At 68.8% G+C, this 54331-nt stretch carries 59 protein-coding genes (2 of these 59 cut by a window edge); 36 read left to right on the top strand and 23 right to left on the bottom strand.

Annotated elements, in window-relative coordinates:
• Nucleotides 1-10 carry the 3' end of a hypothetical protein gene (locus JGU66_22800; protein ID MBJ6763609.1) on the top strand. 392 nt of this gene lie to the left of the window's left edge, so only the last 10 of its 402 coding nucleotides appear in the window; the start codon falls outside the window, past its left edge; its stop codon occupies nt 8-10.
• Nucleotides 11-39: 29 nt separating this feature from the next.
• Nucleotides 40-2847 carry a DUF4105 domain-containing protein gene (locus JGU66_22795; GenBank protein MBJ6763608.1) on the top strand — a complete coding sequence of 936 codons (2808 nt, stop codon included), beginning with the start codon at nt 40-42 and terminating at the stop codon, nt 2845-2847.
• Here JGU66_22795 and JGU66_22790 read toward each other — a convergent pair.
• A complete protein-coding gene (locus JGU66_22790; GenBank protein MBJ6763607.1) occupies nt 2792-3331 on the bottom strand; it encodes a hypothetical protein in 540 nt (179 codons plus the stop codon). The two genes, JGU66_22795 and JGU66_22790, sit on opposite strands and share 56 nt — an antisense overlap.
• 283 nt (nt 3332-3614) lie before the next feature.
• Between JGU66_22790 and JGU66_22785 the strand changes: the two genes are divergently transcribed.
• The gene (locus JGU66_22785; GenBank protein ID MBJ6763606.1) at nt 3615-4118 is read left to right on the top strand and encodes a hypothetical protein; all 504 of its coding nucleotides are present in this window, start codon (nt 3615-3617) and stop codon (nt 4116-4118) included.
• A gap of 73 nt (nt 4119-4191) precedes the next feature.
• Here the strand turns inward: JGU66_22785 and JGU66_22780 are convergent, their stop codons facing one another.
• On the bottom strand, nt 4192-4551 hold the full coding sequence (locus tag JGU66_22780) for a PilZ domain-containing protein (protein ID MBJ6763605.1): 360 nt from the start codon (nt 4549-4551) through the stop codon (nt 4192-4194).
• Between the two features lie 124 nt (nt 4552-4675).
• Here JGU66_22780 and JGU66_22775 point away from each other — a divergent pair, with 124 nt between their 5' ends.
• Nucleotides 4676-5203, top strand: a complete 528-nt coding sequence (locus JGU66_22775; GenBank protein MBJ6763604.1) for a GreA/GreB family elongation factor — start codon at nt 4676-4678, stop codon at nt 5201-5203.
• A 34-nt stretch (nt 5204-5237) separates the two neighbouring features.
• Here the strand turns inward: JGU66_22775 and JGU66_22770 are convergent, their stop codons facing one another.
• The gene (locus JGU66_22770) at nt 5238-5882 is read right to left on the bottom strand and encodes a DUF3943 domain-containing protein (GenBank protein MBJ6763603.1); all 645 of its coding nucleotides are present in this window, start codon (nt 5880-5882) and stop codon (nt 5238-5240) included.
• 70 nt (nt 5883-5952) lie between these two features.
• Here JGU66_22770 and JGU66_22765 point away from each other — a divergent pair, with 70 nt between their 5' ends.
• Nucleotides 5953-6840: an MBL fold metallo-hydrolase gene (locus tag JGU66_22765; protein ID MBJ6763602.1), complete on the top strand. Its 888-nt coding sequence runs from the start codon at nt 5953-5955 to the stop codon at nt 6838-6840.
• Between the two features lie 12 nt (nt 6841-6852).
• Here JGU66_22765 and JGU66_22760 read toward each other — a convergent pair whose 3' ends face one another.
• On the bottom strand, nt 6853-7569 hold the full coding sequence (locus JGU66_22760; protein ID MBJ6763601.1) for a methyltransferase domain-containing protein: 717 nt from the start codon (nt 7567-7569) through the stop codon (nt 6853-6855).
• Nucleotides 7570-7678: 109 nt separating this feature from the next.
• Here JGU66_22760 and JGU66_22755 point away from each other — a divergent pair, with 109 nt between their 5' ends.
• From JGU66_22755 to JGU66_22725, 7 genes are all read left to right on the top strand, one after another.
• Nucleotides 7679-8179, top strand: coding sequence for a hypothetical protein (locus JGU66_22755; GenBank protein ID MBJ6763600.1), 501 nt, complete (start codon nt 7679-7681; stop codon nt 8177-8179).
• 42 nt (nt 8180-8221) lie between these two features.
• Nucleotides 8222-8947, top strand: coding sequence for an SDR family oxidoreductase (locus tag JGU66_22750; GenBank protein ID MBJ6763599.1), 726 nt, complete (start codon nt 8222-8224; stop codon nt 8945-8947).
• Nucleotides 8944-9777, top strand: coding sequence for a dihydroneopterin aldolase (locus JGU66_22745; protein ID MBJ6763598.1), 834 nt, complete (start codon nt 8944-8946; stop codon nt 9775-9777). The genes JGU66_22750 and JGU66_22745 overlap by 4 nt, the downstream gene beginning before the upstream one ends.
• Nucleotides 9774-10556: an SDR family oxidoreductase gene (locus tag JGU66_22740; protein ID MBJ6763597.1), complete on the top strand. Its 783-nt coding sequence runs from the start codon at nt 9774-9776 to the stop codon at nt 10554-10556. The genes JGU66_22745 and JGU66_22740 overlap by 4 nt, the downstream gene beginning before the upstream one ends.
• A gap of 43 nt (nt 10557-10599) precedes the next feature.
• Entirely contained in the window at nt 10600-11334 is a 735-nt protein-coding gene (locus JGU66_22735) for a queuosine precursor transporter (protein MBJ6763596.1), read from the top strand.
• 212 nt (nt 11335-11546) lie between these two features.
• Nucleotides 11547-12389, top strand: coding sequence for a hypothetical protein (locus JGU66_22730; protein ID MBJ6763595.1), 843 nt, complete (start codon nt 11547-11549; stop codon nt 12387-12389).
• 183 nt (nt 12390-12572) lie between these two features.
• Nucleotides 12573-13694, top strand: a complete 1122-nt coding sequence (locus tag JGU66_22725) for a DUF1624 domain-containing protein (protein MBJ6763594.1) — start codon at nt 12573-12575, stop codon at nt 13692-13694.
• Between the two features lie 19 nt (nt 13695-13713).
• Here JGU66_22725 and queD read toward each other — a convergent pair whose 3' ends face one another.
• Complete coding sequence (gene queD / locus JGU66_22720) at nt 13714-14073, bottom strand: 6-carboxytetrahydropterin synthase QueD (GenBank protein ID MBJ6763593.1); 360 nt, start codon at nt 14071-14073, stop codon at nt 13714-13716.
• A gap of 186 nt (nt 14074-14259) precedes the next feature.
• Between queD and JGU66_22715 the strand changes: the two genes are divergently transcribed.
• Together JGU66_22715 and JGU66_22710 are read left to right on the top strand one after the other, a co-directional pair.
• Nucleotides 14260-16239 (top strand): PAS domain S-box protein, encoded by a 1980-nt coding sequence (locus JGU66_22715; protein ID MBJ6763592.1) that lies wholly within the window; start codon nt 14260-14262, stop codon nt 16237-16239.
• Between the two features lie 10 nt (nt 16240-16249).
• Nucleotides 16250-18148: a PAS domain S-box protein gene (locus JGU66_22710; protein MBJ6763591.1), complete on the top strand. Its 1899-nt coding sequence runs from the start codon at nt 16250-16252 to the stop codon at nt 18146-18148.
• Between the two features lie 16 nt (nt 18149-18164).
• Here the strand turns inward: JGU66_22710 and JGU66_22705 are convergent, their stop codons facing one another.
• Entirely contained in the window at nt 18165-19034 is an 870-nt protein-coding gene (locus JGU66_22705; protein MBJ6763590.1) for a general secretion pathway protein GspE, read from the bottom strand.
• A gap of 311 nt (nt 19035-19345) precedes the next feature.
• Here JGU66_22705 and JGU66_22700 point away from each other — a divergent pair, with 311 nt between their 5' ends.
• The 4 genes from JGU66_22700 to JGU66_22685 all read left to right on the top strand — a co-directional run bounded on the left by JGU66_22700 (nt 19346) and on the right by JGU66_22685 (nt 22046).
• Nucleotides 19346-20080: a MotA/TolQ/ExbB proton channel family protein gene (locus tag JGU66_22700; GenBank protein MBJ6763589.1), complete on the top strand. Its 735-nt coding sequence runs from the start codon at nt 19346-19348 to the stop codon at nt 20078-20080.
• A 105-nt stretch (nt 20081-20185) separates the two neighbouring features.
• Nucleotides 20186-20674 (top strand): biopolymer transporter ExbD, encoded by a 489-nt coding sequence (locus JGU66_22695; GenBank protein ID MBJ6763588.1) that lies wholly within the window; start codon nt 20186-20188, stop codon nt 20672-20674.
• An 18-nt stretch (nt 20675-20692) separates the two neighbouring features.
• On the top strand, nt 20693-21277 hold the full coding sequence (locus tag JGU66_22690) for a biopolymer transporter ExbD (protein ID MBJ6763587.1): 585 nt from the start codon (nt 20693-20695) through the stop codon (nt 21275-21277).
• Between the two features lie 109 nt (nt 21278-21386).
• The gene (locus JGU66_22685) at nt 21387-22046 is read left to right on the top strand and encodes an HAD family hydrolase (protein ID MBJ6763586.1); all 660 of its coding nucleotides are present in this window, start codon (nt 21387-21389) and stop codon (nt 22044-22046) included.
• Nucleotides 22047-22056: 10 nt separating this feature from the next.
• Here the strand turns inward: JGU66_22685 and JGU66_22680 are convergent, their stop codons facing one another.
• Nucleotides 22057-23181, bottom strand: a complete 1125-nt coding sequence (locus tag JGU66_22680) for an acyl-CoA desaturase (GenBank protein ID MBJ6763585.1) — start codon at nt 23179-23181, stop codon at nt 22057-22059.
• Between the two features lie 432 nt (nt 23182-23613).
• On the opposite strand from JGU66_22680, the gene JGU66_22675 reads away from it, so the two are divergent.
• Both JGU66_22675 and JGU66_22670 read left to right on the top strand, forming a co-directional pair.
• Nucleotides 23614-23817 (top strand): cold-shock protein, encoded by a 204-nt coding sequence (locus JGU66_22675; GenBank protein MBJ6763584.1) that lies wholly within the window; start codon nt 23614-23616, stop codon nt 23815-23817.
• A 94-nt stretch (nt 23818-23911) separates the two neighbouring features.
• Nucleotides 23912-24094, top strand: coding sequence for a hypothetical protein (locus JGU66_22670; protein ID MBJ6763583.1), 183 nt, complete (start codon nt 23912-23914; stop codon nt 24092-24094).
• A gap of 90 nt (nt 24095-24184) precedes the next feature.
• Here JGU66_22670 and JGU66_22665 read toward each other — a convergent pair whose 3' ends face one another.
• A complete protein-coding gene (locus tag JGU66_22665; protein MBJ6763582.1) occupies nt 24185-24700 on the bottom strand; it encodes a hypothetical protein in 516 nt (171 codons plus the stop codon).
• Nucleotides 24701-24854: 154 nt separating this feature from the next.
• Entirely contained in the window at nt 24855-25076 is a 222-nt protein-coding gene (locus tag JGU66_22660) for a hypothetical protein (protein ID MBJ6763581.1), read from the bottom strand.
• 204 nt (nt 25077-25280) lie between these two features.
• On the opposite strand from JGU66_22660, the gene JGU66_22655 reads away from it, so the two are divergent.
• Nucleotides 25281-27719, top strand: coding sequence for an MASE1 domain-containing protein (locus JGU66_22655; GenBank protein MBJ6763580.1), 2439 nt, complete (start codon nt 25281-25283; stop codon nt 27717-27719).
• Between the two features lie 16 nt (nt 27720-27735).
• On the opposite strand, the gene JGU66_22650 is transcribed toward JGU66_22655, so the two are convergent.
• The 4 genes from JGU66_22650 to JGU66_22635 all read right to left on the bottom strand — a co-directional run bounded on the left by JGU66_22650 (nt 27736) and on the right by JGU66_22635 (nt 31436).
• The gene (locus JGU66_22650; GenBank protein MBJ6763579.1) at nt 27736-28317 is read right to left on the bottom strand and encodes a DedA family protein; all 582 of its coding nucleotides are present in this window, start codon (nt 28315-28317) and stop codon (nt 27736-27738) included.
• A gap of 149 nt (nt 28318-28466) precedes the next feature.
• Nucleotides 28467-29303 (bottom strand): alpha/beta hydrolase, encoded by an 837-nt coding sequence (locus JGU66_22645; protein MBJ6763578.1) that lies wholly within the window; start codon nt 29301-29303, stop codon nt 28467-28469.
• Between the two features lie 102 nt (nt 29304-29405).
• On the bottom strand, nt 29406-30575 hold the full coding sequence (locus JGU66_22640) for a hypothetical protein (protein MBJ6763577.1): 1170 nt from the start codon (nt 30573-30575) through the stop codon (nt 29406-29408).
• On the bottom strand, nt 30576-31436 hold the full coding sequence (locus JGU66_22635) for a hypothetical protein (protein MBJ6763576.1): 861 nt from the start codon (nt 31434-31436) through the stop codon (nt 30576-30578).
• 207 nt (nt 31437-31643) lie between these two features.
• Between JGU66_22635 and JGU66_22630 the strand changes: the two genes are divergently transcribed.
• Nucleotides 31644-33383, top strand: a complete 1740-nt coding sequence (locus JGU66_22630) for a hypothetical protein (protein ID MBJ6763575.1) — start codon at nt 31644-31646, stop codon at nt 33381-33383.
• Between the two features lie 392 nt (nt 33384-33775).
• Here the strand turns inward: JGU66_22630 and JGU66_22625 are convergent, their stop codons facing one another.
• Complete coding sequence (locus tag JGU66_22625) at nt 33776-34471, bottom strand: pirin family protein (GenBank protein MBJ6763574.1); 696 nt, start codon at nt 34469-34471, stop codon at nt 33776-33778.
• 110 nt (nt 34472-34581) lie between these two features.
• The gene (locus JGU66_22620) at nt 34582-35487 is read right to left on the bottom strand and encodes a LysR family transcriptional regulator (protein MBJ6763573.1); all 906 of its coding nucleotides are present in this window, start codon (nt 35485-35487) and stop codon (nt 34582-34584) included.
• A gap of 136 nt (nt 35488-35623) precedes the next feature.
• Between JGU66_22620 and JGU66_22615 the strand changes: the two genes are divergently transcribed.
• The 8 genes from JGU66_22615 to JGU66_22580 all read left to right on the top strand — a co-directional run bounded on the left by JGU66_22615 (nt 35624) and on the right by JGU66_22580 (nt 40092).
• Nucleotides 35624-36175, top strand: coding sequence for a YceI family protein (locus tag JGU66_22615; protein MBJ6763572.1), 552 nt, complete (start codon nt 35624-35626; stop codon nt 36173-36175).
• A gap of 24 nt (nt 36176-36199) precedes the next feature.
• Nucleotides 36200-36622, top strand: a complete 423-nt coding sequence (locus JGU66_22610) for an OsmC family protein (GenBank protein MBJ6763571.1) — start codon at nt 36200-36202, stop codon at nt 36620-36622.
• A 131-nt stretch (nt 36623-36753) separates the two neighbouring features.
• Nucleotides 36754-37404 carry a DNA oxidative demethylase AlkB gene (gene alkB / locus JGU66_22605; protein ID MBJ6763570.1) on the top strand — a complete coding sequence of 217 codons (651 nt, stop codon included), beginning with the start codon at nt 36754-36756 and terminating at the stop codon, nt 37402-37404.
• A gap of 118 nt (nt 37405-37522) precedes the next feature.
• On the top strand, nt 37523-38077 hold the full coding sequence (locus tag JGU66_22600; protein ID MBJ6763569.1) for a methylated-DNA--[protein]-cysteine S-methyltransferase: 555 nt from the start codon (nt 37523-37525) through the stop codon (nt 38075-38077).
• A 13-nt stretch (nt 38078-38090) separates the two neighbouring features.
• A complete protein-coding gene (locus JGU66_22595) occupies nt 38091-38744 on the top strand; it encodes a DNA-3-methyladenine glycosylase 2 family protein (protein MBJ6763568.1) in 654 nt (217 codons plus the stop codon).
• Nucleotides 38745-38761: 17 nt separating this feature from the next.
• On the top strand, nt 38762-39004 hold the full coding sequence (locus tag JGU66_22590) for a metal-binding protein (GenBank protein MBJ6763567.1): 243 nt from the start codon (nt 38762-38764) through the stop codon (nt 39002-39004).
• 163 nt (nt 39005-39167) lie between these two features.
• Nucleotides 39168-39620, top strand: coding sequence for an ester cyclase (locus tag JGU66_22585; GenBank protein ID MBJ6763566.1), 453 nt, complete (start codon nt 39168-39170; stop codon nt 39618-39620).
• A gap of 262 nt (nt 39621-39882) precedes the next feature.
• Nucleotides 39883-40092: a hypothetical protein gene (locus tag JGU66_22580; GenBank protein ID MBJ6763565.1), complete on the top strand. Its 210-nt coding sequence runs from the start codon at nt 39883-39885 to the stop codon at nt 40090-40092.
• 207 nt (nt 40093-40299) lie between these two features.
• On the opposite strand, the gene JGU66_22575 is transcribed toward JGU66_22580, so the two are convergent.
• Complete coding sequence (locus JGU66_22575; protein ID MBJ6763564.1) at nt 40300-41043, bottom strand: response regulator transcription factor; 744 nt, start codon at nt 41041-41043, stop codon at nt 40300-40302.
• Nucleotides 41009-41548 (bottom strand): histidine kinase, encoded by a 540-nt coding sequence (locus JGU66_22570; protein ID MBJ6763563.1) that lies wholly within the window; start codon nt 41546-41548, stop codon nt 41009-41011. The genes JGU66_22575 and JGU66_22570 overlap by 35 nt, the downstream gene beginning before the upstream one ends.
• A 387-nt stretch (nt 41549-41935) precedes the next feature.
• On the opposite strand from JGU66_22570, the gene JGU66_22565 reads away from it, so the two are divergent.
• The gene (locus JGU66_22565) at nt 41936-44386 is read left to right on the top strand and encodes an Ig-like domain-containing protein (protein ID MBJ6763562.1); all 2451 of its coding nucleotides are present in this window, start codon (nt 41936-41938) and stop codon (nt 44384-44386) included.
• A 277-nt stretch (nt 44387-44663) separates the two neighbouring features.
• On the opposite strand, the gene JGU66_22560 is transcribed toward JGU66_22565, so the two are convergent.
• The 4 genes from JGU66_22560 to JGU66_22545 form a co-directional block, all read right to left on the bottom strand.
• The gene (locus tag JGU66_22560; protein MBJ6763561.1) at nt 44664-45407 is read right to left on the bottom strand and encodes a response regulator transcription factor; all 744 of its coding nucleotides are present in this window, start codon (nt 45405-45407) and stop codon (nt 44664-44666) included.
• The gene (locus tag JGU66_22555; protein MBJ6763560.1) at nt 45373-46494 is read right to left on the bottom strand and encodes a histidine kinase; all 1122 of its coding nucleotides are present in this window, start codon (nt 46492-46494) and stop codon (nt 45373-45375) included. The genes JGU66_22560 and JGU66_22555 overlap by 35 nt, the downstream gene beginning before the upstream one ends.
• 26 nt (nt 46495-46520) lie before the next feature.
• Nucleotides 46521-47654 (bottom strand): aminotransferase class I/II-fold pyridoxal phosphate-dependent enzyme, encoded by a 1134-nt coding sequence (locus JGU66_22550; GenBank protein MBJ6763559.1) that lies wholly within the window; start codon nt 47652-47654, stop codon nt 46521-46523.
• Nucleotides 47655-47792: 138 nt separating this feature from the next.
• Nucleotides 47793-48416, bottom strand: a complete 624-nt coding sequence (locus JGU66_22545) for a dihydrofolate reductase family protein (GenBank protein MBJ6763558.1) — start codon at nt 48414-48416, stop codon at nt 47793-47795.
• A gap of 147 nt (nt 48417-48563) precedes the next feature.
• Here JGU66_22545 and JGU66_22540 point away from each other — a divergent pair, with 147 nt between their 5' ends.
• From JGU66_22540 to JGU66_22530, 3 genes are all read left to right on the top strand, one after another.
• Entirely contained in the window at nt 48564-49385 is an 822-nt protein-coding gene (locus tag JGU66_22540; GenBank protein MBJ6763557.1) for a helix-turn-helix transcriptional regulator, read from the top strand.
• Nucleotides 49386-49616: 231 nt separating this feature from the next.
• The gene (locus tag JGU66_22535; GenBank protein MBJ6763556.1) at nt 49617-50360 is read left to right on the top strand and encodes an alpha/beta hydrolase; all 744 of its coding nucleotides are present in this window, start codon (nt 49617-49619) and stop codon (nt 50358-50360) included.
• Nucleotides 50361-50475: 115 nt separating this feature from the next.
• Complete coding sequence (locus tag JGU66_22530) at nt 50476-50772, top strand: hypothetical protein (GenBank protein MBJ6763555.1); 297 nt, start codon at nt 50476-50478, stop codon at nt 50770-50772.
• A gap of 61 nt (nt 50773-50833) precedes the next feature.
• Here JGU66_22530 and JGU66_22525 read toward each other — a convergent pair whose 3' ends face one another.
• Nucleotides 50834-51814 (bottom strand): alpha/beta hydrolase, encoded by a 981-nt coding sequence (locus tag JGU66_22525; protein ID MBJ6763554.1) that lies wholly within the window; start codon nt 51812-51814, stop codon nt 50834-50836.
• A 140-nt stretch (nt 51815-51954) separates the two neighbouring features.
• On the opposite strand from JGU66_22525, the gene JGU66_22520 reads away from it, so the two are divergent.
• Nucleotides 51955-52827, top strand: a complete 873-nt coding sequence (locus JGU66_22520) for a helix-turn-helix transcriptional regulator (protein ID MBJ6763553.1) — start codon at nt 51955-51957, stop codon at nt 52825-52827.
• 156 nt (nt 52828-52983) lie between these two features.
• Nucleotides 52984-53970 (top strand): hypothetical protein, encoded by a 987-nt coding sequence (locus tag JGU66_22515; GenBank protein ID MBJ6763552.1) that lies wholly within the window; start codon nt 52984-52986, stop codon nt 53968-53970.
• 164 nt (nt 53971-54134) lie between these two features.
• Here the strand turns inward: JGU66_22515 and JGU66_22510 are convergent, their stop codons facing one another.
• On the bottom strand, nt 54135-54331 hold the end of the coding sequence (locus JGU66_22510; GenBank protein ID MBJ6763551.1) for an immunity 49 family protein. The gene runs 586 nt beyond the window's last position; the window shows 197 of its 783 coding nt (coding positions 587-783); its start codon lies beyond the right edge, outside the window; its stop codon occupies nt 54135-54137.

The following is a 54331-nucleotide window of genomic DNA, read 5'->3' as shown; positions in this document are numbered from 1 at the left end:
CGCGCGGTGACGCGCGCGCCCGTTCTCCCTCTCTCGAAGATGACGGTGTGGAGGTGGGCCTCGCTGGGGGCCGTGCTCGTCGCACTCCACGCGGGGGCCGCGCCGGAGGTCGAGCCCGTGGCCCTCCAGGTCGCGGCGCTGGAGGCTCGCTACGGGGTGGTGCTGCGAGGCGAGGCGGCGCGCGATGTCGCGTTGGTCGCGGAGGTGGAGGCGGGGCTCGCGGCGCTGCCGCCGGGCATGAGACGTCCACCCGGAGGCAGGCTGGAGTTGGTGCTGCACGCGGAGGCGGCGCCGCTGGGAATGGGAGATGGCTCGCCCGAGCGCCCCGAGTGGACGGACGAAGGCGCGCGCTTCCATCTCTATCGCTATGCGCCCTCGGAGGAGCGCCGCGCGACGCTGCGACTCGCGCGCCTCACGTCCGAGGAAGCGGAGCGGCTGTGGCGTCGGCGCGCCGTGATTCATGCGGTGGTGCGGCGCTGGGATGACGCACGCGGGTGGAGTCGCACGCCGCACTGGCGTCGGCTGGACGGATGGCTGGCTCCGTTCGAGAAGCCGCTCACGTGGAAAGAGACCGCGCGAATCACCTACGCGGGCGCCTTCAGTCGTGCACGCGGTCAGGTGAGCGCGGCCCTCGACCTGGCCACCTTCGCCGAGGAGCTGTGGGCCCCGGTGGAGTCGCTGCGCGAGGACGCGCTGCCAGTGGATGATCAGGTGCGGTGTCAGGAGCTGTCCAAGACGCGTGCGTTGTCTGAGTTCATCGCGGAGGCGGGCCTCGGCTCGCTGCCCGCGCGTGGGGACTGTCCGGCCTTCGATGCGTGGGCGGACGTGGACGCCCTCTCTCACTTCGAGGTGTTGATGGTGGCGGCGTCCGGCCGTCAAGCCGAGTCCCTCTTCGGGCACCTGCTGGTGCGCCCCGTGTGGCGCGAGGGCGAAGTGGCGCGAGGGCCGAACTTCGAGCGCGTGGTGCAGCTCGTGGCCCTCACCGGCATGGAGGCGAAGGGGCTGGGCTACGTCGTGAAGGGGATGACGGGCGGCTACGACACGGTGTTCCTCACCGGCACGATGGGCGACCTGACGCACGAGGCGCGCGAGCTGGAGCAGCGCTCCATCCGCCGCTTCCGGCTCAACCTCACGCGCGCGGAGACGGTGCGGATGTTGGAGCGCGTGTGGGAACTCGAGCGCCGTGGCTACATGGGCTACTACTTCTTCACCGACAACTGCGCGACGGCGCTCCTCTTCCTGCTCAACGGCGCGCTGGATGCGGACCGTGAGGTGAGCCCGCCCGGACTGCTGTGGGTGCTGCCCACGGCCACGTTGGACACCCTGGCGAAGATGGACGTGACGGGCTCGGACGGCCGCGCGACGCCGCTGTTGGAGTACGTGCCGGATGCCTTCGAGTCCACGCTCGACCGCGCCGTGCGTGCGCAGACCGAGCAAGAGCGCCTGCTGTCGCGGCTGGCCTCGTGGGTGGGCTCCGGGCCTCATGCCCGCTTGCGCGCGCTGCACGCCCGCCTTCAGTCCTCGGAGCCGGAGGTGCGCCGGGCCGCGTACGTGGCGCTGCCGGGCATCGTGACGGAGGCGCTGGACTCGGTGCGTCCCGAGTCGCGCGAGGAGGCGCGGCGAGCGCTGCATGCCTTCGTGGCGCAGAGCGTGCGCGTGGAGCGCGCCTCGGTGGATCGTGCGGAGGGAGAGCGCCTGACCATCGAGCGGGATCGGCTCGTCGCGGTGAAGAAGCCGGTGGAGGGGCGGGCGTCGGAGGGGGCTCGCGAGCGTCAGCGCCTCTTCGAGCAAGAGGACGCGCTGCAGCGTCGGCTCGCGGTGCTGGACCGCACCACGCTGCTGCGAGAGGCGCTGGACTCGGCGACGTCGCGGCCGATGACCCCCGAGGAGCTTCGCACGTGGGTGCGCGCCGAGCGGACGGAGGCCGCCTTCGTCGCGGCCACGGAAGCGCAGGGCGCGCTCAACGAGGGCCCGCTGGCGGAGGTGGATCCCGCGGCCTTCCTCGCGGACGACCATCGTCGCAAGGTGGAGGCCGAGCAGACCTGGGCGGCGAGTGCACGGCGAGACTCGGGCGCGGGGCGCACGGCGGTGAGCCTGGGGGTGGACTTCACGGACGAGGGTGGCGCGCGTCCAGTGCTCAGCCTGCGGACGGCGGGACTCAGCGAGGCGCTGGGCGACGCGCGACTGCACGGCTTCCAGCCCAGCAGCGAGCTGCGGGTCCTGGATGGAGAGCTGTGGGTGGAGCCTCGGTGGGGTGTGCCTCGCCTGCTGGCTTCACAGCTCACGCTGGTGGGCTACCGCACGTTGCTGCGCGAGCTGCCGCAGTGGAGGCGCTCGCTCTGGGACGGGCTCGGGTGGGGCGCGGAGGCGCGGGTGGGCTCGGACGCGGCTCGCGCGCTGCCGCATCGGGCCTCGGTGCAGGCGGAGGCGCTGTGGATGGTCTCGGAGTCGCGGCGCTACGCGGACTTCACCGCGCTGGGCGTGGGCGCGATGGCGGCGGTGCACTGGAGTCAGTCGACGTGGCTGCCCGCGGTGGGGCCGCGTGTCTCGCTGGCGCATCGCACGGGGCTGCCTGGCGCGGGCGCCAACGCGGTGCGAATGGAGGCGGCGTATGCCCCCACGTGGCGCTCAGGCGAGGCCCAGGTGCGCCACGAGGCGGACGCGACGCTCCAACTGGAGTGGTGGCTGGGGCGCGCGGCCGGGTGGGGTGTGTTGCTCACGCCGCGGGCGCAGCTGCGGTGGGAGGGAACGCTGCACCCTCCGGCCCGCGCCGCGCCCGGGGCGTCGGTCGTCACGGACGCGGGGCTCGCCGAGCGTCGCCTGACCTTGGGAGTGGAGGTCCGCTGACGGTGGCGAACTCCGGGCCCACGAACTCCTCGGCGACGAGGCCTCGGCTGGCCGCGCCCGCGAACGCGCCGATGAACATCGCGATGACGTGCAGCAGGGTCCAATTCCAGAACCCCAGGCCGGAGAAGAACCGGACGAAGCCCATCGCGAAGACGTTGAAGGCGACGTAGAGCATGGCGGGCACCACGATGGACGCAACGGCGGCGGCATACATCGCGCGCGGCAGCTTCTTCGCGAAGAAGCCTCCGAAGGTGCTGGCAATCAGACTGCCGAGGAACGGCACCCAGAAGACGCTGAGGCTGATGAGGACCATCGTCAGCGCGCTGACCTTGAACTGGCCGTGCAAGAACGCCACGCCATCCTCCTTCACGGCGACGCCGGGGGGGAGGGGCACGTGGTCCACGTAGCGCGGCGGATCAAAGTCGAGCGACGTCGATACCGGAGCCCCTCGTTCGGGGCGGGGTGGGGTGATGGCTTCGGGCATGGTGCTTCCTCCCTCCGGGGTGTGCACGCCCGGTGGGAATGAGATGGGGATGGGGCCCCTCGATGCGGAAGCGCCGTTGCCCCTGTCGCCGCGCATCCAAGGGAGCGGCGCCTCGTTGCGTCTCCCGAGGGGGGCTCCGGGTGGAAGCCGGGACTCCGGGTGGAGGGGGGCCTGCACGGCGGGGCCGCCAGCGGCTCGGTGCATGGCGTCTGGTGCTTGGAGTCTGGTGGTGGGCGGCTATGCTGCCGCGCCCGGCTGCACCCTTTCTTGCCTGGATGACCCCATGAGCCTTCGCCGTACGTCGCTGATTGCCGCCCTCGCTTCCATCACCCTGCTGTCCGCCTGCGCGCTGCGCCCCCGCTACCGGGACGTGGTGGCCCAGCCGGGAGCCGCGAAGGCCGCCGAGGGGCAGCTCGTGGTGCTGCGCGTGGTGGACGCGCAGACGGGCAAGCCCGTGCAGGGCGCCAAGGTCTTCGGCGGTGAGCTGCGCGAGCGGCTGTCCGCCACGACCGACGCCGATGGCCGCTTGAGCCTCCAGGTGTCCAAGGTCCTGCTGGAGGAGAACCCGCTGGTCGAGGTCGTGCTGCCCAAGGGCGTGCACGGCTACCAGTTCCAGGCGCTCCCCGTGGGCCAGTCGCCCCAGCCCGAGCCCGTGCCGAGCACGGACAGCCAGCCTGTGCCCGCCGCTCCGGCGCCCGAGGCCCCGACGGCGCCCGCCGCTCCTGCGCCTGCTGCTCCGGCCCCTGCGGCTCCTGCGCCCACCGCGACTCCGTCCACCGGGACCTGAGCCCCGCGTGATGCCCGGGGGCGCTCGCTCCCGGCGGAGTGGGAGGCGCGAGTCCACGCGCCTCCCCTCGCATTCAGGGTGAGCCGGAAGCGCGCTCCGCGGTGTGCCAGCGCACCAGCCGCCGACCTTGCAGGCGCCGGTACTCCTGGAGCCTGCGACCGAAGTCCTCCGGGATGGTGGTGAAGCGCACGCCGTAGCGCCCCCGCACGCGCTCGCCCGCGGCCTGCCGCGTCCACACGACTTCGCCCTGGAAGGGAACCTCCTCCGCGCCCAGCACGATGGCGCCTTCGAGCAGGCTGCCTCGCTTCACGGGCTGGAGCATGTCCGCGCAGAAGCCGCCCTCGGACACGTCGTGGGTGTAGACGGGAAGCATGCCGCGCAGGCGGATGGCCAGGCGGTGCGCATAGCGAGGCAGGCCACGAGGCTGGAGCATGCCCCTGATTCTGCCAGAGTCCACAAGGGGCAGAAAATTGCGCCGGACTCGTGGATGAGGGGGCGAGCAGCGAGGGGTGCAAATCCCGGGAACCGTTGAGAAATCTCCGGGGAAGGGAGCTGCCATGTCGAAGGCATTCACGAAGGAGGACGGCGGGGACCCGGGCGTGGTTCCCGTGCGACCCCGGTCGATCTCCGGCGAGCCGCGCTACATCACGCCCGAGGGTTACCGCGCGCTCCAAGCGGAGCTGGCCACGGTGCAGGGGCCGGACGATGGCCGCGCGAGTGTCCCAGAGCTGGAGGTAGGGCTGCGCCAGCGCGAGCGTGAACGACGCGCGAGGGAGCTGCTCGCGACGCTGGATGCGGTGCGCGTGGTGGAGCCGGATCCCTCTCAGGCGGGGCGCGTGTTCTTCGGCGCGTGGGTGGAGCTGGAGGACGAGGACGGCGCGCGCACGCGCTATCGCGTGGTGGGGCCAGACGAGGCGGACGTGAAGTCCGGGCGGTTGAGCGTGGAGTCGCCGCTCGCCAAGGCACTGCTGGGAAAGGAAGAGGGAGACTCGGTGCGCGTGGAGCGACCGCGAGGCCCGGTGGAGTACACGGTGGCTCGCGTGGAGTACGCGTCCGAGTCGGAGGACGCGGCCCACGCGCCCTGATGGGCTTCAGGCTGCGCGGCTCCAGAGTCGAGGCTCAGCAGTCGGTGTCGAGCACGCGGCGCTCGGCCTCGCCGAGTGGATCCACCACGAACATCAGCACGGTGCGCGCGACGCCGGGAGGCTCACCTCCCGAGGTGGCCAGCCAGTGGTGGAGCCGGAAGCGCCCTTCACCGAGCAGCGCGCCCGCCAGCGGCGTCCAGATGAGGTCCTGCGCCGAGGGCCGCTTGTGCCAGGCCTCCACGCCGTACTCCCAGACGGTGGAGGCGATCGCCGTGGTGAGCAGCGAGGGCAGCGCGCCATGTCCGCACTGGCGCGTGCGCAGGTAGACCTCGGATCCGAACAGCCCATGGCCCACGGTGTTGAGCACCCACGGGTCTCCATCCCACTCGAACGCGGGCGCGTGGGCGCGGAACTCGGGCGGGTGCGAGTAGCTGTCGCGCAAGTGGCGCAGGTTCTCCTTCACGCGGGTGGGGTCGAAGTCGCGCGGATACAGCACGGACAGCGAGCCGCGCATGACGAGCATGAGCCCCGTGGTGTGGAGCACCGGCACGCGCCAGTTGCGAACAGGCGCGTCCGGGGGCAAGGGCGTGTCGGTCTCGGGAGCGCCAGCGCTCAGCAGCAGCAACACGGTGGCCAGCGCGGTGGACGTCACCCGGTGAACTCCCACATGCGCGCGCATGTTCAAGACTGAGCGAACGCGAGCCAAGAGTTTATGCTGCTGCCTCTTCGCATCCGAGAGGGGCAGGTGCATGAGAGTCGTCTTGGCGGTCTTGTGGATGGTTCCCGCGTTGGCGCTGGCGGCAGAGCCCGAAATCGATCCGAGCAAGGTGCCGGTGAAGAGCACGCCGGTGGCCGGCAACATCCACGTCATCGAAGGCGCGGGTGGGAACATCGCCGCGTCGGCGGGGCCGGATGGCCTGCTCATCGTCGATGATCAATTCGCCCCCCTGGCGAAGAAGATCCACGCCACGCTCGACAAGCTGAGCAAGAAGCCCATCGTCTACGTGCTGAACACCCACTGGCACGACGACCACACGGGCGGCAACGCCATCTTCGGTCGAGAGGGCCGCATCGTCGCGCAGCGCGAGGTGCGGGTGCGCCTGGCCAACGAGACGCCCGCCAGGTCGAAGGAGGCGCTGCCCGTCATCACCTACGACACGGGCATGTCGCTCTACTTCAACGGCGAAGAGGTCCGCCTGACGCATCTGCCTGCGGGCCACACGGACGGAGACACGGTGGTGTACTTCGTGGGCTCCAACGTGCTGCACATGGGCGACCAGTTCTTCGAGGGCAAGTTCCCCTTCATCGACCTGAGCTCGGGGGGCTCGGTGGAGGGCTACGTGCGCAACGCGGAGCAGGTGCTCAAGACGCTGCCTGCCGGAGCGAAGATCATCCCCGGGCACGGCAAGCTGAGCGAGCGCGCGGACCTGGAGCGCTTCGTGACCATGCTCCGGGAGACCGTCTCGCTCGTGCGCGCGCAGGTTGCCGAGGGCAAGACCCTGGAGCAGGTGAAGGCCGCGGGCCTGCCCCCGCAGTTCAAGAGCTGGGGCGAGGGCTACGTCTCGCAGGACGCGTGGCTGGAGCTGCTGTACCAGAGCGCCAGGCCGAAGCCCGAGGTGGCGAAGGACTCGAAGTAGCCGTGGCTCGGCTCAGCGCTTCGTCGCGATGACGACGCTGAGCGGAGTGAAGGGGGCGGGGAGGACGCCGTCGTGCACCTCGACGGTGAAGCCCTCCGCCTCCAGCAGCGCCCGGGCCCGAGGCACCAGGAACGTCAGGTAGTACATGACGAACGGCGGCTTCCGCAGCGCGTTGCGCACGCGCATGGCCGCGTTGAAGCCCTGGGCCAGCCAGTACCCGAAGCGCAGCCGCGATGGTGGATGTCCAGTGACGAAGACGAACCGTCCGCCGGGCCGCAGCGCGCGGGCGATGCCCTGCACCAGCCGCGGCTCGTCCTCCTCCAGGATGTGGCCGAAGGCGCCGAAGCTCGTGGCGAGGTCGAACTCCGCCTCGAAGGTCAGCGTCAGCGCGTCCGCGCGTTGGAACTCCAACACCGCGTCCCCAGGGGCGTCCGCGAGGCGCCGCTGGGCTTCATCGAGCATGCCCTGGCTGAGGTCCACGCCCACCACGCGCTCGCGGCACAGCGGGCGCAGCGCGCGCATGGCTGCGCCCGTCCCACAGCAGACGTCCAGCGCGCGGTCCACCGAGCCTGGAGGGCCCACGAGGTCGAACGTGGCCTTCAGGAGCGCGTCGGGCGTCCGGAAGGGCGTGTGGTCGAACTTGGGAGCCAGGAGGTCATAGCCCCGCTCGACGGAGGTGAGGGCCTGCTCGGCGAGCTCCCGGAGGGTGGGTCCGTTGCGGTGGAACATGGCCGTGGGGATGTACTCCGCCCGGCCCGTCCCCGTCGTGTCCCTGTGCGTTGAATGTTTTGGAGCCACCCCCGTCTGAGGCTGCAACCTGTAACGGAGGACGGAAGACATGGCGTTCAAGCTCGGACTCTCGACCCTGGCCCTCGGTGCGCTGCTGCTCGGTTCCACTGCCGCGAGCGCGCAGGACGACGGCCTGAATCGCTGGAACACCAACGCGCGGGATGGCTGGAGCAACGAGTGGAGCGGCCCTCGCGATGGGCAGGAGGCGTTCCGCTACGACGATGACGACGAGCGGACGCGGCGCTACACGCGGCCCCACGAGCACTCGAGTGACTGCCACCACGGCCCCTCGCCCCGCCCGGTGGACTCGCGCGGACGCTACGAGCTGCAGACGGTGCAGCGCTGGGTGCCGGCGCGCTACGAGCAGGTCTGGGTCCCCGAGCAGTGCCGGGACCATGGCCACGGGTGGCGCCGCCGCGAGCGGTGCCGGGGTGGCTACTACGATCAGCAGTGGGTGCCCGCCCGCTACGAGACGGTCCAGGAGTGGGTCTGGGTCCCCTACGGCGGGCGTCACTGGCAGCGCGCCCGGTCGGCGAACTATTGGCGGTAGCGCAGTGCCTTTCCCCGTGCGCCCTGTTAGTGAAGGCGCCGCATGGGGACAGCCTTCATCACCGGAGCGGGCATCCGCGTTGGAAGCGCGGTAGCCCGCGCCCTCGGTCGCGCCGGGTATGACCTGGCGCTGCACGCCCACCGCTCGGTGGCGTCGCTGGAGTCCCTGGCCACCGAGCTTCGCTCGCTCGGCCGCCAGGTGACCCTCTACTCCGCGGACCTCGCGGATCCGGATGCGGTGGATGCCCTGGGCGCGCGCGTGCGCGAGGCGCACCCCGCCCTGGACGTGCTGGTCCACAACGCGGGCCTCTTCGAGCGCATCGACTTCGCCTCCATCTCCCGAGCCGACTACCGCCGGATGCTCGGGGTGAACCTGGACGCGCCCTTCTTCCTCACCCAGGCGCTGCTGCCGTCGCTCCTCGCGGGCAAGGACCCGCTGGTGGTGCACCTCACGGACATTGGCGGCGAGCGTCCGGTGAGTCAGTACGCGCACTATTCCGTGAGCAAGGCCGGCCTCATCATGCTGACCCGCGCGCTGGCGGTGGAGCTGGCCCCGCGCGTGCGCGTCAACGGCATCTCTCCTGGCACGGTGGCCTTCCCCGAGGACTTCGACGAGGCGGCGCGCAACGCCACCCTCCAGCGCATCCCGATGGGGCGCGAGGGCCGCGTGGAGGACATCGCGCGCACGGTGGTGTTCCTCGCGCGCGAGGCCCCATACATCACGGGCCAGGTCATCGCCGTGGATGGCGGCAGGAGCGCGCAGCTATGAGTGACACCCCCTTGGTTCTCCCCTCGGTCACCGACGCGCAGGGCCGCCCGCTGGACGTCATCGAGGTGCGCGGCCTCACGGTCGACTGCATCGTGGGCATCTACAACCGCGAGCGCGTGGCGCCGCAGCCGCTGCGGTTGGACGTGGCGCTCTTCCTCGACACCCGCAGCGCGGCGGTGGGCGGGAAGCTGGCGAGCACGGTGCACTATGGCCGGCTGCTCGGCGAGCTGCGCTTCCTGTTGGAGGCCTGCCGCTTCGAGCTGCTGGAGTCCGCAGGCGAGGCCATCTGCCGCTACATCCTGGCGCCGCCCACGCAGGACGCGCCGCGGGCCCAGGTGCAGGCCGTCACGGTGCGCATCACCAAGCCGGAGGCGCTGCGGCGCTTCGCGGTGCCCTCGCTCCAGGTGCACCGCACCGCGCGCGAGATGAACTACGTGGTGGAGGAGAAGCACTTCGGCCGGGTGGACATCATCCACGAGGGCGCCAACTACGGCGTCTATCGGCTGCGAGTGAAGCCCGGTGGCTTCATCCCCACGCATCGGCACGAGCGGATGGAGGAGAGCGAGCTGATGATCGGCTCGGGGCTCCTGCTTCAGGGGCGGCCCGTCGCGCGAGGCATGGCCTTCCTGTGGGCTCCGGGCTTCGTGCACCGCTACGACAACCCCACCGCCATCGAGCAGACCGTCCTCTGCGTGGACCGGCCGCGCTTCATCCCCTCGGACGAGGTGGAGACCGAGCCGCCGGAGGGAGGGTTGGTGCCCGCGGTGGGGACGACCTTCTATCCGCACGAGGAGCCCGCGACGCCGCCCAGCTCGGAAGGCCACGCGTGAGCGGGCCGGTGGGCACGCGCAAGGTGCTCGTCACGGGTGGCGGCACGGGCATCGGCCGCGCGGTGGCGGAGCGGCTCTTGCGCGAGGGCGCCCAGGTGGTGCTCACGGGCCGGCGCGCACAGGTCCTGGAGGACGTGGCGCGAGCCCATCCAGGGCGGGCCTTCGCGCTGCCGTGCGACGTGTCCTCGCCCGAGGAGCGCGAGGGCCTGGTGCGCCGAGCCGCGTCGCTCCTGGGTGGTTTGGACGGCTGGGTGCACAGCGCGGGGCAGGTGGTGCATCAGGCGCCGGGCCACATCGACGAGGCCGCGCTGCGCTCGCAGCTCGAAGTGAACCTGGTGGCGCCGCTGCGGTTGGGTGAGCAGGCGCTGGAGGTGCTGGAGCGCGGTGGCGCCATGGTGTTCGTGTCCTCCACGCTGGCGGTTCGTCCCATCGTCACCAGCGCGGTGTACAGCGCGGCGAAGGCGGGCCTGCTCCAGGTGATGCGCGTGTTGGCGTTGGCGGGGGCGCCGCGACAGGTGCGCGCCAACGCGGTGTTGCCCGGCGTGGTGGACACGGAGATGGTGCGCGAGCCGCGCTTGGCGCCGGGTGAGGCGCCGCTGTCCGCGACGGAGCGGGCGGCGCGCGTGGAGGCGCAGCTCGACGGGCTGCGAGCCCTGCACCCGCTGGGACGGCTCGGGGCGCCGGGAGACGTGGCGGACGCGGTGTATCAACTGCTAGGTGCGTCCTGGTCCACCGGCACCGAGCTGGTGTTGGACGGCGGTCTGCTCCTGCGCGAGTAGGCCGCGGCATGAAGCGGGCCTCGGCCCGCGTGAAGGAAGCGGGATGAATCTGGACAGGAGGACACAGCTCTTCGTCGTGCTCGCGGGGGTATTCGTCACCGCGCTGACGTTGGGTGACATCATCGGCCCGAAGCTCTTCGAGGTGCACCTGGGCCCCATCACCGCGGTGATGTCCGCGGGCATCCTGGCGTTCCCGGTGACGTTCGTCATCACCGACATCCTCAACGAGTTCTACGGCAAGAAGGCCGCGCGCTTCATCACCTGGGTGGGCTTCGCGATGGGGGTCTTCGCCATCGTGGTCATCGCCGCGTCCGTGCGGGTGCCCTGGGCGCCCTTCACCACGAAGCCGGGCTATCCGGGCGCCGTCGAGGCCTCCTACAACAACGTCTTCGGCGGCTCGCAGCGCATCCTCTTCGCGTCCATGGCGGCGTACCTGGTGGGCCAGTACACCGACATCGCCGTGTTCAATCTCTTGAAGCGTGTCACGCGCAACCGGTTCCTCTGGCTGCGCGCCACGGGCTCCACGGCGGTGTCGCAGCTCATCGACACGGTGGTCATCCAGTTCTTCGCGTGGTGGGGCGTGCTCGAGGTGCCGGTCATCCTCGACATCATCTTCAGCTCGTATGTCGTGAAGCTGCTGGTGGCCATTGGGCTGACGCCGCTCATCTACGCCGGCCATGTGCTCGTGGAGCGAAGGCTCGGCATGGCGCCCGTGGTGTTGGGCGTGGACGGAGAGCCGGTTTCGGACGCGGGGGCGGTGACAGCGTCCACCATTTGAGCCAACTGCTTGGGTTGAGAGAATTTCAGACGACGAGAGACGCGTCCGACGTCAACGCGCGCGCGTTGAGTGGGGACGCACTTTTCGTGGACCCAACGGAGGAGCCCATGGAGGAAGCGTCTGCGCGGGTCCGGCACGTGCGTTGCTGATGCCGTGCACGCGGTCCAGTGCGCGATGCCAGGGGGCAGGCGCGGGCCGCGAGGGGCTGCGTCATGTCGCGCAACGTGCTGTGGGCATACGGTCACTTCTCCGACAACGCACCCAGGTCCATCATGGCCGACGTCCAGAACATCGGGACCACGGCCTTTGACGTGGTGGTGCTGCCCTTCCTCCACGTCCAGCCTGACGGCGCCCTCCACCTCAACGACACGCCCGTGTCGCAGCTCTGGTCGGGCCTTCCGGACGCGCTCCGCCAGCTCAAGACGGGCTTCCCCATCCGTCGCAAGCTGCTCGTGTCGCTGGGGCCTTTCCAGGCGGACTTCACCGCGGCCGCGCGGGACTTGAAAGGCTTCGCGGAGCGGCTCGCCGAGTTCCTCGCCACCTATCACCTGGATGGGCTGGACCTGGACTTCGAGGGGGACTTCTCGGACCCCGCCAACGTGGACCGCATCGCGGGCATCGTCAATGCGTGCCACGAAATGGCGGCGCGCCCGCTCATCACCTTGTCTCCCTTCAAGGACACCGCGTTCTGGGCGGGGCGCCGAGGCGTGTTGTCTCGCACCACCACGCGGACCGGCAACAAGGTGAGCTGGCTTCACGTGCAGCTCTACGCGGGTGAATACAACACCGCGCCCTCGGGCTGGGCCACGCGCTTCCACGCCTGGGCGCGCGCCATCGCGGATGGGCCCAACCGCATCGCCGAGGCCGACGCGCCCGCCTTCCTCGTCCCGGGCTGCAACGCGGAGACGTATTCACCGCAGCAGCTCGCCACCGCCATCGCGGCGGTGCGCGAGCAGCACCCTTCGATGGGGGGCGCGTTCGTCTGGAACTACGACGCGTTCGTCGCCCGAGCCAGCGTCTGGGCCACCACCATCCGTGGCGCGTTCAGCGCCTAGTCAGAACCCGCTCCAGGGCGTGAGGAACTGGCCGCGGCCTCGCGCGGAGTGTCAAAGACTCGCGGTCTCTGTGTGATGAAGATATAGAAATCCCGTCAGGGGGGAATTGCCATGTCCTCGCGTCCGCTTCGCGAATCTGTGACGACCTTGGTTGCACCCGAGCCGGGAGAGGCTCCACCGCGCGTGCCAGGGAAGCGAGGGCGGCTCGAGGCGGTGGATGCCGCCCGAGGCACGGTGATGATGTTCGTGTTCCTGGCGCACTTCGCGGATGCCTATCTGTATCCCCTGGGGGGCGCGGCGGAGCACCTGCGGGAGCGGCTGTATCTGCTCACGATGATGGCCTCGCCGGGCTTCATGCTCATCAGCGGGCTGATGCTCGGGCTGTTGTATGCGCGGCGGCGGGGGCGCTTTGCTCCACTGCGCCGTCAGCTCCAGCGCCGCGCGCTGTTCCTGCTCACGGTGGGGCACCTGGTCATCGTCCCGACGTATCGCCTCTGGGCGGAGCATGCCTGGTGGGCCGTGCGGGTGATGCCGGTGACGGACACCATCGGGTTGGCGTTGCTGTTGGGCCCGTTCGTCATCTCGAGGCTCAGCGCCCGGTCGCGCGCGGTGCTGGGGCTGAGCCTGTTCGCGGGGAGCTGGGCGCTCAGCCTGGGCTGGTGGCCCGAGGCGATGCCGCTGCGACTGCTCAAGGAAGTGCTCTTTGGTCAGCGCGAGCTGAGCGTGCTGCTGACGTGCTTCCCGGTGGTGCCCTGGTTTGGCGTGTACCTGGGCGGCACGGTGTTTGGCGAGTGGTTGGGCACCTCGCCTCGGACGGAGGAGGTGGCGGGGCGCTTCCAGCGGGTGGGGCTGCTCGCGGGAACGCTGGGCGTGCTGCTGGTGGGGCTGCACATGGTGATGAAGCGGGTGGGCGGTGGACTGCTGGACAAGGACGTCTTCGCGGCCCTGTACTCGCTCACGTCCCACTCGCAGAAGTATCCGCCGGGGCCCGCATATGTCGCGCTGTACGGCGGGGCGTCGCTCTCCACGCTCGGCTTGCTGATGCGCGCGGAGCAGACCGGCATCCTCACGCGCTACCTGCGCTGGGCGGCCGTGGTGGGGCGCCACTCGCTGATGGCGTTCATGCTCCAGTACTACGTGTACTACGTGGGCATCCACGCGCTGCGCCTGCCGTACTTCCGGCTGTGGCCGCTGCTGTTCGTGGGCACGGTCGCGGTGCTGTGGGCGGTCCTCTGGACGTGGGATGCCCGCGAGGCGGGGGCGCGGCAGCCGGAGCCGCTGCCCACCACGGGCGGTCGCGCCTAGAGGAGGCTTCTCGGGGGCGTTACTCGCCGCCCTCGTAGATGCAGCCGCTGGTGCACGTCTCGCGGACCATGATGCGCGAGAGCTGGGGCAGGGTGGGGCGCAGCCGCTGCCAGATCCACCGGGCGAGGTTCTCGCTCGTGGGGTTCTCCAGGCCTTCCACCTCGTTGAGGTAGTAGTGGTCCAGCCGGGCATGCAGGGGGGCGAAGGCCTCCTTGATGTCCGAGAAGTCCATCACCCAGCCGGACTGCTCGCCCACGGGACCGCGGACGTGCACCTCGACGCGATAGCTGTGCCCGTGGAGCCGACTGCACTTGTGGCCCGGGGGCACGTGGGGAAGCCGGTGGGCGGCCTCGAAGGTGAATTCCTTGAAGATGTCCAAGGTGTCTCCTGACAGCGGGCGCGCGAGTAATCACGGCGCTGCACCTTGCGTCAAGGAACGCGCGCCGAGCCGGTCCTCCGTCCGCCGCTCCGGGGCGCTGGGTTGGGCGCCAATGGAGCGGGCTGCCCCTGGCTCGCCGAGACGTGTAGAGTGGGGCACCCCCACCCTCGCCCCCCACGTCCCCACGTGCCGTCCTCGTCGGAATCCGCCTTCGGCATCGTCCTGGTCCCGCCGTCCTCGGCCGCCCGTGAGCCACTGAGCGAGGCCGCGGGGAGGGCCGGGTTGCACGTGGTGGACAGCCCGGATGACGCCGCCCTCGCCCTGGTGGACCTCACCGCGCCCGGCTGCGGCCCGGCGGTGGTGGAGTTGCTCACGTCCTTCAACGGGCCCCACCTCACCTTGCTGGCCCTGGTGGACCCAGGAGAGCGCGGCTTCGCGGCGGTGGAGACGCTGCGCCCCGCGGACATCCTCACCCCACAGGGCCTGTCCAGCGAGCTGACGTGGCGCCTGCAGCGCGCCGCCGAGCGCCATCGCGAGCGCGAGGAACAGGCGCGAAGCCAGACGGACCTGGCGCTGTTGCTCGAGCTCACGGCCGACTACGCGGAGAGCTCCGACGTGGAGGCGCTGCTCCACGGCGTCACCCGCCGCCTGGCGGAGAAGCTGGACATCGCGCGCGCCACGCTGGTGATGCTGGGCGGCACGCCGGGCGAGGGCGTCATCGTCGCGGCCAGCGACGACCCGGCGCTCAAGGACCTGCGCATCGAGCTGGCGCGCTACCCCGAGATTCGCGAGGTGGTGCGCACGGGCAAGCCGGTGGTCATGCAGGAGGCGGCCACGCATCCGCTGCTCGGTGACGTGGAGCGCCGCGCCGTGGCCGCGCGAGGCATCCACGCCATCGCCGCGCTGCCGCTGCCCATCCGGGGCGAGGTGCGCGGCGTGTTGCTCCTGCGCGCCGCGGGACGGCGCCGGGCCTTCAGCCCCCGGGAGATCGACTTCCTCACCACCGTGGCCCACGCCACCGCCGTGGCGCTGCGCAACGCCTCGGTGCTCCAGAAGGTGCGGGGTCAGACGGAGGCGGAGAAGACCGCGCGCCTCGCGGCCGAGGAGAAGGCCGCCTCCTTCAAGCCGTACCAGCTCTTCTTCGCCCACGTCAGCGAGGGCGTCGCCATCCTCGACGACAAGGCCTGCGTGTTGTCGCTCAACCCCTCGGGCGCGGCGATGCTGGACCTGCCCGCGGCCGAGGCGCGAGGGCGTCACCTGCATCAGGTGACCCAGCCCGTGGATGATGGCGTGTTGATGGAGTTGGTGACGTCCGCCGCGCGGGGCGAGGCGCGCTCGGGGGTGGACGTGGTGGTGCGCACCGCGGCGGGGCGCTGCCTCACGCTGTCCATGTCCGCCGCGCCGCTGCGCGACGAGGACGCGGCCACCATCCTGTCCTTCCGGGACGTGACGCACGCGCGCAAGCTGGAGGACGAGCTGCGCCAGACGAAGGACTTCCTCGAGCGGCTCATCGACTCGTCGGTGGACGCCATCATCGCGGCCGACCTCAAGGGCCGCATCATCCTGTACAACAAGGGCGCCGAGGCCATGTGTGGCTTCACCGCGCAGGAGGCCCAGGCCCACCTCACCGTGGAGAAGCTCTATCCCCCCGGGGTGGCCCGCCGAATCATGGCGCAGCTGCGCAGCCAGGAGCACGGCGGTCGCGGTCGGTTGTCGCTCGTGCGCCAGGAGCTGGTCCACCGCACGGGAGAGCGCGTGCCGGTGAACATGACGGCGTCCATCGTCTACGAGGGCGGGCGCGAGTCCTTCAGCGTGGGCATCTTCACGGACCTGCGAGACCGGGTGCAGCTGGAGCGCAAGCTGTCGGACGTGGAGACGCGGCTGGAGGAGAGCGAGAAGAGCGCGGTCATCGTCGCGCTGGCGGGCACCGCCGCGCACGAGCTGAACCAGCCGTTGACGTCGGTGATGGGGTACGCGGAGTTGCTCAAGCGCAAGCTGAAGGAGGAGGACTTCGCCTACCGCCCCGTGGACATCATCTACCGGGAGGCGGAGCGCATGGCGGAGATCGTCCGCAAGATTGGGAAGATCACCCGCTACGAGACGAAGTCCTACGTGGGGGCGCAGCAGATCCTCGACCTCGACAAGGCGACCTCCCATGAAGAGTGAGACCCTCGCCATGCGTCGGACGGGTGGCGTCTCTCCCGAGTCCTTCGAGGCCTTCTTCGATGCGTTGGACGAGCCCGCCGCCATCTGCGACGCGGCCCTGCGCCTGACGGTCATCAACGAGTCCTTCCGTCGCTTCTGCGCGGAGCGAGACCTCACCCTGGAGCAGCTCACCCAGGCGCTCGCCATGGTGGATCCGCCCCTGGACGGAGCGACGTGCGAGGTGGAGCTGCCGCTGCCCGGTCTGCACGCGGTGGTGGTGACGCTGTCGCGGCGCGCGGAGACGGTGGCGGTGCGCGCGCGCACGGAGCCGGAGCTGGCGCGTGGCCGGCTGGTGATGGCCGAGCGCGCGCTGCTGGAGCAGGCACGCACCGAGGGCGTGCTGCTGGACCTGGGCCGCAGCGTGGCGGAGGCGGGCGGCGAGGAGGAACTCGTGGCCGCCGTGGCGCGCGGCGTGAAAGAGCTGTTCCCGGGTCGCGCGTTCTGCATCCGCATCGTGGATGCGCGGACGGGTGGGCTCACCTCGCTCTACGCCGAGGGCCGGCTGAAGGAGGGCGCCCACGAGCCCCTGGTCCTCTTCCAGCGCGCGGTGGAGAAGACGAACCTGGCCACCGCGGCGTTGCCGGTGGGCCGCGTGACGGTGGCGCAAGAGGTGCCGCTGCTGTTCCACGGGAGCACGCGCGCGGTCAGCGCGCCCCTGGTGGCCAGCGGTCAGCTCTTCGGGGCCATCAACATGGAGTACCCCGAGGGCTTCGACGCCGACGACGCGCATGACGAGCGCGTGCTCCTGCAGCTGGCCAATCAGGTGGCCGTGGCGGTGAAGAACGCGAAGCTCATCGACGAGCTCACGTTCGTGCGCAAGTACCTCGAGGAGCTGCTGGAGAAGGCCAACGCCCTCATCCTGGTGGTCAACCGGGACCGGCGCGTGGTGGTCTTCAACCAGGCGCTCAGCGCGCTCACCGGGCTGCGCAAGGATGAGGTGCTGGGCAAGGACATCTTCTCGCTCGTGCCCGAGGCCGAGCACATGCGCGTGGCACCCATCATCGCCTCGGCGATGCGCGGGGAGTCGGTGAACAGCTTCGAGACGCGGCTCCTCGCGAGCGACGGCGCCGAAGTGCGCGTGTCCTTCGCCACCTCCTCCATGCTCACGCATCACGCGGAGGTGGAGGGTGTCATCGCCATCGGGCAGGACATCACGGTGGTGAAGGAGCTGGAGAAGCGCATCATCCACGCGGAGAAGCTGGCCTCCATCGGTCAGCTCGCGGCCAGCGTGGTGCACGAAATCAACAACCCCATGACGGCCGTGGCCACGTACGCGGACGCGCTGCTCCAGCGTTCACGCACCACGCCCGGTGCCAACCCCGCGGACCAGGAGAAGCTGAAGAAAATCCTGGAGAGCAGCCACCGCATCCTGCGCTTCACGCGCGACCTGGTGAGCTACGCGCGGCCCGCGCAGGACCGGCCGGAGCGGGTGGCGCTCAACGCGGTGGTCGACATGGCGGTGGGCTTCTGCGAGCACGTGGTGACGCAGGCGCGCGTCAGCGTGCACCGCGACTTCGCCGAGCTGCCGCCGCTGTCCGCCGTGCGGGCCAACCTGGTGCAGGTCTTCGTCAACCTCATCACCAATGCCTGCCACGCGATGGCCCCCGGGGGCTCCGTCTTCCTCGCCACCCGCCGCGAGGAGCAGGAGGCCGTGGTGACGGTCCGGGACACCGGCACGGGCATCGAGGTGCGTCACCTCACGCGCATCTTCGAGCCCTTCTTCACCACCAAGCCGGAGGGGAAGGGCACCGGTCTGGGGCTCTCCATCTGCCAGGGCATCGTGGAGAACCACGGCGGGCGCCTCACCGTGCAGAGCACCGTGGGCGAGGGCACCACGTTCATCGTGCGGCTGCCCCTGCCCGTGGACTGAAGCGGGGCGGCGGGGCTCAGTCCTCGCCCGCCTCGTCATCCAGCTCGCGGGTGAACTCCTCCTTCGACAGCAGGCCCTTGCGCGCCATGATGCGCATGAGCGCCCAGAAGCGGCGCTCCAGTTCCTCCAGCCGCTCGGGCTCCTCGCGAGCCTGTCCGAAGAGGTAGTCCAGGTCGTCCAGCACGCCACCACCGCCGGAGCCGCGCGGGCGCGCGGCGGGGGCCTGCTCCCGGCGCTGCTTGCGCTGGGTCTCTCGCTCCCGGATGAGGTCCGCCAGCGAGGTGCGCTGGGTCTTCTCGCCCGCGGGCAGCTCCTCGCCGACGATGACCTCCTCGTCGTCCTCCTCCAGCACCGTCACGGGGCGCGCGACGGGCCGGGCCACCGCGGGCCGAGCCACCGCGGCGGGGCGCTCCGGCGCTCCGGGCCGGGGCGCGGAGGTCACGGGCACCTTGTGGTAGTAGCGGAGGATGGCGCTGCGCACCGCGGACAGCGCCGCCACGCGCGCGCTCACCTTGAGTCCGGTGGTGAACTCCATCTCCTCCACGGCCGTCACGTTGAGCGGATCGCTCAGCGCCACCACGAGCTGCCGGCGCCCGCCCACGCTCTCCAGTGCGAAAGGGAACAGGTCATGCTGCTCGCAGAAGCGGGCGCGCAGCATGTGCACCGCGGCCCAGTCTGGGGTGATCGCCGCCAGGTCCACCTGCGGGATTCCCAAGGCGTCGCTCAGCGCCTGCGCCAAGGTCGCCTCGGTGATGGCGCCCTGTGCGATGAGCGTCACCCCCAGTCGTTGCCGGGTCTGTCGCTGGGCGGCGAGCCCCGCCTCGAGCTGCGCGGGGCTGATCGCCCCCCGCTCCACCAGGAGTTCTCCAATGCGCTTCCGGGCCATGGTCCGCGCGCATACCATGCCCCGGCGCTCCTCCCCAGCCGCCGGCCATGCACTTGTCCGACGGTTGGGAATGCGCCAGCAGAGGTGTCCTCTGGTTCATGGACAAGAGGCACTTCAGCGCAAAATTCCTGTGAGATTTCAGGGTGTAACGCGGGCCAGGCTGCCTTGACACACCCTGGGGTGGTTCCTAGACTCGCGAGCACCGTGATTCTTTATTCCTGTCGTGGGCCCGAGTGGACGTCCACTGGGTTGGCGGCAGGCCGGAGCGGCCCGGGAGTCCGAGTCGCTCCGCCCATCGGAGGCCATCAGTGATGAACCTGGGGTTCGTGACCAATCTGCCCGTTCTGGCGAACGCGGGCGGCGCCAACGAGACTTTCATCGAGGAACTGGGTCGTCGTTGGGAAGCCGGCCAGGCCGGTATGTACCCCATCGCCATCTGCCTCGTCATCGCGCTGGCGATCATCATCGAGCGCAGCCTGGTGCTCTTCATGAAGTCCTCCATCAACAAGGAGGGCTTCCTGCGTGGCCTGAAGAAGCACATCTACGCAGGTGACCTGGACAAGGCCATCAACTACGTGGCCGGCCAGAAGTCCACGCCGCTGACCAACGTCATCAAGGCCGGCCTGATGAACGTCCCGAAGGGTGAGGACGAGGTCCAGGCCGCCCTCGACGAGGCCAGCCTCCGCGAGACGCCGAAGCTCGAGGCGCGCACGGGCTACCTGGCCATGCTCGGCAACGCGGCCATGCTCTCCGGCCTCCTGGGAACGGTGAACGGTCTCATCACCTGTTTCGAGGCCGTGGCGAACGTGAACCCGGCGGACAAGGCGACCATCCTCGCCAACGGTATTTCTGAAGCCATGAACTGCACGGGCTTCGGTCTGGTGACGGCCATCCCGGCGCTCATCGCCTTCTCCGTGCTGATGGGCCGCACCCAGGCCCTCATCAACGACATCAACGAGACCAGCGTCGCGGTGCTCAACCTCATCGTGGCCAACCGGGACAAGTTCAAGAACCTGAGCGTGCCGGTCTCCAAGGACGAGGAGTAGTCCGAGGAACCTGGAGCGTGGGCGCGCTGTCTGGAGTCCCGGTGGGTCTCTGATCGCGCGCCCTTTGTCGTTCAATCACCAGCACGGTCACAGGAGGATGTCGCCATGGCCGGCGGAATGGACCTCGGCAACTCGGGTAAGGGTGGCAAGAAGCCACTCGACGTTGCCATCAATCTGGTCCCCTTCATTGATTTGATGGCAGTGACCATCAGCTTCCTCATCATGACGGCCGTCTGGACCCAGATTGGCCGTCTCCAGGTGTCCCAGGCGGGAGGCGCCTCCACGGAGGAACAGCAGGAGGAGGAGAAGACCAAGACGGTCCAGCTCACCCTGCTCGTCACCCCCACGGAGCTGCGCCTCACCGCGGATCAGAGCGCGTTCGACCCCATTCCCATCACCCGGGATGACAAGGGCCGTCCGGACCTGGTCAAGCTGGTGGCGCGCTTCAAGGAACTCAAGGCGCAGTTGCCGGACCAGACCGCCATCACGCTGCAGACCGAGGACAAGGTCCGTTACGAGGACCTGGTCCGCATCATCGACGAGTGCATCGGATCCGGACTCCCTCAGGTGTCCGTCTCCGCGGCGATGGGCTAGGAACGGAGCCCACACACCATGGCCATCAAGGTTCCTGGCAAGCGGTACGGCAAGCGGCTCGAGCACTCCAAGGTCTTCGGCCACGGCGGTCACGGGAAGAAGAGCGGGTTTGCCGACCTGCTCATCACCCCGCTCGTCGACATGTTCGTCATCATCGTGCTCTTCCTCATCGCGAACTTCTCCGCGACGGGCGAGGTGCTGATGATGACCAAGGACATCCAGCTTCCCGAGGCGGCCAACGTCAAGGAAGTGGAGATGCACCCGGTGGTGATGGTGTCCAACGAGCAGGTCAGCGTCTCGGGCACCATCGTGGGTCGCGTGGATGACCTCACCAAGGACGAGTACCTCAACATCCCGGCGCTGGAGGAGCGGCTGCGGGACATGCGCAAGCAGTTCGAGGACCTCCACTCCATGGCGAACAGCACGGATGGCTTCAAGGGTGACGTGAACATCCAGGCCAACAAGGACGTGGAGTTCCGCATCATCAAGCGCGTGATGTTCAGCTGCGCCACCGCGGGCTACAACAACATCAACTTCGCCGTGCTCCAGCGCGGCGGTGCCTCCGCGGACGGCAAGCCCGCCGCGGCCCCCGCCAAGCCGTAGTCCGGCGACGTCGCAGTCCTTCAGGACGCCCTGGCCCGAGCGGGTCGGGGCGTTCGTGTTTCCACCCCCTTGAGACTTTCAGGGGAGTGCTTCAGGAGTCCCTCTCGCCATGCACCTGCGCGCCGTCCTCTTCGACCTCGACGGGACGCTGGTGGACTCGCTCGGAGACATCGCCTGGGCGATGAACCGCGCGCTCGCCCACCACGGCCTGCCCATCCACCCCGAGCCGGCCTACCTGCGCTTCGTGGGCGAGGGCGTGAAGCAGCTCGTCCGCCGGGCGGTGCCCGAGGGCCGCGAGGAGTTGCACGCGCCTGTCCTCGCCACCTACCACGCGGAATACGATGGCCACCTGTTCGACCGGACCCAGCCGTACCCGGGCGTGCACGCGATGCTCACCGCGCTGGCGCGGGATGGCGTGCGCCTGGGCGTGCTGAGCAACAAGTCGGATGACTTCGTGAAGCGGCTGGTGGAGCGGCTGCTGCCTGGCGTGGGCTTCGCCGCTGTCTACGGCGAGCGGGTGGGCGTGCCGCGCAAGCCGGACCCCACGGCCGCGCTGGCGCTGGCCGAGGAGCTGGGCGCGCGGCCCGCGGACTGCGGCTTCGTGGGGGACACGCCCATCGACATGGACACCGCGAGCGCGGCGGGCATGTTCTCCGTGGGCGTCACGTGGGGCTTTCGCACCGAGGCGGAGCTGCGCGCCCATGGTGCCCGTGCGGTGGTCTCCACCGCGGAAGGGCTCCTGGCGGCGCTGCGCACGGCCAGGAGCTGAGGCGAGGGGCCTAGGCCGCCATCGCGATGTTCACGCGCTCAGGAGCCGGCGAGGGCCGCTTCCCGAGCTCGCGCAGCGTGCGGTAGTGGGAACCGACCGCGTCCAGGAAGGTCTCGGCCTCGGGGTAGGTGAGCCCGTGCTTCAGGGCCGTCTCCCGCACGATCTCGCTGATGGCCGGGTAGTGCACGCTGCACACCTTGGGGAACAGGTGGTGCTCGATCTGGAAGTTGAGCCCGCCCACGTACCAGCTGAGCAGCTTGTTCTTCCGGGCGAAGTTCGACGTCGTCTGGAGCTGGTGCACCATCCAGGTGTTCTCCACCTTGCCGCTCGCATCCGGCAGCGGGTGGCGCGTCTCCTCCACCACGTGCGCGAGCTGGAAGACGATGCCCAGGATGCCCCCCGCCGTCAGGTGCATGGCCAGCAGGCCAATGAGGAACTGCCACCAGGTGACGTCCAGCACCAGCACCGGCACCACCAGGGACCACGTGTAGTACACGGCCTTCATCGCGAAGAGGATGGCCCACTCGGAAGCCGGGTGCTTCTTGCCCTTGTAGGGGCCCAGGTCCTTGGCGAGGAAGTATTTGTAGTCCTTCACGAAGACCCAGAAGATGGTCGACAGGCCGTAGGCGAAGAACGCGTACAGGTGCTGCGCGCGGTGGTACGGCTTCCACTCCGCATGCGGTGACAATCGCAGCTGCGGGCTGACCGTCAGGTCCTCGTCCACGCCGATCAGATTTGTATAGGTATGGTGGATGACATTGTGGGTCAGCTTCCACATGTACCCATTGGCGCCGAGCAAATCGAACACGAGCCCGGCGGCCAGGTTCACCCGGGGGTTGTCGCTGTAGGCCCCGTGGAGGCCGTCATGGGCCACGGAGAAGCCCAATCCCGCGATGCCCACGCCCATCACCACGGCCATGCCAAGCATTGCCCAGGGGCCAAAGGCGTTCGTGAGCAGGAGGCCGTAGGTCCCGAAGGTCAGGCCCAACAGCACGAAGGACTTCACCACCATGGCGGTGTTGGCCTTCTGCGACAGGTTCCGACTCTCGAAGTACTCCGCGACGCGGCGCTTCACCTCCTCTCCGAAGTGAGTGGCGTCGCCGTGGGCAAAGGTCACGCGGGCAGGGGTGGTCACTGGTAGAGACGCCTCACTGGAGAGGGACTGCGGGACGAGGGGGTGGACGCGTCGGTTCGCGCCCGTGGCGGGAGGATACGGCACTTCGCGCCAAAGTGTTTACCAGCAGGAACATTTCTAATTCTTTCCATCGGGCTCGCTCGGCTGTCCGGTGGTAGACGCAAGGCGCAGAAGGGCGAGCAGGCAGGCGCTTGTTCCAGGGGCGTGACGCAAGTGCGTCAGGCGTGCGCGGAATGCCCGAAATGAACGGTTCGCGAAGCGTGTTTCCCGAATCGACCACGGCTTGACATCCACGCGGGGAAATCGAGTTCGGGGCGGGTTCCTGCCTCGACTTCACACCCGTTCGGGGTTAGAGCCTCGGTCGACGCTTCGTCACGGGAGCGGGCAGACTGGCGATGAACGCCCTAAGAGCACTGGCAAGGAAGCAAGATTATGGCGAGTGGTACCGTGAAGTGGTTCAACGATGCGAAGGGGTTCGGCTTCATCACGCAGGACAGCGGTGGCCCGGACGTGTTCTGCCACCACACTGCGATCCAGGCTGACGGATTCCGCACCCTGGCCGAGGGCCAGAAGGTGGAGTTCGACGTGAAGAAGGGCCCCAAGGGCCTGCAGGCGGAGAACGTCCGCCCGGTCTGAGCCTCAGGGCTCGGCTGCACGTCATGCATCCGCGAGGCCCGGCTTCCCTCGAGGCCGGGCTTCTTTTTTGCTCCTCATCCTCCGGGAGGGTCCCATGCAGGGAAGGTCCACGAAGCGTCAGAAGGAATTGGCGCGACAGCAGCACCAGCGAGAGAAAGAAGCGAAGAAGAACGAGCGCGCGAAGGAGAAGTCGGAGCGCCCCACGCGAGGAGTGGGGGAAGAGGATCCGGATATCGCCGGAATCGTCCCCGGGCCGCAGCCGCCGCTTGAGTACTGAGCGAGCCGTGCTGCCCGATGCGCGAGTGCCGGCCGTCAGCCCCCAAGGGAGCTGACGCCGGCCCACGCCGCGCGACTCACGGACGCACGGTTACTGCTTGTCGATGGAGGTGGCGACGTTCTCCACCTTGCCGTCCTTGTGGTGCTTCACCTCGAAGCTGGTGCGCACCTCCTCGCCCATCTGGAAGTCCTTCTTCAAGTGGGACTCGATGCGCTCATCCTTCTTGAGCTTCTTGCCCGCCAGCTGAGTCTCGTGCGTCACCTTCACCGGAATGGCGACGCCCTTGTCGCCCTCCAGGAAGAGGCTGTCGGACGACATCCCGAGCACCTTGGCGGTCATCTCCTTCTTTTCGCCCTGCATGGAGGAGCCGCTCGGCGCGGTCGCGCTGGCGCCCCCCGTGCCCATGTTGGGGTCCGAGGGCATCTGGCTGCTGCCGGAGCCGCCCATGCCCTGGTTGGCCGTGTCCTTGGCCGTGTCCTTGGCCTGGTTGGCGCTGTCCTGCGCCTGATTGGCGGCATCCTGCGCCTTGTCCGTCATGTCCTGCGCCAGCGCCGTGCCGCCGAGCATCAGCCCCGTGAGCAGTCCCACCGTCGTCAGCTTCCGCAAGGTCGTCCCTCCTGATGCGGCGACAGGTGTCGCCAGTCAGCAGGATGGGCACCGGCATTGCGCCGCGCCGCTCGCGCCTGCCCGGCCTCCCCCGACTTTGGGGAGGCCCGCGGCCCGGCCTCCCCCGACTTTGGGGAGGCCGGTGGTGCGTGCGTCAGGCGATGCCGAAGCGCTGCTTCTCCCGGGCCTCGGCCCGGTTGAACGCCGTGGCCGCGGCGATGATGTGGCAGATCCAACCCAGCATCCCACCCGTGCCTATCCAGAAGCCCGGCGTGATGATGAGCCAGAAGACTCCGCGCAGAATGTCCCCATTGTAGATTTGCCCCACGCCAGGGATGAGGAACGACAGCAAGGCAGCCATTCCAGGACGCGACATCGTTCGTGATCCTCCTTGCTCTCTTCTACGGACCCGGCCCCCATCCATTGCACGCGGGTGGACAGGGCGCGCTTGCCTGCCTGCTGACTGGAGGGCAGGTGCAACGTTGATGCACCCCGGCTAGCATGCGGCGCGTTCTACCTGTCGGGTCATACGGCGGGGGGCGCGGGGGGACGCGTCATCAGCGAGCAGCGGCAGGCAGTCATGTCGGCGTGGAGACGGAGCGGCCTCGTGCAGGGGCTCGCGCTGGCGGGGGTGTATTTCGCCTCGGCCCGACTGGGGCTGTCGCTGTCCACGGTGAGCGGCAGCGTGAGTCCGGTGTGGCCACCCACGGGGGTGGCGCTGGCGGGCCTGTTGCTCCTCGGCGTGTCGCGGTGGCCGGCCATCTTCCTGTCCATGTTCGCCGCGTCGTGGCTCAACGACGCCTCGCTGCTCACCACGCTGGGCATCGCCACCGGCAACACGCTGGAGGCCGTGCTGGGCGCGCTGGTGCTGCAGCGGGCCGGGTTCTCCCGAGAGCTGGCGCGGGTGCGGGACGTCGTCGTGCTGGGGCTGGGCATGGCGGTGTGCACGTGGGTGAGCACCGTCATGGGCACCGTGAGCTTGTGGCTCGGGGGCGTGCTCCCCCTGGCGGGCTTCGCGCACGCGGCCTGGGTCTGGTGGGTGGGCGACCTCATGGGCGCGTGGGTCGTGGCGCCCTTGCTGCTCCTGTGGCTGGAGGGGCGGTGGACGCGGCCTTCGCGCGAGGCGTGGGTGCTCGCGGGGCTCACCGGGTTGATGTGTGTCGCCGTCTTCCTCACGGGGCGCGTGCACTCCAGCACCCACGCGACGGCCTTCCTCTTGTTCCCGTTGTCGGCCTGGGCTGCGCTGCGCTTCGGGCCTCGCGGAGCGGCCACCGCGACGCTGCTCATGTCGTCGGCGGCCATCGTGGGCACGGCGCGACGGCTGGGGCCGTTCACCTCGGGGGACGTGACGGAGGACCTGTTGGTGCTCCAGCTCTTCGTGGGCGTCACGTCGCTCACGAGCATGCTCCTGGCCGCGAGCACCGCGGAGAAGCGGCGCGCGGCCGAGCAGTTGGAGTTGCTCGCCACCACGGTGCGCGGTGTGCACGAGGGCGTCCTCATCAGCGAGGTCGTCACGCCGGGCGAGCTGCGCACCGTCTTCGCGAATGAGGCCTTCTGCGAGCTGCTGGGGCGCAAGCCAGATGAGGTGCTGGGGCGATCGCCGCATTCGCTGCACGAGGCAGCGGACGAGGACTCGCAACGGCGCATCACGGATGCGCTGTGCGAGGGGCGCTCGGTGCGCGCGGAGGTGTCGCTCGCGCGCCCTGATGGCGGACGCGTGCGCAGCGAGATGCAGCTGTCCCCCGTGCGCGCGACCGGCGCCGAGGTGACGCACTTCGTGGCCACGCATCGGGATGTCACCGCCACGCAGGAGCTGCAGTCGCGGCTGGTGGCCGCCGAGCGCGTCGCCGCGGTGGGCATGCTGGCCGCGGGCGTGGGGCATGAAATCAACAACCCGCTGGCCTATCTGGTGCTCAACCTGGAGGCAGCGGTGCGCAGCCTGGGCGAGGGCAGCCTCCCGGGCATGCGGGACGCGCTGGGCAGCGTCCGGGGCGCGCTGGAGGGCGCCGAGCGCATCCGGCTCATCGTGAAGGACCTGCGGGTGTTCAGCCGCCAGGGAGACCCGGACCGCGCGCTGGTGGACCTCAACGCGCTCGTGCCTCCCGCCGTGCGCATCATCAGCCATGCGCTGCGCCACCGCGCTCGGCTGGTGGAGGAGTTCGGGCCGGTGCCCAAGGTGCTGGGCAGCGAGGCGCGGCTGGGACAGGTGCTCCTCAACCTGCTGGTGAACGCGATGCAGGCCATCCCGCAGGGCACCCCCGCGCTCAACGAGGTGCGTGTGCGCACGAGCACGGATGCCTCGGGGCGGGCCCGCGTGGACGTGTCCGATACGGGCAGCGGCATCCCCGCGCAGGTGCTGTCGCGCATCTTCGACCCGTTCTTCACCACCAAGTCCAACGGCGAGGGACAGGGACTGGGGCTCGCCATCTGTCAGCAGATTGTCCGGGCCCATGGCGGCGAGCTGCAGGTGAGCAGCGAGCCCGGGGCGGGCTCGGTGTTCACCATGTTGCTGCCGGCGGCGCCCGCGCAGGCTGCGATTGCGTCCAGGCCTGGGGCGCGGGGCCATGGCGCCCTGGAGTCGTCACGGCTCACGAGCGGCGGGCGACGCGGGCGCGTGCTCATCGTGGATGACGAGCCGCGGCTGGCGCAGTCCATGCGCTTGTTGCTGGAGCCCTACCACGACGTCGTCACCACCACGCGCGGCAGCGAGGCCATGGCGTTGGTGTCGGCGGGGCACCGCTTCGACATGGTGCTGTGTGATTTGCAGATGCCGGAGACGGATGGCATCGGCGTGTACCGGCACCTGGCCACGATGGCGCCCGCGCTGGCGGCGCGCCTCGTGTTCATCTCCGGCGGGGCCTACACGCCCGCGGCGCGCGACTTCCTCACCGAGGTCCCCAACCGGGTGCTGGAGAAGCCCGTGCGGCCGGAGGTCTTGCTGGCCGCGGTGGAGGCCGCGCTCACGGGCGAGTCCACCGCGCTTGATTCAACGGTCGTGGCGGTGAGCGCTCGGCACTGAGCGAAGCGGGAGTGGCTCAGACGCGCAGCCAGCGGCGCGCGGTGGGGCCAAAGAAGCGCATCACGCCACCCACCAGGAAGAAGCGCACGGTGCGGCCGATGATGGCCGCGACGATGAAGCGCTCCAGCGGAACGGACACCAGCCCACTTCCGATGGCGACGACCTTGAACGGGGTGGGCAGCACGCTGCACAGCAGCGACAGGACCCAGAAGTTGCGGCCGAGCAGATCGCCCACGGTGCCCGAGACGCCGAAGCGGTCCACGCGCATGTTCAGGTCGATGTGCAGCCACTGGGTGATGCCCTCGCCCATGAGCGAGCCCAGCCCATAGCCAATCATTCCACCCACCAGACTGGCCACCGTGCCGAGCAGGCAGTAGCGCACCCACTTCTTGGGCTGCGCCAGCACCATGGGCACCAGCACCGCGAAGGGCGGGATGGGGAAGATGGAGCCATCCACTACCGAGACGAGCAGCATCACCGCCACGGCATGGGGCGTGGAGGACATGGCCTCCACGCGCAGATAGAGGCGGCGATACCAGGACAGCTTCTGCGGGCTGGCCGTCGTGGCGGAAGGGGTCGAGGTCGTGGGCTGCGACATGCGGGGGCGCACCCTACCGGAACCTGGGGCGGTTGCCACCGCCCGTGCGTCAGGACCCGTCCGCCCGGTCGGCCTGCCTGTCCGCTTCCCCTGTCGGCGGTGTGACACGAAAGCGGGGGACCCGGCCGACCGAGCGGTGCGTGAGAGGCTCAGTGGGCCTGGGTGGCGCTTCGTTCCGCGGAGTCGAGCAGCCTCTGTGCGCAATCCTCGGGCTGGGTGAGGGGGTACAGGTGGTCCGCGTCCGGTACGCGCTCTCGCGTGGCGTGGGGGAGCAGGGCCTGGAGTCGCTCGCCACAGCGGTGGGCGGAGGCCGTGCTGGCGGTGCCGACGAGCAGGCGCACGCGAAGCTCCGAGCCCAGTGCGCGCAGGGCCTCCGGCGTCCCTGCTCCGGCCAGCGCCTCGGCGACGAGCGGGCCCGGCTCATCGAGCAGCTCGGATTGACGTGTGGGCGACAAGCGCTCGAAACCCGTGGGTCCCTCGGCGCGACGCGACACCATGTCCCAGAAGGCGCGGCGTGCTCGGCGCGGCTGGCGCAGTCCGTTCCACGCGAGCATGGCCAGGAAGTCCACCCGTGCGCCTGGGGTGCTGTCGCGGCTGGCGCCGAAGGGCGCTTCATAGACCACGAGCGCGCGGGGCGCGGTGCCTCGCAGCGCCGCGGCCTCGAGGGCAATCAGTCCACCGCTGCTCCAGCCAAACACAGTCGCGGGCGCGTCGAGCGTAGACAGGACGCATTGAAGGTCCCGTGCATGGCGGGCCAAGGACAGGTCGCGGCTCTTGCCGAGGGTGCTCGTGCCCCAGCCGCGTCGGTCGTACAGGAGGACGCGGTTCGTGTTCGCCAGCGCCTGGGCGAGCGGCCACAGCGCGCGCGCGCCCATTCCCGTGCCGTGGACGAGAACCACGGGCGCGCCCTCGCCCAGGACGTGGAGGGACAGGTTCGCGCCGTCGTCGGTGGTGAGGCTGGAGTCAGCAGACAGTGCCGCGTTCATGCGCGACATGCTGCATGAGCGCGCGCGCATGGACGGGACCTTTCGCGAGGTCGGCGTGTTTCTTCAGGGCGCACCCGGATGAAATCCGGAGCCCCGCGGAGGTCAGTGGAAGCTCACCGTGGCGCGCGCGAGCGCGAGCCAGGAGGTGCGTTGATCCGGCTCCTCCAAGGGCGCGACGTCATGGTGTTGCACGTAGCCCGCGAGTCCCACGCCCAGGAAGGACGTGGTCCACCAGCGCACCGCGACCGCGCCGCCCGTGGTTCCGCCTCGCGTGACGTCCGCCGCGCCACGGCCGAGCCACAGCCGCTCGACGCGCGCCGCGACCTCCACCGCGCCCTCCGGGATGGCGTCGAGCGAGGGGCTCGGCGCGCTCTCTCGTGCGAGAGGCCAGCCTTGTCCGTCTCCGCGCGGTTGGCCCAGGACCACATAGGACACCTCCAACGACGCGCCCTGGCTGCGCAGCGTGGGGAGCGCTTCGCGAGGCGTGGAGGGATTTCCGTCCGTGTCGCGCGCGCGCCGCTCCCACGCCGCCGCGCCCTCCGCGAGGACTCGAAGCGCGCCCACGTCGAGTCGCGCGTGGGCCTCGACCACCGAGCGCGGACCCGTCACGGGCGGCGGACGGTAGAAGATGAAGCCCTGCGGTCCGGTGCCCCCAATGCCGGGGCGGTCGAACGCTCGCTCGACGTGCACACCCGCGCCGGCGCGCAGTCCCCAGGACGCGGTGGCATCTCCTCGCGAGCGTCCCCACCGTCCATCCACGCGGGCATCCAGCGCGGGCTGGTTGTTGTCATTGCCCAGCGGACTGCGAGAGCCGTTGCCCACCCGCACCCAGGTCTCCAGCGGGAGTCCCTCCGGCGTCCACTGCGCCTCCAGCCCGAGGTCGCGCCGAGGCCAGAAGGACTGCGCCACGAGCGACAGCTCCGGAATGGGCAGCGCCTCGATGCTCTCGTCATGGGCGCTGATGAACAGCGGTGTCTTGGCGTAGCCCATGGAGAGGCGCAGCCCCTTGCCCGGGCGCACCGCGAGATAGGCATCCACCAGCGCGGGCTTCTCCTGGGCCCACTCCGCCGCGCCGATGGCGGTCATCCACGGCACGGGCTGTGCGATGACACCCAAGCGCAGTCTGGCCAGCGCGACGTTGTCAAAGCCCTCGACGGCGGCGCCGTGCTGCCGCCAGTCCACTTCTCCGACAAAGAGGGGACGCAGCCCCAGGTCCGCCGCCAGCGCGGGCGCGCTGACGAGTCCGAGCACCACGAGCCAAGATGCGCGCATTCAGTCCACCGGGATGATTTGCAGGAAGTGCGTGCTGCCGTTCGTGGAGTCGCCGTCGTGGTCCGCCACGAACAGGCGCCGGTTCTTGGCGTCGTAGGCGGTGCCGCGAACCTGCTGGAAACCTCCCGCGAGCACGTGGGCCTCGCCCGTGAGCGGCGAGATGCCCAGCACCGTGCCTTGCCGCGTGCCCGTGAGCAGCTCGCCCTGGGGCCCGAGCGCCAGCAGGTCGGGCTCGGTGAGCGTGGCCAGGGTCTTCAGCGCGGACGGGTTCGCGAGGGGCGCCGCGAGGATGCGGCCCGCGGCTTGATCCGAAATGTAGAGCGTGTCCTCCACGGCGAGGATGCCCACGGGCTTCTGGAGCGCGCCGATGAACTCCTTCTCGGAGCCGTTCAAATCCAGCACGGCGACCGAGCCCACGTTCACGTTGCTGTTGCGCACGAAGTACGAGTCGAAGAGGCGCCCGTCCTGGGCGACGGTGACGCCGATGCGGCGGCGATTGGTGGGCAGCTCGGGCACGACGCCGGTGGTGCCGTCGGGCCTGGCGAAGAGGACCGCGCCCGCGGTGCCGAAGCCGAAGCGGACCGTGACCAGGGTGCCGTCCGTGAGACGGACAAGCTCACCCAGGTTCGGGCTGTTGGGCGGCGCATCCGGCAGGGCCACCGCGAGCGAGACATCCTCGCCATCGCGATACTTGAGGATGCGGTGGTTCTGGTCGTCGGCGATGTACAGCGTCTGGTTGGCGTCGTCCCAGAACAGGCCGTTGGGGTCTCCGTCCAGCGCGATGGCGCGCGGACCCCGCTCGATGGGAGTGAGGGGCGGAGTCGTCGCTGACTCGCCGCAGCCCGCGAGGAGCAACAGCATCCAGGAAAGGGGGCGAAGGATTCGCATCTTGCGCCTCTACCACGAGGCCGAGGCGCGAGGCACTCCGAGCCGAATGCGGAATGCCTCATGTCGCAAGCTACCCGCGCGGTGAAGACACTCCACATGACGCAGGGCGCTGGTTGCGTGTGTCTTGCCTGTCCATGCGTGCTCCGACGTAGAGTTCGGCTGTTGGCCGGGGGGATACTCATGCACTGCTCGAAGACGTGGATGCTGGCTGTCTGGTTATGGCCTGTTCTCGCGCATGCGGACTTCGCGAGCGAAGTCACCAACCTGTCGAGAGCCGTGGAGCGATTCCCGACGGTCAAGCTGAACTACCAGTCCACCGCACGCGATGCGAATGAGCAGTCGACCGCGATCACCGCCGCGGCCAATGCCAGCACGGAGGTCTTGGCTGCCCAGAAGCGGCTGAGCGACGCCAAGAGTGAACTTGCGAAGTACCCCATCGACTCGCCCGAGTACCGGACTTCGCTTCAGGCGCTCATCGACGCGCAGGTGGAGTTCTTCTCCAAGCAGGCCGCCCATGGCGTGGCCGAGCAGAAGCGGAACGATGCCAGCTCGGCCGCGACCCGGGTTCTCGGGCTCAAGGCGGAGCTGGATGGGCTGTGTCGAACCATCGTTGATGTGGCGAATGCCATCGATGTGAAGACAAACCGAGGCGAGAACGCGACCTCGGAGGAGGCCACGGCGCTCGAGCGGGACTTGATGACCGTGGTCATGAGCGAGCATGAGGTCTCGCGTCAGGTGTGCCCTGCCGTGGAGAAGATTGAGAAGGCGCATGCTCGAATCGCCGCGACCATCGAGCCCAGGGTTCGCAATGAGCAGCAGCGTGCGGCCCTGGAGCTTCTGTCGAAGAACGTGTCCGCGGCAGACGGGGCCTTGGGCGGCGCCGATGTCGTGAGAACCCTGGCGTTTGGTGGCGCGGAGTCCTCGACGACGCTCACGCAGGTGTCGAGCAAGATGCTCGCGCTCCAGACCGAGATTTCACGCGAGATGGAGTTGTTTCGCGAGCCCGCTCATGACTGGGAGTTTGTCTCGGGCGATTGGATCACCGTGGGCGGACTCACGGTGGGCGCGGTGGGTCCCTTGCTCGGAGGCAAGGAGGCCTCGAAGTGGGTCATGGTGAGTGGATTGGCGGTCGGGGCCATCGGGCAGCTCATCAACAAGTTGGGAACCGAGCCCGCGGTGCGAAGGGTCGCGGACACCGTGGCGGCCAATCGCGTGTTGGGACTGGCCATCCAGCAGTACTACGGCGCGCTCCAGACGACGAAGATGGAGTTCCAGTCCGCGCACACGCGGCTCCAGAAAGAGAAGGAGTCCGCCGCGTCCGCTGGCACGGTGGCGACCGTCGAGGATGCCGCCACGACGGCGCTGCTGGGCGTGGTCACCGCGGCGCATGCGAAAGCGAAGGCGAATCAAGGCGTCGTCCTGGCCACCGCGGACATCGAGACGGTGCGCGAGGCCCATGCGCGGTGGCAGACCGGCGTCGCGACGCGAATCAGCACGACGGTGCCGAGAGTCGACAAGCTTCGCGCCTACCTGCTCGCGGCCGAGGGGCAGGTGACCGCGTTCATTGGCATGCTGGCGGTCAGCCGGAAGATTGGGGTGGAGCTGCGTGGACTGCTGGGAAACCGCGCCGATGCCTTCTGTCGGGAGAATGGGAAGAAGAAGTTCTGTCAGCAGCCGCTCCCGGAGCAGCAGCACTTCGCCGCGACCTTGATGTCGGATGTGGCCGCGGCGAAGCTCGCCGCGATCGGAGCCCAGGCGCTCGATGCCGCGGATGAGGCGGAGTCGGAAGGCGCGGCCGCGCTCCAATCCCTGGCGAGCAGTCGCGCACGGGCGCTCGATCACATCCAGGACGCGGGGCAGAGAGCGGAGACGGCTCGCTCGGACGCCCGGAGCCAGATGGCGCGGCTCGACAAGAGCTGAGGCGAAGCACACGCCTCGGGGATGGGCCCTGGCTCGGGACACGGAGGCCAGCAGTGGTCCTTGGCGGATGGCTGGAAGACAGAGCCTGCGTGCCCTGTCGATTTGATATCGCGTTGCGAAGCTTGTCGCGCGGTGCCAGCGATTGGTCGGGCCTGAGGCTGCGTCGATACACCCCATGCTCGGGATGGGAGGCGGAGGGTCAGGTGATTGCGGGCTCGTATGCGCACGTGATCCCAATGGGCCTGGCGAGCAATACGCGAGGAAAGGTGCTCGCCAGCTGGCCGCAGTATGGCTATTTGGAGACTCTCACCTCGGTCCAGATGCGCTGGTTCCGGTGACGCGCGTCCGCCCGCCGGATGTTTCATCCGGCGGGCGGTGGGCTCGCGGCGGGCTCACGCGAGGTCGAACAGCAGGGCCTCCAGGGGCTCGGTGGCGACCAGCTCCAGCCGAGACTCATCCGAGACGGCGACTCCGTCACCGGCCTTGAGCGCCACGCCGTTGAGCGTGCCGGCGCCGCGTGCAATCTGAACCCAGGCGTGACGGCCCGGAGCCAGGGTGTACTCGGCCTTCTCGCCCTTGCTCAGCAGCGTGCTGGACAGCACCACGTCCTGGTGCACGGAGAGGCTGTTGTCCCGCGCGTCAGGGCTGACCACGACGCGCCAGCGGCCCTGGCGCTCCTGCTCCGGGAAGTGCTTCTGCTCATAGGACGGCTTCAGGCCCTTCTGGTTCGGGAGGATCCAGATCTGCAGGAAGTGAACGTCCTCGTCCGAGCCGTTCATCTCGCTGTGCATGACGCCCGTGCCGGCGGTCATCCGCTGCACCTCACCGGCGCGCAGCAGGCCCTGGCCTCCCGTGCTGTCCCGGTGCGCGATGGCGCCGCTCAGCGGGTAGGTGATGATCTCCATGTCCCGGTGCGGGTGCGTGTCAAAGCCCTCGCCCGAGGTGACCCGGTCCTCGTTGATGACGCGCAGGGTGCGGAACCCCATGAACTGGGGATCGAAGTACTCCCCGAACGAGAAGGTGTGGTGGGAATCGAGCCAACCGTGGTTGGCGTGACCGCGTGCATTGGAGGGGCGAACGTTCAACATGGTGGGGTGCTCCTTTTCTGAACACCACAATGGGGGTTCGAACCCCATCTCGCCAGACGCGGAAACCGGGACGCTCCGTTCCACCCATGGAACGAAACGCGGACGCCCAATCAGCGAGGCACGCGCTTGAGGGACTCTTGTCGCTCGGGCCACTGCTCGCGCAGGAACTCCACGAAGGCCATCACCTTGGGCACGTGGTGGCGCGTGGGCGGGTAGACCGCATGCACTGGCGCGCCCGCGGAACTCCAATCCGGCAGGACGCGCTGCAGGCGCCCGCTGGTCAGGTCCTCGGCGCTGTGCAGGCTGGGCAACAGCGCGATGCCCGCCCCCGCCATGGTCACCGCGCGCAGCATGTCCGGCTCGTTCACCACCAGCCGCCCGCTCACCTTGACGTCGACCGAGCGCCCTCCTGCGTGCAAGGTCCAGACGTTGCCTTCCAGCGTGGTGCCGAAGATGAGGCAGTCATGCTTCGTCAGGTCGGCCGGTGTGCGAGGTGTGCCGCGTGCCTTCAAGTATTCGGGCGAGGCCACGGCCACCCGCTCGATGTCACCCAGCCGGCGCGCCATCAGCGAGGAGTCCGCCAGCTTCCCCGCGCGCACCGCGAGGTCGAAGCCCTCTTCCATCAGGTCCACCGCGCGGTCCGTGCACAAGAGCTCCAATTGCACGTCCGGGTATCGCTTGAGGAAGGTCTGGACCAACGGGGCGATGAAGCTGAACGTCAGCGGCGTGGTGACGCGCAGCAGGCCTTGAGGGCCCGCTTGCATGCGGGTGACGGCCAGCTCGGCGGCCTCTGCTTCGGCGACCACTCGCTCGCAGTGCTCGTAGTAGGCGCGCCCCACTTCCGTCAGGTGCAGCTTGCGCGTCGTGCGCTGGAGGAGCTGCGCGCCGATGCGCTCCTCCAGCTCGGACAGCTTGCGACTCACCGTGGACTTGGGCATGCGCAGGCCGCGCGCCGCCGCCGTGAAGCTGCCGGTCTGCACCACCCGCGCGAAGATGAGGAGTTCGTTCAGGTCCATGGTCTCAGAGGGGGAATCGGTGACTGTCCCGTGGGTGGAACAGTCCATCCTGTTCGTCCCGTCTAATCCGGAGCGCCCCCCACCGCTACCTTCCTCTTCGTCAACGCAACACACCTCACGAAAAAGGAAGACAGTCATGGCTCTTCAGACCTGGAACATCGACACGACGCACACGGGCATCCACTTCAGCGTGCGGCACATGGTGGTGGCGAAGGTGCGCGGCAGCTTCCAGCAGTTCAGCGGGACGCTGAACCTGGACGAGGCGAACCCCACCGCGTCGTCGGTCGTCGTGGACATCCAGACGTCGAGCGTCAACACGGGCGTCGCGCAGCGCGACAACCACCTGCGCTCGGCCGACTTCTTCGACGTGGAGAAGTTCCCCACGATGCGCTTCGAGAGCACGAAGGTGGAGAAGGCGGGCGGGCACGGCCTGCGCGTGACGGGCAAGCTCACCATCCGCGACATCACCCGCGAGGTGGTGCTGGAGGCGGAGCAGCTCGGTGTGGCGAAGGACCCGTGGGGCAACCTCAAGGCCGCGTTCGAGGCGAAGACGTCCATCGACCGCCGCGAGTTCGGGCTGACCTGGAACCAGGCGCTGGAGGCGGGTGGCGTGCTGGTGGGCGAGCGCATCGACATCACACTGGAGGTGCAGGCGGCCCCGGCGCAGGTCGCTGGTCAGGCGGCCTGAGGCTTCGGTACCTTCGGGACCCTCATGTCCATTGATAGTCAGACGGAGCAGCCCCGCGCGTTCCGGCAGGTCCTCCAGGTGGAGGGGCACACCCTCCACTCGGACATCTCCGCCGCGCAGGGCGGCGCCGGCTCCGCGCCGACGCCGCACGATTTCTTCGATGCGTCCCTGGCGGCCTGCAAGGCACTCACGGCGTCCTGGTACGCGAAGCAACATGGCATGGCGCTGGAGCGGGTGGAGACGCACGTCGAGCGCGACGACAGCCGCGAGCGGCAGGGCGTCTACGTGTTGAAGGTGCGCCACACCTTCCACGGCAACCTCAGCCCCGAGGAGCGGGCGCGCCTGCACGCGGCGGTGGCTCGTTGCCCCATCCACAAGCTGATGACCACCACGGAGGTGGAGATCATCACCGAGCCGCTGGAGGGCGCGGTCGCCGCGACGGGGTGAGCGCGCGGTTCGAGTTTGAGAGCAAGCTTCGGAGTGAACAGGGCGCAGGCCGCCGCTAGGTTCTGTCCCATGGAAGGAAGAGCTCCCGCTCCCACGCGGTCATGGCTCTCCACGGCTTCGGAGACGCCACGATGACGCTCGCGCTGTTCGACGAAAGCGCGATGCCACGGACCGTCGAGGCCCTGGGGGAGCAGGCGTTCGTGCTCCGCGGATTCGCGCTCGACGATGCGCAGGAACTCCTCGAAGCGATCACCCGGGTCGAGCAGCGGTCGCCGTTTCGGCACATGCAGACGCCCGGTGGCTTTACGATGTCGGTCGCGCTGACGAACTGTGGACGGTTCGGATGGACGACGGATCGTCACGGCTACCAGTACACCGAGCTCGACCCGCTGACAGGTGAAGTCTGGCCATCGATGCCGGACGTCCTTGGGCGGCTTGCGCGCTCGGCAGCCGCGGAGACGGGGTTCCCCGACTTCATGCCTGACGCGTGCCTGGTGAATCGCTATGTGCCGGGTTCGAGGCTCACGCTGCATCAAGACAAGAATGAACGCGCGTTTGATGCACCGATCATCTCGGTCTCACTCGGCATTCCCGCGACGTTCTTGTTCGGAGGCCACAAGCGGACGGACCCCGCGGCGCGAGTCCCCTTGCGCCACGGTGACGTCGCCGTGTGGGGCGGAGTGGATCGCCTTCGCTTCCACGGTGTCCAGCCGTTGAAGGAAGCAGTCCATCCGGTGGTCGGCGCTCATCGCTTCAACCTCACCCTCCGTCGCGCTGGCTAGACGCGCCCCGCTGAACGCGCCGACGAATTCGGCCGCAAGGAGCGGAGTGTGGCATCGACCGTCTCGAAGCATGTTGTCCTCCGAGGCGCGCGAGGCGTCTCCAGCGGAGGAGAACGTCATGAACCCACTGTCCTTGAGCCAGCTCGCGTCACCGCTTGGCGACATCCTGCTCGCCACCGACGCGCAACACGTCTTGCACTCGCTTGGGTTCGCCGACCAGCGTTGGCACCTGCTCCGCGCTCTGCGCGAGCGACATGGCGACAGCGCGCTGCAAGAGGTCACCGTGCCCGCATCCATCGCACGAGCGCTCGAACGGTACTTCGCGGGTGAGCTGACCGCACTGGAGTCACTCCCGACGGCGACGGTGGGGACCGCGTTGCAGGAGCGCGTGTGGGACGCCCTGCGGCGCATCCCGCCCGGGACGACCACGAGCTACGGCAAGCTCGCGAAGGCGCTCGGCTTTCAAGATCCGCGCGCCGCCATCGAGATTGGCGCGGCGATTGGCGCCAATCCCATCGCCATCGTGGTTCCGTGTCATCGCGTGATTGCGAGCAACGGCGACCTCAAGGGCTTCGCCTGGGGACTGTCGCGCAAGCAATGGCTCCTCGAGCATGAGAGGGCGCTCCCGACGAAGCGGGTCGCGCCTCGAACCGAGTTGTTCCCTGGGTTCTGACCTGCTCTCGCCCATGACCACGGTGAAGGCAGACCTCTCTCCGGAACAGTTGCGGCGTGCCACCCAGTTCCTCTCCCGCGTGGATGAGGACTGGTCGCGCCACGTCGCGGCGGTCGGGCCCTGTCGACTGGAAGCGAAGCCCACACGCGAGCCCTACGAGGCACTCGTCCGGGCCATCGCGTACCAACAGCTCCATGCGAAGGCAGGGGATGCCATCCTCGGCCGATGGCTCGCGCTCTATCCAGGCGCGGCATTCCCTTCGGCGGAGCAGATCCTCGCGATGAAAGACGAGGAGCAACGCGCGTGCGGCTTCTCCGCGGCCAAGCTCGTGGCCATTCGCGGGATCGCTCAGGCGACTCTCGACGGGACCGTGCCAGCCCTCGCCGAAGCGCGGAGCATGAGCGACGAGGCACTGTTCGAGCGCCTCACGACGCTGCGCGGTGTCGGGCGATGGACCGTCGAGATGCTCCTCATCTACAGCCTGGAGCGCTCCGATGTCCTGCCGATCAGCGACTTTGGGGTCCGTGAGGGATATCGACGCCTGAAGGGGCTCGACGAGACCCCGACGCCGCGCCGCATGCGTGACGTCGGTGTCGCCTGGAGCCCCTACCGCACCGTGGCGGCCTGGTACCTCTGGCGCTTGCCGCCTTCAGGAGCGGGAGCGTGACCGTCTCATGGACACTGATGGGTAGGGACGGAAAGCCATATCAGAGCGCTGAGCCCGGGACGCTCGGGGGCCATCGCGGATGCCGACTGTATGGCCGTTTCGACTGTCGTGCTGCGCTGCAAGCGCTCGCGCGCGGAGGCTACGCGAAGAACCGGGTCTTCTTCCGGGACGAGCCGGCCGCGGTCGCCGCGGGTTATCGGCCGTGCGCCGTTTGCATGCCCGTGGAGTACGCGAAATGGAAATTGTCCATGGCTCGATAGGAACTGGCGGCCAAGACAGCGGAGGGACGCATCGTCTCTGTGCTCCAATCGCGCGAGTTTGAAGGCAAGAATCGGAGTTTAGATGGCGCGCCCATCGGCTACTCCTCAATCCAGCTCATCGAACGGTTCGATGACATCTCAATGTCAATGAAAGGACAGGCTCATGGGCAAGGAACAGGACAACAAGGCCGTCGTCGGTCGCTGGTTCACCGACTTCTGGGGCAAGAATGTCAATCTCAAGGTCGTGGATGAGATTGCCGCGCCGGAGATGCTGCTCCAGTATTCGCTTCATGCGCCTCGCCGCGGACGCGCGGACATCAAGGCGTTCATGACCGACTTCCGCACGGCGTTCCCCGACCTCCACTTCTGGGGTACCGCTGAACTGATTGCCGAAGGCGACTACGTCGTCGGTCGGTGGGAGGGGGGCGGCACTCACACGGGGCCGGCCTTCAATGACTTCCTGACTGGGAGTCTTCCCGCCGCGACGGGCCGCAAGATGCACTTCACCGGCACGACCGTGTTGAAGGTGATCAACGGGAAGGTCGTCGAGGAGGTGGGTCTCGATGATGGCCTCACGGCGATGACGCAGCTCGGGCTCATCAAGAAAGCCATCTGAGTGGAGTCGCGCGCCGACGATCGACTTTGCCGCCGGCCGCAAGGAAGGTGAGGCCCGTACGCCCTCGTGCGGGCCTCATCTCTTGTTTCAGCGCTCAGCGCCGTCGAAGTCCTCCTGAGACGACCCGCGCGGAATCGTTGGCTGCGCATCGATTGACTGCGCTCCACGAGTGCTCGCGGCCCGGGTGAACGCCGTGAAGGTCAAACCAGGCTCCAGGCAAGCATGTCGTGCGACACAGCTCCCATCCCCCGCCTCGACACTCGTGAGCGACGAAGAAGACGAAGCACGGCGAAGCGAGGATGTGCGCGCCATGGGAGATCCAGACAAGATGGCTGTCATCGCCTGCATCGGTCAACTCGTGCTCGATGGCGCGGCCGTCTGGGACCTGCTCGAAGACGGTGACGTCGGGGTGCGCCTTGCCTCTGGCGAGGTGTATCTCCTTCAGGGGCGAGTGGTCCTCCGTATCGCGTGAAGTGGAATTGTCCGTGTCACCTCGGACGCGGTGAGCCTCGCGAGCCCTCCGCTCGTCATCGACCCGCCGCCGTGCGCCTCAAGGTGCCGGTGTTGGCGACCTCGATGCGCAGTTCGTTGCGCTCTGTGTCAGCCCGGAGGATGACACGCGGCACCGATGCGCACCGTGGGCCGCGCTTCCAAGGTGTTCTGCCGCAGGTGAGAGGATTTAGCCGAAGCGCTCGCGCAGCCCCGAGGCGTGACTGCGACTCAGGGGCAGAGGCTCGGGCAGGCCGCGCAGGTGCACGTCACCGCCGCCGCTCAGGCTCCGGTCCACCCGCTCGACGAAGGCGAGGTTGACCAGCGCCGAACGGTGGATGCGCGCGAACATCCGCTCGGGCAGTCGCGCCTCCCATTCCTTCAAGGGACGGGGAGACAAGGTGCGGGCGCCGTCCGCGGTGACGACCTCCGCGTAGTCTCCGGCGCCGCAAACACAGACAATCTGGTCCACGCGCACGAAGCGCGAGCGGGCGCCGTTCTCGAGGAACAGCATGTCGTCCTCGGCGAGCTTCTGGCGCACGGGCCCCAGGGGCGGTGGGGGCTTGGGTCGCTCGCCGGTCTCCAGTCGCGCCAGCGTTCGCGCGAGTCGCTCCGGGTGCACGGGCTTGAGCAGGTAGTCGAGCGCGTTGACCTCGAAGGCCCGCAGTGCGTGCGCGTCATGGGCCGTCACGAAGATGACCTCGAAGGGGCACTCGGGCAGGCGCGCGAGCAGGTCGAAGCCACTCTCTCCCGGCATCTGCACGTCGAGGAAGAGCAGGTCCGGTTGCAGGGCTTGGATGCGCTCCAGCGCGGGGGCCACGCCGTCGGCCTCGCCCACCACCTTCACGAGCGGGTGGGGGGCCAGGAGCTCGCGCAGTTCGACTCTCGCGAGCCGTTCGTCATCCACCAGCAGCGCGCGAAGCGGCGACGTCATGGGCATCCTCGATGATGTGGGCAGTCCATTGCCGGGCGGGCAGCTCGACGACGACGTGGACCCAGCCGTCTGTCTCCGAGCGCTCGAACGAGGCGCGGTCCGCGAAGAGTTGGGCCAGGCGCTCGCGCACGTTGCGCAGCCCGGTGCCGGTGCCATGGGCTCCGGGCCCGCGACTGGGCGGCGCCCACTGGCCCGTGTTGTCGACCTGGATGCGCAGCACCGGGCCCTCGCGTGTCACGCGCAGGCGCACTCGAACAGGCAATACGCCCGAGGCCATGCCGTGCTTCACCGCGTTGTCCACCAGGGGCTGGATGAGGAACGCGGGGACGGTGAGCTGCTGCAAGCCCTCGGCGACAGAGACGGTCGCGTCCAGCTTCTCTTCGAAGCGCACGGACTCGATGCTCAGGTAGCTGCGCACCATGGCCAGCTCTTCTTCCAGCGGCACGTTGGGCGCGTCGCCTTTCTGGAGGGAGAAGCGCAGGACGTCCGCCATCTCTGTCACCATGCGACGCGCTCTCGACGGGTCTTCCCCGAATGAATCTCTGTGCGAACTCGTTCTCTGTTTTCTCTAGAGAGCGCAAACTCTCTGAACGGTAGAAAAGTGAATGATGTTCAGGGGTTGGGGGAAAGGGCCTGCGGTTGTCCTTCAATCGGGGTCCGATTGGTGCTGCGAACTTCGGCAGGGTGCTGTCTCTAGATGAGACGGCGTCTCTGCACGGGGAGAGGCCGGTGCGTCTGCGTGGTGCCGCTGGGAGCCGCCCCCGGCCCTTGTTGCCTCCCAGGCAACAGGGGCCTTCTTCTGTCATGACATTCTGTCATTGTACCGCCAGGAGTTTCATCGGAAACCGCCCATGGTATTTTGTCTGCCTCTTCGCCACTTTGAGGTCTGGCAATGACTGTGTTTCATGGAGCCTCCCGGCTCGCGCTGTGCCTGCTCACGTTCATCCTCGCCTGCGGTTCCACCGAACCCGATCCAACCCCCGGGGAGGACGACGAGACCGACAAGGTCGCCGCGCTCATCCTCTCGCCGAACGGGGCGACGCTGTTGGTGGGTGAATCCCTGACGCTGGCCGCCCAGGCGGTCGACAGCACCGGACGGGTGCTCAGGAACGTCCAGGTGACCTGGAGTTCCTACCTGCCGGAGTACGCCACGGTGACGAACGGCCGGCTGAAGGGCGTGGCCGTTGGCGGCTCGGTCATCACGGCCCAGGCGGGGTCGGCGAGCGCGACCCTGTCGGTGATCGTGATGCCAACCGACGCGTCCCAGCCTTCGAGTGACGAGGTGCTGGCGTCCGCGCGTGAAGCCGGCCTCATCAACGACGAGGAGCTGCTGGCCTACCAGGTGTACGCGGCGTTCAGCGATCCCCGCCTGCCCCTCCAGTACAAGGCCCGGGCCGAGCGTGGGTTCGACGTCACCATCCTCGAAACGCTGCGCGAGCGCTTCAACAGCCTCTCCGCGCCGATGCAGGAAGAACTCGGGATGTACCTGCTGCGCCCAGATGACCCGGGAAGCTGGCTCAACGTGCCCCTGCCTGACGCCCGGCTGAGCAGCATGAAGCGGCCCTCCTGCCGCCCCAGCTCCGACGGTTGGTACTCCCTGTCGAAGTCCTCCGCGAAGGTGAAGGTCTGGTTCGAGTACGCCGTCTCGGGTCAGCGCGAGCAGGCCCAGCTCCTCGACGAGACCATCGAGAAGGAGATCTGGCCAAAGCTGATGGCGCTGGGGCTCAAGGCTCCACTCACCGACGAGGCCTACGCTGGCTGCAACGGGGGCAGTTCCCAGATCGACCTCTACCTGGTCCGCAACATGGGCGGCTACGGGCTGACCCTTCCGGAAGGTCTCGACAACACGCAGGCGGCCACCTACATCCAGCTCTGGGACGGGCTTGACAATGATTCACTCAAAGCCGGGGCGACGCATGAGCTGATGCACGCCATCCAGTGGGCCTCCAAGACGAAGGGCCCGCAGAACAGCTACGGGTGGATCCGCGATGCGACCGCGAACTGGGCCATCGACCAGGTATTTGGACAGTCGCTGCAGCTCGAGCACCAATACGCCGACTGCTTCATGAGCACCCCGGACCTGCACCTGGAGAACCGCACCCAGGGCCACTGCACCTCGCCGGATGCGGGCAATGCCGCACGCGACTACGGCGCCTACCTGTTCTTCCAATTCCTGTCGAAGAAGTACGGCCCGGGCGTCGTGGTGGCGGCGCTCGACAAGCTGACCACGGAGACATCCAGCCTCACCGCGGTGGACTCCGTCTCCCCCGGCAAACTGGAGAAGGTCTGGCCGGAGTTCGCGAAGGTGCTCTGGAACCAGGCGCCCATCGACACCCAGGCGGAGTCCTTCAAGACGTGGGACGCGCTCAAGGAGAAGGTGAAGTTCAACGCGCTCAAGGGCGACCTGGCCGGCACGCCCGAACTCAAGGAAGAGCTCGACACCGAGCTGAACAACCTGGCCAACAGCTACCACCACTTCACCTTCAGCGACTCGAACACGCGCTCCCTGCTGTTCCACAACGGGTGGTTCAAGAACATCACCGAGTCGAAGGAGCCGGTGAAGGTGCTGGCGCTCTGGAACGACGCGAGCGGGGCGTGGCACGAGGAGGACTGGAGCGAATACGAGTACGTGGGCCTCTGCCGCGACATGAAATCACAGCGGGTCAAGGACCTCATCATCATCACCAGCAACGCGAAGTTCGCGCCCGGCGGCGGCGGGAGCCTGAAGGCGGCGAAGACGCCGTACCTCAAGCGCAGCAACGTGGGCTGCTGGAAGTACAAGGGGACTTCGAAGGCGGTCCTGGTGGCGCCGGGCTGGTCGGGCCGGGGAAAGATCATCGACGCGGACCTGGAGTACCAGGTGCTGGGTGCCTTCGCGACCGCGGATTATGATCATCCGAACTTCCCACACACGAAGCGGCTCGGGGCCTTCATGATCTTGGCGGCCAGCGGCGACTTCACGCTCGACATCAGCTACTCGCGCAATGGCTGCAGCTACTCGTTCGTGCCCACGAAGTACTCAATGGGGCCCACGGGCGGGGCGATGTTGATGAACCCGTTCAATGAATTGAAGTCACCGGATCCCGACACCCAGGGCTGGTTGTCGCACGCATCGCGCGCGTACAGAACGGCGCTCGGCGACGGACGCATCGTGAGCGTCGCCGTCAGTGGCAAGGACTGCCAGGGGCCGGAGCTGGATTCCCCCGGGAACATCCTCTTCACGGACTCGGGTGAACCCTCGGCCACACCGCAGCTCGTGAAGCCGAATGGCGAACTGTCCGGGACGCTCCCCATGGGGGACTCCATCTTCAGTTGGACGTTGCAGCCGCAGATCGAACCCTGAGCCGGAGGGTTGCCGCAGGAGTCCAGGGCTCCTGCGGTCTGGTCGTCCTCTCAGGGCTCGGGGACGAAGCCGTAGAGGGCGCTCTCGATGTCGGGCGTCAGGTAGACGGTGCCCGAGCGCCCCTGGGCGACGCCCGTGGGCAGGTCGCGCGGCGGGAAGGAGCGCTCTCGGGCAGACCGATGCGCAGCCTGCTCGCGACCACCGTCGACCTGCCCGTGACTGGATCGCTGCGCACCGTGTGCCGCGCTTCGAACGTGTTCTGCGCGGGTGAGCGGCTTCAGCCGAAGCGCTCGCGCAGCCCCGCGGCGTGGCTTCGACTCAGTGGAAGGGGCTCGGGTAGGCCGCGGAGGTGCACGTCACCGCCGCCGCTCAGGCTGCGGTCCACCCGCTCGACGAAGGCGAGGTTGACCAGCGCCGAACGGTGGATGCGCGCGAACATCTGCTCTGGCAGTCGCGCCTCCCATTCCTTCAGGGGACGTGGAGACAAGGTGTGTGTGCCGTCCGCGGTGACGACCTCCGCGTAGTCTCCGGCGCCGCAAACACAGACAATCTGGTCCACGCGCACGAAGCGCGAGCGGGCGCTGTTCTCGAGGAAGAGCATGTCGTGCTCGGCGAGCTTCTGGCGCACGGGCCCCAGGGGTGGCGCGGGCTTGGGTCGCTCGCCGGTCTCCAGTCGCGCCAGCGTTCGCGCGAGGCGCTCCGGGTGCACGGGCTTGAGCAGGTAGTCCAGCGCGTTGACCTCGAAGGCCCGTAGCGCGTGAGCGTCATAGGCCGTCACGAAGATGACCTCGAAGGGGCACTCGGGTAGGCGCGCGAGCAGGTCGAAGCCGCTCTCTCCCGGCATCTGCACGTCGAGGAAGAGCAGGTCGGGCTGTAGTGCCTGGATGCGCTCCAGTGCGGAGGCGACGCCGTCGGCCTCGCCCACCACCTTCACGAGCGGGTGAGGGGCCAAGAGCTCGCGCAGCTCGACTCTCGCGAGCCGCTCGTCATCCACCAGCAACGCGCGCAGTGGCGACGTCATGGGCATCCTCGGTGAAGGGGGCGGTCCACTCCCGCGCGGGTAGCTCGACGACGACGTGGACCCATCCGTCCGTCTCCGAGTGCTCCAGCGTCGCGCGGTCCGCGAAGAGCTGGGCCAGGCGCTCGCGCACGTTGCGCAGCCCCGTGCCGGTGCCGTGGGCTCCGGGCCCTCGGCTGGGCGGCGCCCACTGGCCCGTGTTGTCGACCTGGATGCGCAGCACCGGGCCCTCGCGTGTCACGCGGAGGCGCACTCGAACAGGCAATACGCCCGAGGCCATCCCGTGCTTCACCGCGTTGTCCAGCAGGGGCTGGATGAGGAACGCGGGGACGGTGAGCTGCTCCAAGCCCTTCGCGACAGAGATGGTCGCGTCCAGCTTCTCTTCGAAGCGCACGGACTCGATGCTCAGGTAGCTGCGCACCATGGCCAGCTCTTCCTCCAGCGGCACGTTGGGCGCGTCGCCTTTCTGGAGGGAGAAGCGCAGGAAGTCCGCCATCTCCGTCACCATGCGACGCGCTCTCGAGGGGTCTTCTCCTATGAGTGCCCGCACGGAGGTGAGCGCATTGAAGAGGAAGTGCGGATGCATCTGGTGCCGCAGGGACGTGAGCCTCGCCTCTTGTGCGAGGGCGTCCGCGCGAAGGGCTCGCTCTCGTTCGGCCTGCAAGGCGCGCGCGTGCTTGATGCCGAAATAGAGCGCGCTCCAGCCCAAGAGCGTGATGGCGTAGTCGTAGGCGAAGCGAGGCAGTCGGACGCTGTTGCCCGGCCAGTCGTAGGGCTGGGGGTAGAACCACGCGGCCCAGGCCTCGCCCAAGGCCATCCAGACGGTGCCGAGCAGGGCGCTGCCGACCATGGACGCCAGGGCCTGGCGCTTGAAGGTGCCCGGGAAGAGGGGCCGGTAGCCCAGGCGCAACACGCTGCTGAGGCTCAGTCCGAACAGCGCGCGCACGACCTTCACCACCACGAGGTTCAGGGCGCCGCCCTCGGCGGAGAGGATGGGCAGGAAGGTGATGATGAGCAGGCCCGCGTACAGCCCCCATCCTCCGAGCTGGAGGGTCCAGAAGGAAGGCGCGGAGGCTGGACGCTGAGACATGCGCGCAAGCTACCAGATGCACTGGGTCAGGCCTTCAGGGCGGCTCTCAGGAGGGGCGCGAGCGTGCGCATCTCCTCCACTGTTCCGAGGGTCAGTCGCAGCGCCGCGACGTCCGCGGGGATGGGCCGGGTGGGCACGGTGGTGAGCGAGAAGCCGTGCGGGATGAAGCGCGCGGGGAGGTCCAGCTGGTGGGCGCGGAGGGGGAACCACAGGAAGTTGCCGTGGCTCATGGGGTACTTGATGCCTGCGTCATCCAGCACGGTGGTGATGAGCTTGCGCGACTCCGCGTTGAGCTTGCGCATGCGAGGGACGAACTCCGTGTCCTCCAGGCTGGCATACGCCGCGGCGAGCCCCGTGGAGTTGATGAGCCCCATGCGCAGCTCGAGCAGGCGCTTCACCACGGCGGGCGGGGCCAGCGCGTAGCCGATGCGCATGCCGGCCAGGCCATAAATCTTGGAGAAGGTCCGCGAGATGATGACGTTCTTCCCCGCGCGCACCAGGTCCACCATGGAGAGGCCAGGAGCGGGCTCGACGTAGTGCAGGTAGGCCTCGTCCACCAACACGGTGGTGCGCGCCGACACCGTCTCGCAGAAGGCGCGCAGGCGGGCCGAGTCGAGGAGCGTCCCCGTGGGGTTGTTGGGATTGCACACCAGGACGAGCCGCGTGTCCGCGTCCACCGCGGCTTCCATGGCCGCGAGGTCGTGGACCTCATGCGCGTCGAGCGGCACGCGGTGCACCTTGCCGCCGATGCGCTCGGCGTAGGTGGGCAGCACGTCAAAAGTGGTCTTCGCGCACACGATGCGACCGCCTCCCGCGGCGTACTCGGCGGCGGCGCAGGTCAGCACTTCGACGGACCCGGAGGTGAGCAGGACATGGTCCGGCGTCAGCCCCTCCAGGTCGGCGATCCGCTGCTTCATCGCGTTGAGGACGTCGAGCGAGGAGTAGCGGCTGCTGAGGTAGAGCGACTCGCGAATGGCGCGCTGCGCGCCCTCGCACGGGCCATAGCGGTTCTCGTTGGAGAAGAGGCGGATGAGCGCCGAGCCGGTGCGAGGACGCGGTGGGGCCGCGGCCAGGGCGAGCCGAGGCCGGAGCACGAGGCTCGCGGTGGCTGCGGCAGCCCCGGTGAGGAGCGTTCTGCGGGTGGCAACGAAGTCGGACACGGCGAGCCTCCGTGCGCCGAGGGGATGGGCTCGGCGCCGAAGGAACGCTAGGGGCGACGTGCGTGGCGCGAGGGCCCGCATCGGTGACGGGAGGCGGGCATCGGTGAGTGGTGCGAACCCGCCGGTGAGGGCGTGGAGCTATGGCTTCCGGACGGCGTAGCGCAGGTGCGAGACGCTGGGGGAGGGCAGGGTGTCCACGAGTTCGAGCGAGACGCGGCTCGCGTCGAGGCCGTCGAACAGGCGGAGGCCCGTGCCCAAGAAGCACGGCGCCACCGTGAGGTTGAACTCATCGACCAGCCCGGCGTTGAGGGCCTCGACGATGGTGTGCGCGCCTCCCGAGATGCGGACGTCCTTGTCTCCCGCCGCCTCGCGTGCCCGACGCACCGCCTGCTCGAGGCCGTCGTTGACGAAGTGGAAGGTGGTTCCGCCCTTGCGCTCCCAGGGCGCGCGGACTTCGTGCGTCACGACGAAGACCGGCGTGTGGAAGGGGGCCTCCTCGGGCCAGTGGCGTTCACCCTCCTCGAACATCCGCTTGCCCATGACGTTGGCGCCGATGCGCTGAATCGTCTCTTCGATCCGCTGGTTGTCCACGCCCGTCTCTCCCCCGTCACCGAGTTGCAACATTCGCCGGAAGGCCCTCTGCGAGAAGAGCCACGCGTGCAGCATCGGGCCTCGGCCTCCAATGGGATTGTCCGGGCCTCGGTCGGGGCCCGCCAGGTAGCCATCGAGGGAGACGGTCACATCGAAGAACACTCGGGTCATGGGCATTGCTCCTGGTGTCCCAAGGGCACGCTTCACTTCGCGCCCCGGGTTTTCTTGAGAGACTCCCCGTGGGCGCGAAACTCATCGGTCGAGCCTGAAATAGTCGCAGGGGTTGCCGGGACCCGGGGCTGTTCGCATGCTGCACCCATGGCGGTCTCTCGTGGTGGGCCCACACAGGGCCCTCTGTCGGTTCAGCGCGCGGTCATCGCGCCGGGGGCGGGGCTCGCGCTCGCCCGGGTGACGGGGCACCGCGACGAGCCCTCGCATGCGCATCCGGTGGCGCACCTGGGCTTGCTCCTGGGCGGACACTACGAGGAGCGCCATGGTCGGGCTCCGGGACCCCGTGCCCCCCTGAGCGTGAGCTTCCATGCGCCGGGTGAGCGGCACGGTGGACGTTATGGCGACGCACCCGCGCACTTCCTGCTCGTGGAGCTGAGTCCGGCCTGGGCGCTCGCGCAGGGCCTTTCGCTGGAGCGCTGGGAGCCCGCGGCCGTGGAGCGGACCCGTGCGCTTCCTCGGCTCCTGGCGCGCATGGGGCGGGAGCTGAGGCTGGGGGACTCGGTCAGTCCGCTGGCCCTGCATGCCCTGCTGTTGGAAGCGATGGTGGAGGTTTCGCGCGCGCAGCGTTCACGGCGAGGAGCGCCACCTGTCTGGTTCGTGCGGGCACGAGAGCAGGTGGAGGCGCGCTACCGCGAACCCTTGTCCGTTCCAGCCGTGGCCGCCGTGGCGGGAGTGAGTCCTGCCGAACTGGCGGGAGGGTTCCGTCGCTGGTGTGGCGTGGGGATGGGCGCCTATGTCCGGAGGCTCCGCGTGGAGTTCGCGGCGCGCGCCCTGGTCGAAGGCGAGGCGAGCCTGACGGACATCGCGCTGGACGCGGGCTTCTGCGACCACAGTCACCTGACTCGCGCGTTCAAGGCGCTGATGGGCCGGACTCCCTCGGCCTACCGTGCCGAGCGACGCCGCGCCTGAGTCCGCGCACGTTTGTCCAAGGGGGCACATCCGTCCAAGCGCGCGGGTTCGCGGGCACGGCAGTCTGTCCGCATGATTCCAAGGCATCGAAGCGCGGGCCGCGCCACGCGGACGAGACGGTCAGGCGAAGCCGCGGGGCTCGGGTGGTTGACCGCATGTCTGGCGTTGGGGCTGATGGCCTGCGCACCCGCCACGGTGGGACCGAGGGCCTTCGCGAGCGCAGGAGGACGCATGGAGCGGATGGCGACCCAGGATGAAGGCACGGGCGGTACGCCGGTGGTGTTCGTGCACTCCCTGGGAGGCAGCGCGCGACAGTGGGCGGCGCAGGTGCGTCACCTGCGCGACTCGCGCCGAGTCATCGCGGTGGACTTGTGCGGGCACGGGCGCTCGCCCGCTCCTCCGGAGGGACGCTACGACATCGAGGTGCTGGGTGAAGAGCTCGCGCGCACGCTGGAGGGATTGGGCGTGCGGCGCGCGGTGCTGGTAGGCCACAGCTTCGGCGCGGACGTGGTGCTCGCCTGCGCCGCGGCGCATCCCGAGCGGGTCGCGGGAGTGTTGTTGGTGGACCCCGTGCCGGATGTGCAGGGGCTCGAGGACGCGAAGGCCTTCGTGGCGGCGCTCGATTCCGCCGAGTCCTCTCAGGTCCTGGAGGCGTATTGGGAGCAAGCCCTGGCGGGCGCGCGTCCGGAGGTGGCTCGGGAGGTGATGGCGCAGCTTCGCGCGACCCCGCGCGAGAGCGTGGTGGGCGGCTTCCGGGCCATGCTCACCTTCGACCCGGTGGCGGCGCTTCGGCGCTACGCCGGTCCCGCGCTGTCGGTGGTCACCCCGCCCAACGCCTCCCCGCGCAGCTTGCACGTGCTGTCATCGACGCTGGCGCACCACGTCGTACCGGGGACGAGTCACTGGCTTCAGATGGACGCGCCGGAGTCCTTCCACGCCAGCCTCGACCGCTTCCTGGCATCCCTGGCGAAATGAAACATGGATGCAATCTTTTCGATGATACGGAATGACAAGGGCTGACGTCGCACGACAGCCTCGCGTGATAGCGTGAATGCGTTGTCAGACAGCCATTCATTGGCCGGGGGCATTCATGCAAACAGGCTTCATCCGAGGAGCGTTGTGGCTCGCGTGCGCGTGGGTGGTGGGCTGCGGTGGTGCCGTCGCCGTCGATGACCAGGGGGAGCTGGGCACGACGGGTCAGGCGGAGATCCAGAACTGTGGGACGAATCTCCCGCCCTGTCCCTCGGGCTACCACTGCAGCACCACCGGAGTCCGTGGCACGTGTGAGCTGGACAATCCCCCGGCGTGCGGCCCGGCGCTGCCGCCGTGCCCCACCGGTTTCTATTGCTACGCCTATCCTCGAGGCTACTGCCGCCCCAGCCCCTGAGCGGAGCTGGAGGAGATGCCAGACGGGCCCGCTCCTCTCAGGACGGAGCGGCTCGTCTGTTTCACTTCACCTTCCACAGACGGAGGGCTTCCTCGGCGATGATGTCGGGGTTCTCCTCCTGGAAGAACAGCTTGCCGTTCGGCACGAAGCGGATGCCCTGGGAGCCGGGGAACGTGCGGTCGAGGTACTGCGCATCCGCGACCGGGAAGATGGTGTCGCTCGCGCCCCAGACCATGCGGACCGGGACGTGCGTGCGCTTGAGCTTCGCCTCGATTCCCGCGAGCGGGTTGGGGGCCAGCGCCCGGTGGAAGGCGTGATACTGCTCCCTGCGCAGCGGCGAGCTCACCATGGGTGCGGCGTAGAACTCGACGATCTCGTTGGTGAGCTGACTGGGATGCTCGAACACGCCCGCGCCGAACGTCGCGCGAGCCTTGTCCGGGTTGGTGAGCCACTCCGCGGTCGAGTCCGCGAGCGTCCCCGCGCGAGACATCTCGATGATTGGCATGACGCTGGGCGGCGGGCTGTTGGGCTCGGTGTCGCAGTTCGTCAAGAGCATCGACTTGACCCGCTGCGGGTACTTCACGAGGAAGAGCTGGGCGACCGCGCCGCCGCTGTCACTGGCCACGATGTCGACCTGGGAGACGCCGAGCGAGTCAAGGAAGGCCGCGAGCATGTCCACCTGGTCGGAAGCGGCCACCGGCTGGGACGCGGGGACCTCCGAGTAGCCCAGGCCCATGAAATCGGGCGCGATGCAGCGCCGGACGTTGCACAACCGGTCGAAGGCGCCGCGCCACTGGAAGCCGTTGAGAGGGGCGCCGTGGAGGAAAACGGCCGCGTCGCCCGTGCCTCGCTCCACGTAGGCAATCTTTCCGAACGAGAGCGGGGCGAAGCGCCGCGCCGCGCGCCAGGCCGCCGCGTCCGTCACCTGGGCCGCGCTGACGCCGGCCGGGGTAGAGTGCGACTCCGGGTGTGATGCGCAGGCGCCGAGCGTGCTGACCGCCAAGGCGATACCCGCGAACTTGAGGAAGAATCGGTGGTTCATGAGGCGTGCTCCAGGGGGGAGAGAACGCGCCAATAGTTGCAGCGAGGTTATTTCGGCGCGCGCATATCTGGCTGTTCGCGGGCACAAACGGATGATCTTCCGTGTTGCAGCCCGGCAGCCCGATGAGGAAGGTTCCTGCGATGACCGATCGACCCTCGTGCTACCCGAGCCTGCCAGCCACGTTGCTGAAGAGCCTTGGACCGGGGCGCATGCCATTGCTCGACGTGCTCACGTCACCGGTTCCGTCCGGCCGATTCGACTCGCCGGTGGATGACCGCCATGTGCTCTGCCTGCACGTGGGCGACCCGGTCCCGGTGACGTATCGCGTGGGGACCGCGGAGCGCCAGGGGGCGCGCCTCCACGGTCAGTTCTGCGTGGTGCCGGCGGGGTCGAGCACGCGGTGGACGTTGTCGGCGCCGGCGCGCTCGTTGCTCCTGCGGCTGACGCCTGAGCTGATGCGCGAGGTCGCGGAGGCCACGGGGGTGGGGGGGCAGGGGGCGGCGTTGGATCCCGCCATCCACATCCGGGACCCGCAGGTCGAGCGCATCGGCTGGATGATGCAGGCCGAGGACCACGACGGATATCCGGGTGGGAGACTCTTCGTGGACAGCCTGGCGACGGCGCTGGCCGCGCGGCTGTTCGCGTTGCAGTCCCACACGGAGGCCTCGGAGCCCAAGCGTCGTCACGCCTTGCCAGCGTGGCGGCTGCGCCAGGTGGTCGAGTACATCGAGGCGCACCTGGACGAGGACCTGACGCTGGTGGAGCTGGCGGGGGTGGCGGGGTTCAGCGTGTCTCACTTCAAGCCGCTGTTCAAACAGGCCACGGGGATGCCGGTGCATCGCTTCGTGCTGGAGCGTCGCGTGGAGCGAGCGCGGCTGCGTTTGATGGAAGGGCGCCTGAGCCTGACGGAGATCGCGCTGGAGGCGGGCTTCTCGCACTCGAGTCACATGGCCCGCTGCTTGCGCCGCTTCCTGGGCATGAGCCCCACGGAGATTGCTCGGGCGTCGCAGTGAACCTGCGGGCGTGAGGGCCTTGCGGACAGGGCAAGGCCCCGCATCTCGGGTGAGTGTCGGCTGAGCGACACCCAGGTTTGAGGGCCGCTGGGCACTGGTGAGAAGTGAGTAGGGTGGCAATCGCAGACAGGTCATGGCTTGTCGACGGGAGTCATCATGCCAGCGATTCCAGCCCCTGCGTTCCTGTTCAGCCTGTGCGTCGGATACTTCGCGCCCCGGTGTCTGCACCTCGTGACGCAGCTCGGGGTGGCGGACGTCCTGGGAAACACCCCCATGAGCTCCGAGGAGTTGGCGCGGGCCACGGGCGCCCATGCGGACTCGCTCCATCGGATGATGCGGATGCTGGCCTCGAATGGGGTGTTCGAGCGGCGCGGCAACGGGTGGGCGCACACGGACGCCTCCGAGCACCTGAAGGAGAACCACCCTCAATCCCAGCGGTCCCTCGTGTTGATGATGGGCAATGACATCAACTGGAGCGCGGCGGGGGTGTTGGGGGGCACGCTCCGGACGGGGCACACCGCATGCGACGTGGTGTCGCCGGGAGGGCTCTGGCCGTACCTGCGGGCCCGTCCGGAGGAGGCGCGCATCTTCGACGCGGCGATGAACAGCAAGTCCCACATGGCCATCGGCGCGGTGCTCCAGGGGATGGACTTCCACCGCTACGAGCACATCGCGGATATTGCCGGAGGCCGGGGTCACATCCTCTCGGCGATTCTGGATGCCACGCCTCGCGCGCGCGGCACGCTGTTCGATTTGCCGGACGTGGTGGCGAACGCGCTGACGCATCCGCGCATGAAGGGCCAATCCGGGGACTTCTTCGTGGGGCCACTGCCTCGCGCCGACGTGTACCTGTTGAGCAACGTCCTCCACGACTGGCTGGACCCGCAAGCCATCTCCATCTTCCGGCGCATCCGGGAGGTGGCCCCGCCCCACGCGGAGGTGCTGGTGCTGGAGATGATGCTGCCCGAGAGCCCCGAGCCCCACCCGGCCGTGGCGATGGACCTCATCATGCTCTCGCTGACGGGAGGCCGGGAGCGGACACAGGGCGAGTACGGTGTGCTGCTCGCCGAAGGGGGCTTCAAGCTGGACCGCATCATCTCCACGGACAGCCCCTACTCCATCCTGGTGGGCAAGGTGGCGTGATGGAGAGGGCGCGCTCCTGAATCAAGTTGGCAGCGGGCTCATCGCGCTGGTTCACTCGATAGCTCCGCAGCTCGGAGCCTTTCCGTGCTCGCTGCGGAGCTGCCTTCCGCTGCGCTTTGCCGGAGCCCGGAGCGGTGAATGGCGCAGATGGACGGAAGTGGAAACTACGGATCGAGTGCGAGGACCCAGTCACCGCAATACCTCTCGGCCATGGGCAGTCGCGCGAGGGGTGGGCAGTAGAGGAAGGCCTCGTCGAAGGTGGGAATCCCCGCGCGCTCCGCGAGTCGCAGCAGTGCGAGTCCCTCCATCCAGATGGAGCGGTGAGGGGCGAAGCGAGTAACGGGAGTCGTGAAGAGCTTGG

The sequence above is a fragment of the Myxococcaceae bacterium JPH2 genome, from assembly GCA_016458225.1.
Classification (GTDB): Bacteria; Myxococcota; Myxococcia; order Myxococcales; family Myxococcaceae; genus Citreicoccus.
Note: the sequence above shows the minus strand (reverse complement) of the source record. Positions and strands in the feature narration are given on the sequence as shown.

What these genes read in the sequence shown, in the direction of transcription:
- JGU66_22640 (MBJ6763577.1), bottom strand. Translation starts at nt 30,575, where the DNA reads ATGCGCGCATCTTGGCTCGTGGTGCTCGGACTCGTCAGCGCGCCCGCG.
- JGU66_22540 (MBJ6763557.1), top strand. Translation starts at nt 48,564, where the DNA reads ATGGCGGTCTCTCGTGGTGGGCCCACACAGGGCCCTCTGTCGGTTCAG.
- JGU66_22670 (MBJ6763583.1), top strand. Translation starts at nt 23,912, where the DNA reads ATGCAGGGAAGGTCCACGAAGCGTCAGAAGGAATTGGCGCGACAGCAG.
- JGU66_22685 (MBJ6763586.1), top strand. Translation starts at nt 21,387, where the DNA reads ATGCACCTGCGCGCCGTCCTCTTCGACCTCGACGGGACGCTGGTGGAC.
- JGU66_22515 (MBJ6763552.1), top strand. Translation starts at nt 52,984, where the DNA reads ATGCCAGCGATTCCAGCCCCTGCGTTCCTGTTCAGCCTGTGCGTCGGA.
- JGU66_22585 (MBJ6763566.1), top strand. Translation starts at nt 39,168, where the DNA reads ATGGGCAAGGAACAGGACAACAAGGCCGTCGTCGGTCGCTGGTTCACC.
- JGU66_22775 (MBJ6763604.1), top strand. Translation starts at nt 4,676, where the DNA reads ATGTCGAAGGCATTCACGAAGGAGGACGGCGGGGACCCGGGCGTGGTT.
- JGU66_22675 (MBJ6763584.1), top strand. Translation starts at nt 23,614, where the DNA reads ATGGCGAGTGGTACCGTGAAGTGGTTCAACGATGCGAAGGGGTTCGGC.
- JGU66_22690 (MBJ6763587.1), top strand. Translation starts at nt 20,693, where the DNA reads ATGGCCATCAAGGTTCCTGGCAAGCGGTACGGCAAGCGGCTCGAGCAC.
- JGU66_22795 (MBJ6763608.1), top strand. Translation starts at nt 40, where the DNA reads ATGACGGTGTGGAGGTGGGCCTCGCTGGGGGCCGTGCTCGTCGCACTC.
- JGU66_22705 (MBJ6763590.1), bottom strand. Translation starts at nt 19,034, where the DNA reads ATGGCCCGGAAGCGCATTGGAGAACTCCTGGTGGAGCGGGGGGCGATC.
- JGU66_22600 (MBJ6763569.1), top strand. Translation starts at nt 37,523, where the DNA reads ATGAACCCACTGTCCTTGAGCCAGCTCGCGTCACCGCTTGGCGACATC.
- JGU66_22750 (MBJ6763599.1), top strand. Translation starts at nt 8,222, where the DNA reads ATGGGGACAGCCTTCATCACCGGAGCGGGCATCCGCGTTGGAAGCGCG.
- JGU66_22660 (MBJ6763581.1), bottom strand. Translation starts at nt 25,076, where the DNA reads ATGTCGCGTCCTGGAATGGCTGCCTTGCTGTCGTTCCTCATCCCTGGC.
- JGU66_22790 (MBJ6763607.1), bottom strand. Translation starts at nt 3,331, where the DNA reads ATGCCCGAAGCCATCACCCCACCCCGCCCCGAACGAGGGGCTCCGGTA.
- JGU66_22630 (MBJ6763575.1), top strand. Translation starts at nt 31,644, where the DNA reads ATGCACTGCTCGAAGACGTGGATGCTGGCTGTCTGGTTATGGCCTGTT.
- JGU66_22755 (MBJ6763600.1), top strand. Translation starts at nt 7,679, where the DNA reads ATGGCGTTCAAGCTCGGACTCTCGACCCTGGCCCTCGGTGCGCTGCTG.
- JGU66_22535 (MBJ6763556.1), top strand. Translation starts at nt 49,617, where the DNA reads ATGGAGCGGATGGCGACCCAGGATGAAGGCACGGGCGGTACGCCGGTG.
- alkB (MBJ6763570.1), top strand. Translation starts at nt 36,754, where the DNA reads ATGACGCTCGCGCTGTTCGACGAAAGCGCGATGCCACGGACCGTCGAG.
- JGU66_22565 (MBJ6763562.1), top strand. Translation starts at nt 41,936, where the DNA reads ATGACTGTGTTTCATGGAGCCTCCCGGCTCGCGCTGTGCCTGCTCACG.
- JGU66_22635 (MBJ6763576.1), bottom strand. Translation starts at nt 31,436, where the DNA reads ATGCTGTTGCTCCTCGCGGGCTGCGGCGAGTCAGCGACGACTCCGCCC.
- JGU66_22520 (MBJ6763553.1), top strand. Translation starts at nt 51,955, where the DNA reads ATGACCGATCGACCCTCGTGCTACCCGAGCCTGCCAGCCACGTTGCTG.
- JGU66_22760 (MBJ6763601.1), bottom strand. Translation starts at nt 7,569, where the DNA reads ATGTTCCACCGCAACGGACCCACCCTCCGGGAGCTCGCCGAGCAGGCC.
- JGU66_22735 (MBJ6763596.1), top strand. Translation starts at nt 10,600, where the DNA reads ATGAATCTGGACAGGAGGACACAGCTCTTCGTCGTGCTCGCGGGGGTA.
- JGU66_22555 (MBJ6763560.1), bottom strand. Translation starts at nt 46,494, where the DNA reads ATGTCTCAGCGTCCAGCCTCCGCGCCTTCCTTCTGGACCCTCCAGCTC.
- JGU66_22620 (MBJ6763573.1), bottom strand. Translation starts at nt 35,487, where the DNA reads ATGGACCTGAACGAACTCCTCATCTTCGCGCGGGTGGTGCAGACCGGC.
- JGU66_22545 (MBJ6763558.1), bottom strand. Translation starts at nt 48,416, where the DNA reads ATGACCCGAGTGTTCTTCGATGTGACCGTCTCCCTCGATGGCTACCTG.
- JGU66_22590 (MBJ6763567.1), top strand. Translation starts at nt 38,762, where the DNA reads ATGGGTAGGGACGGAAAGCCATATCAGAGCGCTGAGCCCGGGACGCTC.
- JGU66_22745 (MBJ6763598.1), top strand. Translation starts at nt 8,944, where the DNA reads ATGAGTGACACCCCCTTGGTTCTCCCCTCGGTCACCGACGCGCAGGGC.
- JGU66_22570 (MBJ6763563.1), bottom strand. Translation starts at nt 41,548, where the DNA reads ATGGTGACAGAGATGGCGGACGTCCTGCGCTTCTCCCTCCAGAAAGGC.
- JGU66_22710 (MBJ6763591.1), top strand. Translation starts at nt 16,250, where the DNA reads ATGCGTCGGACGGGTGGCGTCTCTCCCGAGTCCTTCGAGGCCTTCTTC.
- JGU66_22695 (MBJ6763588.1), top strand. Translation starts at nt 20,186, where the DNA reads ATGGCCGGCGGAATGGACCTCGGCAACTCGGGTAAGGGTGGCAAGAAG.
- JGU66_22525 (MBJ6763554.1), bottom strand. Translation starts at nt 51,814, where the DNA reads ATGAACCACCGATTCTTCCTCAAGTTCGCGGGTATCGCCTTGGCGGTC.
- JGU66_22765 (MBJ6763602.1), top strand. Translation starts at nt 5,953, where the DNA reads ATGAGAGTCGTCTTGGCGGTCTTGTGGATGGTTCCCGCGTTGGCGCTG.
- JGU66_22575 (MBJ6763564.1), bottom strand. Translation starts at nt 41,043, where the DNA reads ATGACGTCGCCGCTTCGCGCGCTGCTGGTGGATGACGAACGGCTCGCG.
- JGU66_22700 (MBJ6763589.1), top strand. Translation starts at nt 19,346, where the DNA reads ATGAACCTGGGGTTCGTGACCAATCTGCCCGTTCTGGCGAACGCGGGC.
- JGU66_22615 (MBJ6763572.1), top strand. Translation starts at nt 35,624, where the DNA reads ATGGCTCTTCAGACCTGGAACATCGACACGACGCACACGGGCATCCAC.
- JGU66_22655 (MBJ6763580.1), top strand. Translation starts at nt 25,281, where the DNA reads ATGTCGGCGTGGAGACGGAGCGGCCTCGTGCAGGGGCTCGCGCTGGCG.
- JGU66_22770 (MBJ6763603.1), bottom strand. Translation starts at nt 5,882, where the DNA reads ATGCGCGCGCATGTGGGAGTTCACCGGGTGACGTCCACCGCGCTGGCC.
- JGU66_22730 (MBJ6763595.1), top strand. Translation starts at nt 11,547, where the DNA reads ATGTCGCGCAACGTGCTGTGGGCATACGGTCACTTCTCCGACAACGCA.
- JGU66_22625 (MBJ6763574.1), bottom strand. Translation starts at nt 34,471, where the DNA reads ATGTTGAACGTTCGCCCCTCCAATGCACGCGGTCACGCCAACCACGGT.
- JGU66_22645 (MBJ6763578.1), bottom strand. Translation starts at nt 29,303, where the DNA reads ATGAACGCGGCACTGTCTGCTGACTCCAGCCTCACCACCGACGACGGC.
- JGU66_22595 (MBJ6763568.1), top strand. Translation starts at nt 38,091, where the DNA reads ATGACCACGGTGAAGGCAGACCTCTCTCCGGAACAGTTGCGGCGTGCC.
- JGU66_22780 (MBJ6763605.1), bottom strand. Translation starts at nt 4,551, where the DNA reads ATGCTCCAGCCTCGTGGCCTGCCTCGCTATGCGCACCGCCTGGCCATC.
- JGU66_22530 (MBJ6763555.1), top strand. Translation starts at nt 50,476, where the DNA reads ATGCAAACAGGCTTCATCCGAGGAGCGTTGTGGCTCGCGTGCGCGTGG.
- JGU66_22650 (MBJ6763579.1), bottom strand. Translation starts at nt 28,317, where the DNA reads ATGTCGCAGCCCACGACCTCGACCCCTTCCGCCACGACGGCCAGCCCG.
- JGU66_22785 (MBJ6763606.1), top strand. Translation starts at nt 3,615, where the DNA reads ATGAGCCTTCGCCGTACGTCGCTGATTGCCGCCCTCGCTTCCATCACC.
- JGU66_22610 (MBJ6763571.1), top strand. Translation starts at nt 36,200, where the DNA reads ATGTCCATTGATAGTCAGACGGAGCAGCCCCGCGCGTTCCGGCAGGTC.
- JGU66_22560 (MBJ6763561.1), bottom strand. Translation starts at nt 45,407, where the DNA reads ATGACGTCGCCACTGCGCGCGTTGCTGGTGGATGACGAGCGGCTCGCG.